Origin of the sequence: Paenibacillus agri (assembly GCF_013359945.1) — a bacterium.
Taxonomy (GTDB): Bacteria; Bacillota; Bacilli; order Paenibacillales; family Paenibacillaceae; genus Paenibacillus_AQ; species Paenibacillus_AQ agri.
Genome location: NZ_JABWCS010000212.1, coordinates 115343 through 173013 on the forward strand (window position 1 = coordinate 115343; position 57671 = coordinate 173013).

Sequence of the window (57671 nt, forward strand, 5' to 3'; positions counted from 1 at the left end):
AGCCGATACAAGTGGAAGACGGTGAGAGCTGGACTGCTGATCATATCGGGATTACAGTGACTAACAAAGATAAGGCGCCTAAGCCGCAGACTTTTGTCCGTAATTATGGTGTCTTCGTTCCTCCGGGTACGACATTTACGAAAATCGGCAGCATGCTGAAAATCAAGCTTGGCGAAGGAGATTATTTGTCTCTCGCTACATTGCCTTCTGCAAGCGACCTGAATTTGTACTATCAGCATGGTTATGCTTTTGTCACCGACACACAGGTAGACTATAACTATGATCAAAATCAAGCGCTTGTGAATACCAGCTTCACTGCGGTGACCGAGTTGAAACGTCCTGGTTTCTCTAACGAAACGCTTGAAGCGCTGCTGCCTCATCAATGGAAAATCACGAACTCGCAGCTTACCGACTTGTCCTATCCTTCCATTCGAGGCGAACTGAAGGTGCATAAGGGCAATGTCTTTACAACGACAGATCGATTTAACGGGATTGTGCCGCAATTTGCGGAGCCAAATAATTCTAATTATTCCCGTTCCGAGCTTATCGCTTATTTGGATATGCTGGATGCAGATATGGCCGGAGGCCTGATGCTGCTCGATCCTTACTGGCAGGGCAAGAAGCTTCACCCGCTGGCAGTCGGAGCGTTGATCAGTGACCAGATTGGCGATACCGAGAGAAGAGATCGTTATTTGGGCTGGATCAAAACGATTCTGACGGATTGGTATACGTACTCCGAGGATGAACCGAAGCATTCCTACTACTTCCACTATTCACCAGAGTGGGGCGCGCTCATGCCTTACCACAGCGGATTCGGAATGAATGTAGGCTTAACGGATCATCACTTTACTTACGGATATTACGTCTTCGCATCTGCTGTCTTGGGACAATTTGATAAGGAATTCGTAAGCGATTATGGTCCGATGGTAGAGACACTGATCCGTGACTACGCGAACCCTTCGCGTACAGACAGTGATTTCCCATGGTTCCGTAACTTTGATCCGTATGAAGGTCACTCCTGGGCAGGCGGCTATGCCGATAACAAGAGTGGTAACAACCTCGAAGCCGGCGGAGAGTCGCTGTTCGGCTGGGTTGGCGAATATATGTGGGGCGAGGTTACCGGCAACGATACTTATCGTAATGCGGGAATTTGGGGCTTTACCACTGAAGAGAAAGCAGTAGAACAGTACTGGTTCAACTATGATAAAGACATTTGGTTGCCGGATTATCCGCATCATATTGTAGGGCAAGTCTATGGCAGCTCCTACTTGTATGGAACCTTCTTCTCTGGAAATCCGCAGCATATTTACGGTATTCACTGGCTGCCGACCGCAGAGTGGATGACTTATTATGGCCGCGAGCCAGAAAAAGCAAAAGCGCTATATGATGGTCTGGTGATTGACAACAACGGACCTGAGGACGTCTGGCAGCATCTCATTTGGCCATTCCAAAGTCTGAGCGAGCCGCAAGCTGTTCTGGCAAAATGGAATCCGAAAGATATGCAGAAGAATGAAGTATTCAATACCTACTGGTTCGTTAATAGCATGGCAACGCTTGGAAATCGTTCCACAGATATCTGGGCTGATGATCCGGCAGCAACCGTATACTACGACGGTACAAAGTATACTGCGCAAGTGTGGAATCCATCTGGAGTGGACAAGACAGTCAACTTCTATAATGCAACTGGCAAAGTGGGCACGGCAACCGTGTATCCTTCTGCCATCGTATCTGTAGACCCAACCAAAGTAACCAAGCTTACTGGTCCTGAAGCCGGTGCTGGTGTTCGTTACCTCGACCGTTCAGCCTGGACAGCTAAGGCATCCAACAGTGCAGGCGGTGAAGGGCCTGAGAATATGCTGGATGGCAAGCTGGATACCCGTTGGTCCAGTGGTACCGCTCAAAGCGACAAGATGTGGATTCAAGTCGATATGGGACAAACGGAACAATTCGATACTCTGTTCGTTAACTCAGGTACTAACTATGGCGATTATGCTAACAGCTATGTAGTTTATGCCTCCGCGGACGGAGAGGATTGGGGCGAGCCAATCGCCAGCGGTGTGGGTACAGCACCAAGTATGGCTTTGTCTTTCCCACTGCAGACTGCAAGATATGTTAAAGTAGCCTTGAATGACTCTTCCAGCAATTGGTGGTCCGTTTCCGAAATTTCGGCTGCTCAACTCAATAAAGGACCGGTAAAATTGCCGCTGTCTAAAGCAAATCCTCTAGAAGATCGTTCACAATGGAAGATTACGGCTTCTTCCAGCAACGGTGCAGATGTGACAGCTAATCTGGTTGACGGTAGCAATGCTACCCGCTGGAGCACCGGAAAAAAGCAGACCAATGGACAGTGGTTGAGCGTTGATCTGGGGCAGACACAGACTTTTAATACGCTCTTGCTGGATTCCGGCAATTCCACCTCAGATTACGCCGAAGGGTATCAAATCTATGTATCGAACGATGGTGTTAATTGGGGCCAGCCTGTAGCTAACAGAAAAGGAACCGAAGCTTATCAACGTATAACACTGCCAGAGCAAAAGGCACGTTACATCAAGATCGTTCAAACTGGACAAGCCAGCAACTGGTGGTCTGTCGCAGAACTTGAAATTCATCATTATGGAATTGACAAGCAACAAGGTCTGCCGCTAGAGGCTCCAGAGAATGACGCGCCTATCGTCCTGGACCGTGCGAACTGGACGGTTACAGGCTCTACTTATGGAGATTCAGACCTGCTGAATATTATTGACGCGGATAAGCATACTAGCTGGACCACTGGTGCTCCGCAAGCAGACGGCCAATGGCTCCAAGTAGATCTGGGCAGCAGCACAAGCTTCAAGCAAATTGAGCTGGACTCTTCTTCCAGACCAGACGATTATGCTGCTGCTTATCGGGTATATGCTTCTCAAGATGCGAAGGAGTGGACAGAAATCACTTCCGGAACAGGCAGCACTGCTGTTCAACGCTTGAGCTTCCCGGAGCAGCAGGCTAGATATTTCAGAATCGAACTCACTGGTCCTTCGAATTACTGGTGGTCGATCTCTGAGCTGAATGTTTATAATTAAGACTGATTAAATCTATTGGCAAGTAAGTATTGAAAGTAAAAAAGAAACCTCTCTTTTGAAATGGTTAGCTCTTGCTTCCAGTTTCTAAAAGAAAGGTTTCTTTTTTTATTATTGAAGAATTTCAACCGCTATAAGCGGTGTAATCGAAGAAATCTGGGGACAACAGCGACCGGAAGTCCAAACATTCCACCGTAGTGACGACCGAGCCTTACGTTCGTATCCTAAGTTTGTCTTACAACCACTCTTGGAACTTGCGGATGTACCATTTCTTAACGAGTTGAGTCACCACGCAGTAAGCCAGCAGAGTAGCAATCAGCCAAGGGAAGTAGGCGAATGGCAGCGGCTGAAGACCGATGCTGGCACCGAATCCGCTGAAGGGCAGATAGATGCCAAGTGCCATAATGACACTGGTCAAGATGATGACAGGCGCACTGGCCCGGCTTTGGATAAACGGTATTTTTTCGGTGCGGATCATGTGTACGATCAGTGTTTGCGAGAGCAGGCCTTCGATAAACCAGCCGGATTGGAACAGGGTCTGATGATCCACGGAATTCGCCGAGAAGACATACCACATTAAAGCATAAGTCGAAATATCGAAAATGGAGCTGATCGGGCCAATAAACACCATGAATCTGCTGACGGATTTAGCATCCCATTTTTGCGGTTTGCGCAGATATTCTTTATCCATCTTGTCCCATGGAATGGAGAGCTGCGAAACATCATAGAACAGATTTTGGATCAGCAGGTGAATGGGCAGCATTGGCAGGAACGGCAGGAAAGCGCTGGCTACCAGTACACTGAACATGTTGCCAAAGTTGGAGCTGGCCGTCATCTTGATATATTTAATCATATTGCCGAAGGTAATCCGGCCTTGAATGACACCTTGCTCCAGTACCATCAGACTCTTTTCAAGCAAAATAATATCTGCGGATTCTTTGGCAATATCGACTGCTGTATCGACAGAAATACCGACATCTGCTTCTTTCAGGGAAATGGCATCGTTGATACCGTCACCCATGAAGCCTACCGTATGACCATTGCTTTTCAGCACACGCACGATGCGTGCTTTTTGCAGAGGGTTCACCTTAGCAAATACATTTGTTTGCTCGGCGATTGCACCTAATTGCTCATCCGTCATGTCATCAATGGAGCTGCCGAGCACGATGTCATTAACTTTGATACCAACATCCTTACAGACTTTCCGGGTTACGGCAGCATTGTCGCCGGTAATTACCTTGACGTCTACGCCGCTTTCCTTTAGCGCACGGATGGCAGTTTTAGCTGTTTCTTTTGGTGGATCAAGGAAAGCCAGATATCCGACGAGCGTAAGCTCCTGCTCATCAGCGATTCCGTAAAGTTCCTCTTTAGCTTCATTTTCCTTAATCGCCACGGCAAGCACTCGTAGGCCATCTTCGTTCATCTGCTGCACTAGTGATTGTACTTCTTCAATAAGCTCTGCTGTGAGAGGAATTTTGCCCTTAGCGCTATCCGAGACATGAGTACAAATGCTGAGCATCTCTTCCATTGCACCCTTGCTGATCAGAAGGTGGTTATTCTTCGTTGTTTCGAGAACTACAGACATACGCCGGCGATTGAAATCGAAGGGGATCTCGTCGACCTTACGATAGTTTTGCTCTGCGCCTAGTGTAGGTGTTAGCTCGGCATGTTCGAGAACGGCAACATCCAGCAGGTTTTTAAGTCCGGTCTGATGATAGCTGTTCAAGTAGGCGTATTCCAGCACCTTGCTGTTTTCTTGACCATGCACATCGAGGTGTTTCTCAAGAATAATCTTGTCCTGAGTTAGCGTTCCCGTCTTGTCGGTACACAGAATATCCATGGCCCCGAAGTTTTGAATCGCATTCAGACGTTTGACCACAACCTTGTTGCGAGCCATAGTTGCAGCACCCTTGGCCAGGTTGCCAGCTACAACGACTGGAAGCATCTCTGGAGTTAGGCCGACGGCAACAGACAGACCGAACAGTAAAGCCTCCCACCAGTCTCCCTTGGTAAAACCATTAACCACAAAGATTATCGGCACCATAATCAGCATGAAGCGGATCAGCACAAAAGTAATACTTTTCACACCTTTATCAAAGCTGGTAAGAGGTGATTTGCCTAGCAGTGTACCAGCCATGGAGCCAAAATAAGTGTCGGAGCCTGTCGCTACAACCACAGCTGAAGCAGTACCACTGATGACATTGGTGCCCATGTAACACATGTTTCTTAGTTCTAACGCATTCAGAGGTTTATTCTGCTTACGTGACTGTGAAATAGATCCACGGGGAAGGATGTCAAGCTTCTCCACTGGCATGGCTTCGCCGGTTAGGGCAGACTCACCCACATGCAGATCTTTTGAAGTAATCAGTCTTACATCTGCCGGAACCATATCACCTGCTGAAAGATGAATAATGTCACCAGGCACTAGCAGCTCCATATTAATATCTTTCTGCTCAGATTTACGGGTTACCGTGGCGGTCGTTTTGACCATCGCTTTGAGTTTCTCGGCGGTTCGTGAGGAGCGGAATTCCTGTGTAAAGGTGATTATTGTACTAACAGTAACCATAGTAACGATGATAATAACGGCTTGAACATCATTGTCGACAAAATAGGAAAAGGCAGCGAGTGAGAGCAAAATCAATATAAACGGATTCTTGAAGCAGGCCAGCAGTTGGATGTACCAGGCAGGTGTTTTGTCATGAGCAATCTGATTTTGCCCGTATTTCTCCAGTCTGCGCTTCGCTTCATCTTCCGTAAGTCCTTGCTGATGAGTGCTGTAATCCTCCATAAGGTCCTCTTGTGAGGAGATGGAAGCTTGAATGAGACGTTCTGCAATGGTTTGATTCATTTGGTCTTTGTTTTTGATGTTTTTGAACATGTGAAATTCCTCCTTGCGCAAACAGTTGCGGCTTGCGTCTTGTAGCGGTATGAAATGCAAAAAAAGCTCTCCCTGATGTCAGAGAGAGCTGTAGATACACCGCTTCTTTTTACACTCACATGTCAAAAACGCACACTTAAACAAACCCGGCGGGGATACTTTTTTCGCAGGGAATGAAGCAGAGTAATGATTGGAGCGTAAAGAGAACGCGGTTCTCTCTCTGTACAAACTTTGAATTTACAACGATTATCCTACAACTCGAACTGCCATCCATGCGGTATCCCCCCTTATTTAGTCAAATAAAAAACCCTCTAGACGAACTAGAGGGTTAAAAAAACGCGCAAAAAAACAGCGTATTCCCCCTAGTCGAGTTTTGGCACTATACAACGTAAAGAGTGATAACACTCTTAGCCACATTATGAAAAGCCTTAATCCGGCAATCCCTGTTCTACCCATGGGCATCTTTCGATATTTCTGGGCAGTGGCCTATGTTCATATAGGAGCCTCACCTAACGAGGACATATTCAATTCCTCTGCAATAGTAAGCCTTATAATGTATTAAAGTCAAGAGGTTTTTTTGAAACATTACGCTATATATGTATCTGTTAGTAGCACCGTGTGTGATTACTATTTTGATAGTGAAATGCCTATTGACAACCTGACCCTGCGAGCGTAGAATCCACCTAGTAATCTAATAGTCCTCGTTAGGCGAGGCTCCTATACAAACACAGGCTGCTGCCCGGGAACATCGAAAGATGCCTACGGGTAGAACAGGGATTGTCGGCATAAGGCTTTCCATAAGGCAGCTAAGAAATGATGATATTTCTTTACGTTGTATAGTGCCAAAACTCAACCAGGGGGAGCCGGAATCTTTTTTGCGTGCTTACGCTTATGCAGCCCTCTAGTTGATCTAGAGGGTTTTTTATTTATGAAAGGGGGGAATATCACATGGACAGTAGCAGGTTTTCAGGAGCAGTTTATATGAATCATTACTTGGTTTTAAGAAGAAAAAAGACTGGCTGTTTACTAGCGCTGTGTCCATGTGCCCCTGGTTGGTTCGAGCTATTCGTTTCATTAAACGAAAGGAAAGTACCGTGCTGACAGGTTTATTTGGTATGCAAATCTAGTGAATATCATATGGCCGCTCGAAGCTCTTCTTAACTGAAGGGCTTTTTTTGTTTTTTTATAAAATACGTACAAGAGGAAGTGAAAATCATGATGATGGAACTGGAAATGATGATGAAGCTTGGCCTGGCGCTGTTATTTGGCATGCTTATTGGTATAGACAGACAGATCAAGCACAAACAACTGGGCTTGCGGCCTAGCATGGTAATCTGTATTGCGAGCTGCCTAATCACCATTGTATCTAATCAGGCATTTAGCAAATTTGGCGGCCCGAACCATCCCAATATGGACCCGATGAGACTGGCGGCGCAGGTGGTAAGCGGTGTTGGTTTTATCGGAGCCGGCGTTATTCTTCGCAGAAGCAATGAGGTCATTTCCGGTCTGACTTCGGCAGCGTTGATCTGGTCGGCCTCAGGCTTGGGGATTGCTATCGGGGCGGGATTTTATGCAGAAGCTTTTGCCGGCGTAATGTTGCTGATTCTTGCGGTCAATGTCATCCCCATGCTGATCAAATCCGTCGGTCCGGAAGCGCTGAGCCGGCATGATGTGGGGGTCAAAATTGTAGTCGAGCCCAACTACCGGATGACCGAATTGATCCAGATGATCGAGGGTAAGGACCAAGAATCATTGTCCGCCAAGCGTGAATTCAAAATCCGTTATATGAAGCTGAAGGATCTCGATAATCAATGCCAACTGATTGATCTGACGCTGTCTGTGCCCGATAAGCAATATACCACCGAAATCTATTACTTCATTAAGAAGATCGATCATGTACAAAGCGTAGAAGTAGAACAACTGTAAGTGAACAGGGGGAATGAACATGCTCAAGCTGCATCAATACAAATTCCGTGAGGAATACACTTATTACATGCTCCAAGCGTTGAAAGAGGGCGAACGGGAAGGATTTCGCAAGGACTTTTTGAATTTGCATCCCTCGGATCAGACTGATTTCTTCCTCACTTTGGATCATCAGAGACGTCAGCGGATCTATACGTTATTATCGCCTGCTGAGTTTGGGGAAATCTTCAGTGAACTAGTGCCATCGCGGCAAACGAACATCATTCAGGAGCTGGATCAAACGTACGCTGTCGAGATGCTGAACGATTTGCCTTCGGATGACGCTACCGATTTCTTCGGTCTGCTGTCGCATAAACAGGCGGACTTTTTCCTTGAGCGCATGGAGAAAGAAGAAGCAGAGGACATTAAGCACCTGCTTGCCTATCCGAAAGGTTCTGCGGGTTCCTTGATGACAACCGATATCTATACCATTGACGGCGCGGATACAGTAACGAAGGTGTTGAATGATTTGCGACTAATGACAAGTGATGCAGAGACGATTTATTACCTGTATGTCACGGATCATAACAAGCGATTGCTGGGTGTGGTCTCCTTGCGGCAACTAATCGTTGCTTCTGCGGAGCAGTTGATTCTGCATCTTATGAGCTCCAAGCTGATCGCAGCATCCCCGGATACACCTCGCGCAGAGATAGTGGGGACTATTAAAAGATACGGCCTGCTTGCCGTTCCTGTGGTAACGCCTGACAACGTGCTTATGGGCATTGTCACATTTGACGATGTGGTATAATTTTCATATTAAACCATACCTAAAAACAACCGACCCTCATGCAGGCCTTTGTAATCACAAGGGTCTGCATGAGGGTCGAAGTTGTAGTTGGATAGGTACTCACATGAAAATAAGGAGTAATATGCCGGCTACGAAGCAGTAATATGAGAAGTATTTCAAATTCCCTTTGGCCATAATTCCCATAAACCAACGCATGGAGAAATAAGTCACAATTAGCGTAGTAATAAACGCGATTATGTAGGGAATAGCCAACGCTGAGCGGTTCGGATCATGGGCAATATCGGATACACCCAGCACCAGTCCGCCTAAACTAACAGGAATATAGAGCATGAACGAAAATCTTAATGCGGTTTCCTGCTTCATCCCTACAGCGATGGAGGAGATGACGGTTGCCCCAGAGCGGCTAATGCCCGGAATAAGAGCGACTGCTTGAGCAAGACCAACCAGAACCGCATCCCGTGCTTTTAAATCACCATCTTGTTTGCGGCCACGAAGATTACGAATTAGCCACAGTGCTACACCCGTAACGAGCAATGCGATGGAAACCGTGTGCACGGAGGAGAATATTTCCTCAATTTGATCTTTGAACAATGCGGCCACGATTACCGCTGGCAGGGTACCGATAACGACATACAAAGAAAAGAGGAAATCCGACTTGTATTCTGGTTTACGGGTGCGAATGAATCCAAAGAATCCACCGATGAGTCTTGCAATATCTTTTCGGAAAATAAAGCAAATCGCGATCAGTGAAGCAGTGTTCGTCAAGATTTCAAATGACAATCCGTTCTGTTTTAATCCTAGTAGTTTTTGTGCGATAATCAGATGTCCACTTGAAGAAACGGGGATGGGCTCTGTTGCCCCTTGAACAATTCCTAGAAACAAGTATTTTAGCCACAGTATAATATCTTCCATTTTACCTCCCAATATATTTGTAATCTTTGTCATCATATCGTACTTGTTGGGGGGATGACAATAGAACCTTAGTGCCACATGACAGTCCATCAGCGTCAATGGAGGGAATTATGAAGATCAATAATCTCTTTTTTCACATTCATTATTGCAATTCCAGGAAAGGAAATGAACCCAATAGAACGTTTCACAAAAAAACGAGAACCCTTAACCATCATGAGCTAATTCTAGTGACTGGAGGGAATGGGCAGATTAAAATTGGCAAAAAAGAGTTTCAGATCAAAGAAGGCATGCTCTTCTATATTGGTTCTGGAGTCTTGCAAACTATAGTGTCAGATGCTGATGATCCCTTCTGTTTTATGTCTGTACATTTCAGCTATGCTCACGTGGGCTTTGATGAAGATATCTGGACGATTGGTGATACGAAGAGCATGCTCCCCCTTCATGAAGGACAACATTTACAGGATTATTATCAAATTGAAGATGCTTTTAAAAAATTGGTGGAAAGCTGGAATGCGAAACTGCCGCGATATGAGTTTATGACCAAGACGATTTTCCAGCAATTGTTAATTAATATTTATCAGAGCACCGGTAAGCATCATCAGAATTATGCGACTTCCTTGAAAGTAGAAAAAATCATTACCTTTATGCATCAAAATATAAATTCCAGGGTAACATTGGGTCAACTGTCAGAATTGGTCCAGCTATCCCCAACCTATTTATCCAGAACGTTCAAGGAAATTACCGGATATTCCATTATAGAGTTCTTTAATAAGCTGAAAATCGACAAGGCTAAAGAAATGATTCTAGAAGGTGACAGAAAGATCAGAGAGGTTGCACAGTGTCTTGGGTTCACGGATGAATTCTATTTCAGCAGAATATTCAAAAAACTCGAAGGGATCAGTCCCTCAGAATATTACAGCAAAAATGTCCATGTGATCTAAAATAATGCATGGTGGAAAGCCAATCCGACTGTTAATATGAGGTCATTATTGTAAAGCGGACTTTCACAATAGTTGCAGTTCAGACAGAAGGAAGGCCTATCATCATGCCAATTTGGAAAAGAAATCTGTGGGTATGCTGGTTCGGAATGTTCGTCACCGGTGTGGGGATGAGTCAGATTGCCCCGGTATTGCCGCTCTACATCAAGCATCTTGGGGTTCACAATCCCGATGCCATTGCACAATATTCCGGGCTTGCGTTCGGGATCACTTTCATTGTTTCCGCCATTTTCTCCCCGATCTGGGGGAAGGCCGCCGACAAGTTCGGGCGCAAACCGATGCTTCTGCGGGCGAGTCTCGGAATGGCGATTGTTGTGGGCTGCATGGGTTTTGCTCACCATGTCTATGTATTGATTGGACTGCGCTTATTGCAGGGAACAATAACTGGCTACAGCACCGCTTGTACGACATTAATTGCTACCCAAACGGACAAGGAGCATGCAGGCTGGGCGCTGGGTACACTTTCAACAGCCAGTATTGCAGGCTCATTGATTGGGCCGACGATCGGCGGTTTTATCGCGGAGAATTTTGGGCTGCAGGACTCTTTTTTCATAACTGGTGCGCTCATGCTAGTAGCCTTTATAACGACGGCTTTATTCGTGAAAGAATCCTTCCAGCGCGAGGACAAAGCAACGCTTGGGATGAAGGAAGTCTGGCGCGCGGTGCCTGAGAAGAGTCTAACCCTTACGTTGTTCGTGACGTTCTTTGTGTTGACGGTGGCCCTGTATTCTGTCGAGCCGATCATAACCGTGTACATCACGCATCTTTCCGGTAATGGTGCACATATCGCACTCCTGGCTGGGCTGACGTTCTCAGCCTCGGGATTGGCGAACATCGTTGCCGCCCCAAGACTTGGGAAGCTGTCGGATAAGATCGGCGCTCATAAGGTGATATTGGTAGCCTTAGTTGCGGCAGGCCTGATTTTTATCCCACAGGCGTTTGTCACGACCCCCTGGCAGTTGATGGTGCTTCGTTTCTTATTGGGATTAGCCGCTGGGGGACTGGTTCCCTCCGTCAATATCCTGGTTAAGAAGATCACACCGTCTGCACTGACAGGCAGAGTGTTCGGTTTTAACATGTCGGCAGGGTATTTGGGAACGTTCGGTGGTGCTGTTCTGGGGGGTCAGGTGGCAGCTTGGTTTGGTATTCATTATGTCTTTTTCGTGACCAGTTCCTTGCTCTTGATCAATGCCGTATGGGTGTATTTCAAGCTGTATCGTGTGTTAAACAAGCGAGGGAACAGAGCACAGACGGTGTAGCTATGACAGGATCGTTGTCCAATTGAAGAAACGGTCCAGTAAAATGGATGAGGCTCCTGCCATGTGCAGGAGTTTTTTTATTAAAGGCTTTATTGAACCAGTTGGCAGGGGATTGTAATATTCATCCAGAATTAGTGAGGTGGGGTGAATATAACAATGAAAGATCAACAAATTGAGACGTTATGTAGTAGTTTACAGCTTGGGGAGATCGTGAATGGCCCTGTGGCGTTGTCAGGCGGGTTGATGCACCGTATGTTTGAGATTGTAACGACAACCGGGAAATATGTTATTAAAGCTTTGAACCCGGAAATCATGCGCAGACCAACGGCTATGCAGAATTATGTGAGATCAGAACACATTGCTAACGCTGCCGCCGCAGCTCAAATCCCGGGACTTCCAGCTAAACAATACCATGGAACTTCTATTCAGCAAGTGGATCAACAGTTCTACCTTGTATTTGATTGGATACCGGGCAGGAGCCTGAGGCCTGATGAAATACAAATAGGCCATTGTGAGAAAATAGGTTCCATACTGGCAGATATACATAGAACTGATTTTTCAGCGCTGAATCTCGGGGACAACAACTCAGAGGTACGGCAGTTAGTAGATTGGAAATTCTACTTGGATAAAGGACAGGAGAGTCATTCAGAATGGGTTGGCCTCCTGCTGGAAACCCTCGATAAGCTTAAAGCTTGGGATAATTTAGCCATCGAATCTGCCAAACTTCTTACGCAAAGTATGGTTGTTAGTCATGGGGATTTAGACTCCAAAAACGTGTTGTGGAACCAAGATCAACCCGTCCTGATTGATTGGGAATCAGCAGGCTATAGAAACCCTATGCAAGATTTAATTGAAACGGCTTTGTATTGGTCTGAAGATGAGCATGGGGAGGTCGATAAGCAAAGATTCTTTGCTTTTTTAAGCGGCTATAGAAGGAAGGGCGGAACACTGCAAGCCAATTGGAGCACGGTTTTAGCGAACGGTTTCTTAGGAAAATTAAACTGGCTGGAATATAGCTTGAAGCGGTCGTTATGGATAGAATGTACGGATGAAAGAGAACAGCAGTTAGGAACTGAACAGGTCTCGGGAACGATCAACGCGATTAAACGATACTCGGAAAAGATAGATGAAATTGAGCAATGGCTACAGCATCCTTAATTAGGCTTGGTCTAAGAAGAAAAAAGACACTCCTGCAAGAAGCGTCTTTTTAGTGGATCACAATTAGCTATGGGGAACAGTTTTCACCGTTAAAGTAACGTTGCCAGAACCTCCCTGTCCAGTAGCTTTTACGTTAAATGTATCACCCGATCTTGAAGAATTATAAGCTCCTGAATATGTTCTGGATTTACCAGCCTGAACATTTGAGAACCATGTAATCACTTGTCCGGTTGTAATATTGTTTAAGCTGAAGTTAACACGATTCACTGTGCCTGATGAATATTCTATGTACAAATCAGGTTCACTACTTGTGAATGAAAAATCCGCACCAAGTTGAGCACCCTGAGTACCATTAGTGATCTTAGGTACGCCTTTAGTACCGTTAAAAATATCAGTGCCAGTGGATGATACTAATGAAGAAGCTGTTTCTTCATTAGTATTATCACCATAAACTACACTGAAATTCGGTGATAAGGTGTAGCCATCTGGCGTAAATCCATTTTTCATAGCTATCAACAGATTTCCATATTTGTCATAAACATTTCCATTCACTAACTTATATCCTTTGTCTAAAGTGTTAACTTGTTTTGGTTTTGCGGAATTTTTATGGATAATACCATTAGCAGAGGTGACAGCACTAATTCCTAGGGTTAATATACCAGCAAGTAAAATGACACTGATTTTTTTTAGTTTCATAAGAGTAACCTCCTAATTAAGAATTAACTTTATCAACCATTAATCTCCTCATACCGGATATCGATCCGTTCCCCGTTTGTCTTGACCAGATTAATGCTCATTGGAGCAAGATCTGTGCTTCCACCGCTAAGCAATAAGTGACTTCCGCCTTCCACTTCATATTTACGGATGTATAACCCGGAACCGATATCTTCAAAAGGGTAACCCTCGAAATCCGACCACATTAAATGCTCTCCTTTTTGGGCCAACGTATGCAGCTTATGCAGGGAGATTACATTATCGTTGCTTGGTTCACGTTTGTGGCTATAGGTCGAAAAGATAACCATAACAGCCAAAAGTGCCGCAATCCCCAAGAGATATTTCTTGTTCATGTGAAAGAACCCCCTTCTTTGGCAAGAGCTATTTCCATTATTTTACCATACTCCTTCTCACGGGTGTTGTTTCGGTTGTTCTCTACCTTTTTTCCGAGTGATTACTTCAAAGAAGCGAAGAAGAAATATGAAGCTAAGCACCCCAACATTACGATTGCGCTGAAAGCGGTTGAGACGGATGATGCGCATTTGGAAGAGAACCTGGAGAAATTTGTGAAGACAACAGGGACTGCGATGCTCTCGGGACAAGGCCCAGACTTGATCGAGATGGATCAGCTGCCATCAGGGGATTATGTGAAGCGAAAGATGTTGGCCAATCTGGGCGACATCATGGACCACGATCCTGATTTTAAAAAAGACAGTATTTCACCAATATCCTGGACGGGATGAAGTTTAAGGGTGGGATGTATGGCTTGCCGATCGGGTTCTTTATCTATGGCCTGGTGGGCAATGAAGATGGCATTAAGAAGAGTGGCGTAACTTTTGATGACAGCAAATGGAACTGGGAGCAATTTATCACGACAGCTAAGCTATTCTTGAGGCTTCTTGAATATTAGTGCCCTTAATTTTTGTATATTCCAAAGTAGTTCCTCCTTCGACGTGAGTTTTCATTCGTATCTGCTATTTTATGAAAAGGAATTTAGAAAGTAAAGGCGTGAAAAAAACGTGAATACCAGATGAGGGGAATAAGTCGTAATGAGGGGAAAAATATAGAAGAAAGTTGAAAACATATGCTAAGATAGAGCTATCATTCCAAATGAGGTGAAAAATATGTTACATCAGTTTAGCGGGGGTACATCATCAATTGAACTATTTGAGGATTACCTCGTAATAAAGCCAAGTAATGTACAGAAATTGGGTGGACAGACTAAGACCATTCCTCTGGATTCCGTAGTAACAATCAGTATTGTTAAGCCATTTTTAAAGGTGCCTTATCTGCAAGTCATTACTCCTAACCTGCAAACCTCTAAAAAGGATAACCTGAAGGGGGCAGACGCTAACGTTATACTCATTCAGCCGGGAAGAATGAAAACGGCAGAGAAGATTCGTGATTACATCGCAAGTTATAAATCAGGTCAAATCAAGCGTTCAGCCCCTCCGGCTTCTGGCGGATCTATAGATGATCTACGGCAGCTCGCTGAGCTTAGGGATTCGGGTATTATTACCCCAGAAGAATTCGAGGCAAAAAAGAAGCAAATTCTTGGTTTATAGAAATCTTTTAGCGAGAAGGTATCTTTGTAGATCACAAAGATGCCTTTTTTTGATTTAAGTGGAAAGACCTCTAAAGAGTATTTGTGTATTTCTTCATATTATAGTAACGTTACCTGGCATTAAAATGGAAATGAATTGAATAAAGGGAGGGAGAGCTGTGTTTCATCCATGGAGTCTTGTGATACCGCTGCTGATATTATTGCCCAATCTTCTGTTCTTTAAATTTGAGCCACGAAACATGCCCAGTGAAAAGAATTCAAACCTGTTTTTTACGATAGCAGAAGGGATTGGTAGGTTTGGGGTGATCTTAGTCCCTCTATTCTTCACAATACATCTTCAAGAAACTTATGAAATCATTGCATTGATCGGGATGATAATGTCCCTTTTACTGTACTATTTTGGGTGGGGGAGGTACTTTAGGAATGACAGAGAGTATAAGCTGCTCTATTCGCCAATACTGGGTATTCCTGTACCGTTAGCGATTAGTCCAATCGTTTATTTTCTATGCGCTTCCGTGGCTCTGCACTCTGTGTATATGCTGATCTTCAGTGTTATTATGGCGGTAGGGCATATTCCGAGTAGTATTAGGGAGTGGGAGCGGAGTAAAGTTATATAAATTATGAAAGCGAGTGAGTTATGGATTTTAAGAACAAACAATATCATAGCCTTCTTGATAAAGGGGTGGCTATTGCGGAAGGTGGCAACCCGGAAGGGGCTATCGAGTTTTTTCAGCAGGCTGGGGGACTATTTCCAGAACGTTCAACCCCATATTCCTTTATCGCCAATGCATTGGCGGATTTGGAGAGGCATAGTGAGGCCATCGACTTCTACGATAAAGCTATTGAGATTTTAGCAAAACCATACTATTTGTACAATAAAGCTAATTCACTGGTAAGCTTGGGCAGGTTAGATGACGCTATAGAATACTATGGAAAAGCAACCAACCTAAACCCTGCATTTGGTTCAGCTCATTTCAATAAAGCTAACGTATTAAAAGAGCAAGGGAGAGCTGACGAAGCCCTAGCAGCCTACAATCAAGCTATAGATGCCAGTCCTGATCATTCCGGGGCGCATTATAACAAAGCAAAGCTTTTACATAACCTTGAATTCAATAATGAAGCTATTGCATCTTTTGAAAAGGCCATAGTTCTTGACCCGGCTAATGGGGATATTTATTATGATCTGGGAATTGTCTTTTATGTTCAAAGACAGCTGGAGCAGGCAGTACATTATTTTGGGAAAAGTATCGAGCTTAATCCAACGGACCTTGATGCCCACTATAACTATGGAATGGTTCTTACTAAATTAGGAAGAATGAATGAAGCCCAATTGAGCTTTAATAAGTATAGAACAGTTCAGTCCGAAAAAATGGGAGATTGACACCTGAATTTATGGGGAAATCCCAAGCAAAATGTACCCTTAGAATGACTATTAGGGCTCAAGGAATAGTCAAGCTTCAATCCGGTGTTCTCTACGACGCATCACTTTACCGGCTGCGCTGTTTTCACCTCAGTAACCGGGCAGAAACCCGGGTTGGTCAAACATAACTCTTCAGCGAACTGGGGTTGGAGCTTGGAGAGTTCTGCAAAATAGCTACTGATAATGTGATTTTCCCCTACAGAACCTTTCTGGAAAGACAGCGAATATAGGGTCTGAACATGCTGGTAGTAATACTTTATGTCCTGCTTGGGCAGCTTTAAGACGGGGGGCGGGACATAGGTTACGAGATCGAAGATATTGGCTATACGAGAGCTTTTTCGCACATATTTTGTAAAAGCCTTCACGAACTCAGGATCACCTACGCGGGGAGAGCCATATGTAAACAGGTTGGGGCTGGTGTGATTCGTGTTAGCTGCAACATCTATAGCACACAACGTCGCTAGTGCTCCACCGAGGCTGTGGCCGGTAATGTATAATATCTTTTCTGGTGACAGCCTACCCAGGGTAGAGAGAATCCCCTCGCGGGCCGAAGAATAGATGTTAGTGAAGCCGCGATGTGTCAGACAGTCTTCCTTAATGAAATCGGGCTTTATTTGCATGGCCATGGCATTTGAAATCCAATTGGTCGTCGAAATGGTGCCACGAAAGGCAACAATAATCTCCTGCGCCGACTCCAGAATAAACCCGAAACGTTCCCAGGCATTGCTGATAGACTTCGCCTGAATCGTATCCACGACCGTGTAATTCAATGGAACGACGAAGGAACCGTCCGGATTAGTGTACTGGGCATAGGCCTGTTCGCAGATTGTAGCCAGAAAGATCGCCCATTGCTCCTGAATATTTATGTAACCCATCAGCCCCCCACCTTTCTCTCCTACACTATATTAAGGTAATGAAGGAGAGGTGCCTATGCAGTTCCATTATATATTTTTACCACCACAGGGCAGCCTCAAGGCTGTCTTTTTTAGTATGGATAAATTGGGAAGCAGGCGGATGTAATGCTCTCATTGAGGCGGTCTGATCCTTCCTTGGTCCATCTCCGGGTGGAATAGGGAAGTCAATCTGTGGATGGACTTTAAGCTAGTAGCATTCCGTTACAATCAGTGCATAGCTTAAGATTGTTGATTTTGCAGGCAATGCCAAGCAGGTGAGGGACCAGTCGTCTACGCAGATTGTGCCGGGCGAAAAACATTTGACCATCCTGAATGATACGGCAGATCTGATTGGACCTTGGGTGCTTAAAGAACACTAAACGATTATGGAAAAGCGAACCGTAAGCGTTTTGTCCGGATTTTGGAGTTCCCACATAAATAGACAAGTAGCCGTTATAGCGGCTGCTTGTTCCCTCTTTTCAAATGAAATCGAATGAACGTGCCCCCCAGAATCAGGAGAAACGGCAGAGCATAAGCCAGGTTGTTGAGTAGTGGCCACGTGAGGTTAACGAGTTCCTCAAGCTCGGCCTCCTTGGTGTAAGTCGTTACAGACAGCAGCAGGCAAATGAAAGCAACAGGGAGGGCGATAAGGCGTTCATTTTTCAATCCAAGAAGGTCTTTAAGGGTTTTTATTAGGATCAGCATGAGAATCGAGGCTTTGAAATAAAAACCGATGATTAGCGCAAAGCCAATAACAGACTCAATCCGTTCAATAATCTCCTGAAAATAAATCAGTCTGGCTAGTTGATATAACGAATATTTCAAATCCCCGGAAAGAGGGCCTAGCACCATAATGCTGCTAAGGACTGACACAATCAATGTTATGGCATTGACAATGAGCGCAAGGTACATATGCTTGCTCAGCTTGGGTTTGTCTTCACTTTTCACAAACGGCAAGATGATGGAGAAGACAACAAGCTCGGAATAGGGAAATCCATAGACGACATAGGCAGCGTTGAGGATCGGTCTGATTCCATCGGGCATCACAGGGAGCAGGTATTCCGGATGATACAAGCCAGCAACCAGAACCCAGACCAGGACGATGCAGCCAAACATCAGTGTGAAGAAAAGGGTAGCCATGCGTGCGATCACTTCGATTCCGGCCAAAGCCGTTAAAGCAATCGTCACAAAGAACATCGAATTGACGGCATAAGTAGGGGTTTCCTTCAGCATCGTACTCTTGAAGAAGGTTCCGATCTCCAGCACAATTCCCGCTATATTCCAGAATAATACACACGTGAACGGAATCAATAACAGGAGGGTCGGAATGTTCCCGAGTACGGAACGGCTTTGTTCCACAAGTGACAGATCTGGCGCCCGTCGATTTAAGTAAAGAATACCGGAGAGCAGAATCATCCCCATAGTGGAAGCAATCAGAAGAGAGATCCATGCTCCATTGCCGGCAATGTTAGTGAGTGGTGCAGGGACGATGACGATGGAAGAGCCTGTCATGAAGAAGAGGAACAGCATGGACATTTGCAAAGAGCTGACACGTTCTTGTTTTCTCATACGTTCCTCCTGATCCTGTAAGCTCATGAATTAACAGGGTTTAGCCAGTGTATGAACTGCTGGGCCGGTCCCCTAAGTACATTGAAGATCGAGTCCAAATTGGGCCATGACCTCGCCGTTACAAATATAAATGCCAGATACAGCAAAGGCACGAGAAAGGCTCCATACACAAGCCGATCGCGAGCGCGGGCTTTTTTGAATTTTGGGAGGTCATGCGCAAGCATAGCGGAAGCTAATAACAAGACAGTGATGAATTTCCCTGGCACCTCTATTTCTCCTTTGTCCCGAAGATGGTACCTGTATTCATACCGGTACTTACTACTTTGACATTGACTTTGGTCTTAAATTGCATTTGAGCGAGCTTTTGGTCCCAGGTTGGTTCCAGCCGGTTCCAGAGCTTAGGATTCCTTCTGTAAATCTGATTGCCAATTCCGAGTGCATCTACTTTGTTCGTCTTGAAGGTTGTGAGGGTATGTTCCAGTTGCTTCTCAACCTGCTCTTTAATGGTCTGCTCGAAAAGGCTTATATCTTTAATCGTCTTCAAGTGTGAGCAGCGCAGCTCCCCAATCGTCCCTTCGAATGCAACATCTACGTCGACAAAGACGTGATCGTCCTTCACTGTTGGGGTAAGCTTGCTGCTGAAAGTAAGAACTTCAAGCGTTTCTTTTTTGCTTAATTGTTTGCCCGCATGATTCATACAAGGGAATTCCAATACCCCATCCCTGTATTTTCCTGTCAGCATCATGAACGTTTCTGTTTCCTGTTCTCTCAGAAGGCCCACCATTTTACCGTCCTGAATTAAAGCGACCCCGGAGATTTTGGCTTCATCGTCTAAACTGCTCTTATGCAGGTAAGGAATGGCCGAGGTTTTGGAGGGGCTGCTCAATTGCATAGCCAGATCATACAGTGGGATATCGGAGGTTTTGGCGGAATAATGGGCGCTGGTCGTCTCCATCTTTTTATACTGTTGACCAATGGTGTTTTCAATAAACGGCTTAATGTTTAAAAATGGGGCGGCTGACTGCTCGGCAATAAGGGGAAGGATCGTACCACGCGGTTCATGGTCTCTGGAGAAAAAATCAAGGACTTCCCTGATACTTAAGCTTCTGGCCAATTGCTCTCCGATAAGAATCACGCGCATATGATCCCATTTGGCCTTTCTCCCGAACTTCGCAGGAATCTCCCGTATGGCCTCAAAAAAAGTCTCTCCGCTGGTACGAATATTGGTTCCCTTTGATGCAGCACTCGCCGTATCGCCAGCTGCCATTTTGCTGGAAGGATTATAGAAATGGGTCGTTATCTCAATCTGATTGTCTTCGCTCTGGTCTATAGCTATCGCTTGGACGTATCCGTACTCATCCAACTCGTTATTATCCCAGCATCCGCTAGTCAGGCTGAGTACAATAAGGGACAGCAGGATGGAAGAGAGCCGTCTCACGTGATCTTGTTCTTTCCCGAAGTCTTTTTATAGAAGTGCCGGCTACGTGGCGAATGCACTAATAGGCGTCTAGGCACCACGAAAATTGCATCGCGCAGTCTCTTGAGGTCTAGCGGAGCCACTGAGTCCAGGTACGGCTCTCCCAAAGAGCGTAGTGTCGTCAGGTGAAGATAGATCAGGATAAATCCGACCATGATACCAAGTCCACCGAACGTTGCGGCGAGAAACATTAACGGAAAGCGCAGGATCCGCAGGGCGATCGCCATGTTGTATTGAGGAAGGGCAAAAGAGGCAATGCCTGTCAGGGCAACCACAATGACCATAACCGGTGAAGCGATCTGCGATTGTATGGCTGCTTGTCCGATAACCAGTGCACCGACGATGCTGACGGCCGAGCCGATCGGTCTTGGCAAGCGAATCCCCGCCTCCCTCAGAAGCTCGAAGAAGAACTCCATAATGAGCGCTTCAACTAGCGCAGGAAAAGGAATACCTTCACGTGTGTTAAGAATGGCCAGCAGAAGAACAGTAGGGATAAGTTCGGAGTGGAAGGTTGATAGTGCAATATAGGTGCTGGGCAACATGAGCGCTATGATGAAGGCAGCAACCCTGATCAACCGGATTAACGACGAAAAAATCGTTCGATAATAGTAATCCTCGCTGACGGTGAAGAATTCAATGAAACTTCCCGGGCAGATCAGAATAGAGGGGCTCCCGTTCACCATTGCGATGATCTTACCATCAAGCAGCGCGTTAACAGCAGTATCTGGACGTTCCGTATATCGAACCTGCGGAAAAGGGGAGTAGAGGGAATCGTTGATCCACTCCTCAAGATAAGAGACCTCGATAATTTCTTCCTTGACGATGCCGTCAATGCGTTGTTTGAATTCACTTAATGTCTCAGGTTTAACCACGCCCTCCAGATAGCCGTAGGACACCGTTCTTTGAACCTGCTCGCCGGAGGTGAACATTTCGAATTTGAGATGTGGAGATTTAATCAGACTTCGAATGACACCGATATTGCGTTCCAGACTTTCTATAAAGCTCACATGAGGGCCTTGTACAGTTGATTCTGTGATGGGCTCAGAGGCCTGACGCTGTTCTACATCAAGAGCATAGTATGCAATTGCTCTGGACCAGCCGTTGAAAAAAATGACGACCTTTCCATCCAGTATGCCGCTAACGACTTGCTGAAAATCATCCATAAGTTCAACGTATGGCGAAGCCACGCCCTTGTTCTCGAAAAAATCGATGACATCGTCAATGGTCACCGTCCTGGCAGGCCCGAGCTCGTGAGGAACGAGATTTTGCAGCGTGTCCTTCACAAAATGCTTCAGGGTAGATTTGGTTAACGTATCGAAATATACGGAGAAGGCCGCTTGCTCCAGCCCCGGTCCATAGTTCCAAGTAAGGATTTTTAAATCGGTGCAGTTTGCAAAAGAGTCTTCTATCGTCTTCAAATTTTCTTCCAACAATGATGAAATGGCAGGAGACGATGAATCACTGGATGAATGCATACCTTCGGCAGAATGTGGTGATGAATGGTTGGTTGAAGGGATTGTCTGAGGGGTCCGTTTCCGCATGCTGTTCTCCTATCAGAAATAAGATGTTGAAGCATTTACATCTTTTCCCTAAGGGGAGAAAACTATGCGGAAAGGCTCTGACAGGAGACGGCTTATACAGGAAAAACTTCATTTTTCTCATACAGTTTGCGGACTTGCTCAGCCATATACTGTGGGGAATGAGGCATGTCGTTGGTAATCCACCATTCCAGAATGCCAATGAACGCAGAGGCCATAAATTCGGCATTCAGCTCCGTGTCGATCCCCGATTGCAGGTTCTGCTTGGCGAGCTTCTCCTTAAGGTTGGCAGACATAAAGTGTTGCAGGCGTCCCCGAAATACGGAAGTTCGATGATTGGTAAGCATAGCAGAGAAGAACAGATAGTTTTCTGCAAAATAATGAAATACAGGTGTCAGGTCGGTCACCAGGAATGTTATGCCTTGACCCGATTCATTCGTACTGCAAAAGTTGATCAGTCGGAGCAAATGCTCCTCAATGCATTTATCCAGCAGATCATATTTGTCACTATAGTGCAGATAGATCGTTCCACGGTTGACGTTGGCTCGCTCTGCGATATCGTTTATGGTGATTTGCTCCAGCTCTTTCTCGGAAAAAAGCTCCAGAAATGCCTTGTTAATGGCTTCTTTTGTCCTAACAATCCGGCGGTCTGTTTTGGTTGTTGTCTCCATTCTTCTTGTATCTCCTCCAGTTAATCAACAATTTCAAGGTACCTGTTGTATATCGTACAAAAACGCATGTATTAGCGATTGAATGAATGATTCTTCTCTATATAATATTATTCAACGGCCGTTAATTAATCAACAAGTATTCAATAAAATACATTCGTTCAATATGAGGAGAGATCACCAATGGAAAATACAAAAGGCAAAGTAGTTATCATCACAGGAGCTTCTAGCGGTATCGGAGAAGCCACTGCCCGGTTGTTGGCTGAAAAAGGAGCAAAGGTGGTTCTGGCTGCCAGAAGAGAAGAGCGTCTGCAGGACATTGTGCAAGAAATTAAAGGTGCAGGTGGGGAAGCTGTTTATCTCAAAGCAGATGTTGTCTCCACCGAGGATATGCAGAAGCTGGCACAGTTCGCCTTGGAACAATATGGCCGGATTGATGTATTGGTGAATAATGCCGGGGTGATGCCGGTTTCCCGGCTTAATGAACTGAGAACCTCTGAATGGGATCAGATGATCGATGTGAATATTAAAGGTGTGCTGTACGGCATCGCAGCAGTCCTCCCGGTCATGAGAGAGCAGCAAGCCGGGCATATTATCAACATTTCATCCGTTGCGGGCTATGAGATCAGTCCCACTTCATCAGTTTATAGTGCCACCAAGTTTGCGGTCCGAGCCATTACAGAGGGATTGCGTCAAGAGGAATCTCCATCTTCCCATATCCGTACCACAATCATTGCTCCGGGAATGACGGAAACGGAACTGCTCCATACAGTGAATAGTCCAGAGGTTCAAGCCATGGCATCGCATATTTCGAATTTGGCTATTTCGCCCTACAGTATCGCCAGAGCGATTGCTTATGCCATCGATGAACCCGAGGATACTGGAGTCAATGAGATCGTAATCAGACCCACTGCACAGCCATAATTTATTTGTATCTGTGCATACAAAACGATCACCCTCTTCATGTTCGGCATGAGAGGGTGATCGTTTTTTTGTTCTTTTAAAACTATTTGCCTTAATTACTCTTTCCAATACTTCTTCTTGTCTTCTTCAGTGATGGACCGGATGACCCGACAAGGATTTCCTGCAGCAATCACCCCTGATGGGATATCCCGGTTGACTACACTGCCCGCTCCAATGACAGTGTTATCACCGATGGTTACACCCGGCAAGACCACGACATTGCCGCCAAACCACACGTTGTTACCCACGGTAATCGGGTAGGCATACTCTAATCCTTGGTTACGCTGCTCAACATCCAGTGGATGCCCGGCGGTATAGAAGCCGCAGTTCGGAGCAATAAACACGTTATCTCCAAACGTTACTTTGGCTGCATCCAAAATAACGCAGTTATGGTTAACATAGAAATTCTCACCAATCTCAATGTTGTACCCGTAATCACACACGAATGGCTGTTCAATATGAAAGCTCTTGCTGGTTTTACCCATCAACTTCTCAATGAGCGCTTTACGTTCAGTCATGTTCGAAGGACGTAAATGATTGTAATCATGACAGAGATCCTTAGCCCATGTGCGTTCCTCCATCAATGCAGCATCATAGTTCGCGTCGTACAATAACCCGTTTTTTGCTTTTTCCTTTTCGTTCATAAGATCCTCCTGATCCAAAGAATGCTCTGATTTTTAGATAATGCCCTAATTTAATCTTGACTTTAAAGGGCACTCTTATTATATTTCTATTATTATAATACTTATTAAAAATAGTTTAAAAAGGTTCGTTACTATGATAACTGCATTTGATAATACTCGCAAGTAAAATAATAAGAGACAAGGAGATCTCAATGATGACAACGAAAAGAATGGATTGGGATGCAGGGACGTGGCTCAATGCACCACAGTCTGCCCGGAGAGAAGGGGAATTCCTGAAGGTTGTACCTGAGAAGGGAAAGGACTTCTGGAAAAAGACTTTATATGGCTTTGAATTTGAAGATGGGGCGGCTTTGCTGGAGGAGTGGGATAACAATACCGCGGTAGAGGTGTCGTTTCAACTCGGCTCCTTTACGGAGCTATATGATCAGGCAGGCATACTGTTGTACCATGGCCCGGAGCACTGGATAAAAGCGGGAATCGAATTCAATGATGGCGTTCCCCAGCTATCCGCAGTGGTAACCGATGGCTATTCCGACTGGTCGCTCGCTGCTGTACCAGAGTGGGCTGGGGAAGAGGTCACATTGCGCGCTTCGATTATGAAGGATGCTGTAATTATTCGGGCACGGACGGAGAACCACGGATGGCGTACGATTCGTGTAGCCCGTTTTCCATACGAATCCGGGAATCAGGCCGGTCCTTACACCTGTTCGCCAACCCGTGCGGGCTTTGAGGTCACGTTCACTCGTTGGGACTTCACAACACCGGATCAAGACCTTCATGTCGATCCTCCCCTGGAGAGTGGACACTAAATGAGATTACCGATAAGTGAAGCACGTTGGTATTCTTATCCTGGCATGGTGGCGATCGTCACCTCACGTTACAACGGGCAGCAGAACATTATGGCCTCCGGGTGGCATACGTACATAGGATCATCGCCAGGAATCTATGGAATCTCCATTCGCAAGGAGACCTATACGTATCAGCTGATCGAACAGAGTGGCGTCTTTGGTGTACATTTTATGCCGGCGAGATGCTCAGAGATGATCCAGGCTGTTGCCACATTCAGTGGACGGGATATGGACAAGTTCGATAAGTTCAATATCGCTTATGAGGAAGGTCTCAAAGCAGATATTCCAGTGCTGACTGAGGCATACTTTGCCTATGAATGCAAAACTATGAATATTACAACCTACGGAGACCATGAATGGATCGCAGGGGAAATCGTGCAGACCTATCAGGACCAGGATTGTTTCTTGGAAAATGGGCTGCCTGACCTTACGAAGCTGGAAATCCCACTTTATATGGGACGCTCTAGCTATCGAACATTAAACCAAACAGCGGATGAGAAAAACCATCCGTTCTATTTACAAAACTAAACGAAAGAATGGACCGGAAGTTATCCCGCTCCATTCTTTTTTAACATTCTGAGGATAAACTCGCTCTATAATGAGCATGACTCAGTTGATCCAGCAAGAGGTTCAGGATTCCGCGTGCCAGCAATATCCCCGCCATAAAATATCAGCTGACAAAATGGCCGTTATTTTGGAGTTTCTTTACAAGCTACGAGCTTGTCGATTGGCCGCCATCCACATGCAGCACCTGTCCGGTTACGAACCGGGAGTCATCCGAAGCCAGATAGACAAAAGTTGGAGCGACCTCGAACGGCTGCGCAGGACGCTGCATGGGATTGGACGCGGCGAATGAGGCCACTCTGTCTGCGGTAAAGCTCGCCGCGATAAGTGGCGTCCACACTGGCCCAGGGGCAATAGCGTTTACGCGAATGCCCTGCTTTGCGACATTGTGTGCAAGGGCGCGTGTGAATCCGACATTTGCCCCTTTGGTTGCTGAATAATCAATCATTAGCGTTTCCCCGTTGTAAGCGACGACAGAAGAGGTATTAATGATTGAACTGCCAGGTTTCAAGTGTGGCAGCGCAGCTCGTGTAGTATAGAAATGCGAATAAATATTGACTTTAAAGGTGTCATCGAACTGTTCATCGGTAATGTCGAGCAGGCTGTTCTGTTGAAACTGAATGCCGACATGATTGCACAGAATATCCAGCTTGCCAAAAAAATTCACCGTCTGCTCGACAATTGCCGCGCAATGCCGCTTATCTCTTAAATCCCCCGGTAACACCAAGCAGCGTCGACCGAGCTCTTCAACCCTTGTCTGTGTTCGCTTCGCATCCTCATGTTCGTCCAAGTAGGAAATCGCGACATCAGCACCTTCTTTGGCAAAAGCAATGGCCGCTGCTGCCCCCATACCACTATCTCCCCCAGTGATGAGGGCAACCTTATCTAACAGCTTGTCGCTACCTTTATAATTAGGGTTCTCCACCAGCGGCATGGGCACCATCAGTCGCTCCACACCTGGCTGACGAAACTGTCGCTGCTCCGGCATATTGAGCGGAACCTCTTCATATTTCGTGATCCTCCCGTAATTGGGGAACAGAGGGTAGGGCTCTGTTTTTAAGTGATCCACAAAATACTGCTGAGACTGCTCTAATTGCTCCATCTTCTGTTTATTGTCCATCGTTGCCTCCCGAATGAATTCATACGTTATCTTATGTGCAATAGGCATTTGTGGTGATTTCATCCCATTATTTAAATTCTTCACAGTACTGGCTCAGATTGGGCAGCGCCTACGTACACTGGTAACAAAAAAGCATACCAGGAGGCCCTATGATCCCTTATTATTTTAGCCCGCAGGTGTATTATTTGCTTATACCGCATGACAATGGATACGTGGATATGCACTATGCTTCGAACCATTCATGGCGAGCACCAGTCATTGAGCTTAGACCGCCGTATTACACTAATCCGCAAATCGTAATTAATTACCCGTTGATCTGAGCGCCTGGCGCAGTAATTCAAGCAAAAGGAGTTCTCTGCATCGCACAAAAAATAGCCTGATTCAGCTACGATACTTCTCGTGCCGAATCAGGTTATTTTTTTGGTGATTTTAAAGCACGCTATTGAAATCTAAATATAAAAATCTTTACAAGAAGTAAGGTTAACCGATCTATTGGACTAAGATAGCGGTGACCTTCTCTTTTTTTGAAATAACTAGATATAATTTATATCTAATATATTTTGTTTAACGTATTATTTTCGTAAATGAGAGTCACCCGACAGGTTACATTATTAACCCTCTCTATAATAGATTGATGAAGATTTTTGTGAAATAAATGTTGGCACATGCAAATTGCGACACTAAACATTGTGAGCTAAAATGTGGTTAGCTAGAATAAGGGCGGTGGAATGGCTTGGTTGATGTAGATAACAACTTTAGACAGAAGGAATATGCATCACTGGAAGGGCTGTGCTTCAAGCTTCGGGAGATGGAGCATATTAAGCATCAAGCGAACCCTTGGGAGCTCCGGCTACAATTTATTGAATCCCATATGATTCTTGTGGCGGCATCTGGTCAAGGCTGGCTAACGATTGATGGAAAGTTCACCGAGCTTCGAGAAGGCAGGGTGTATATATGTACGCCAGGTCAACTGGTAGAAGCGGAAGTGAACACTCTTGATGAGCGGGGATTCTATCATATCCGATTTGATGTTATGGAAGACGATAGACCTTCAGGCCACTCGTTGCAGATTATTACGAGAAATAGCCCGTTTCCGGCGAAAGGAGAAGTTATCGTTACGTCACCGGTTTCTATCCATGCGTTGTGCGATAAGATTTGCCAAAATATACAGGCTGAAGATCACCTGAGACGGTTTCGCGGTCAAATTCTTTTTCAAGAACTGCTTTATACTATCCTGCAGGATGCACAATTGATAGAGGGAAACGATTCAGAGAGGGAGCTGTCATTCGTTAAAGATTATATTGAACAGCATTATCAGCAGGAACTCACAATCGATCATTTGGCTAAAGTGGCGGGAATAAGTACCCGTCATTTTATGCGTTTATTCAAAAAAAGGTATGGCTACAGCGCAATCGACTACTTGGCAGTATATCGAATAGAACAGGCGCAGCAGCTGATGAGATCAGGTGGGCACCATCGCCTGCGGGATATTGCACGGCATGTAGGCTACCATGATGATATTTATTTCCGGCGAAAATTCAAACAGATCTCAGGTGTGCCACCAGCCACATTTATGAAGAACAGCAGGGAAAAAGTAGTGGCCTACGATTTTCCGAACATTGGGCAGTTGATTGCGTTGCAAATGAATCCTTATGCCGCACCAGCCGATCACCCATGGACGGATTATTACAGACGAAAGTACCAGATGGATACCTTACTACCCTTAAGCTCAAATCAGTCGATCAAGCGGGAGGAAATCCGTCAGGCTAAACCTGATTTCATTATTGGTGTCGACATTCTGGTCCCTCCGAAGGAACAGGACTTGTTGAGAGAAATCGCACCAGCCTATTTCCTACCGTGGGTGGACAATGATTGGCGCACGCACTTGCGCTTGATTGGGGAATTTCTGGACAAGACCGTGGTAGCGGAGATGTGGCTGGAGAAATATGACCGGAGAGCTCTTTTTGTAAGGGAGCAAGTGAAGAACGTATTTAAGGAGGATCGTCTCCTCATTCTGAATATTACCGGTGATCGCTACAATGTTTTGGGCAAAAGAAGCCTAGGTACGGTATTCTATGATGATTTGCAGGTTGTGCCTGTGCAGAGAGTCGATTTGTTGAGGACGGGCCAACATATAACACCGAATGAGCTGGCAGATATAGATCCAGACCGTTTATTGCTGATCGTAGATGAGGACACTCAATCGCAATTAAGCTGGCGGACACTCATGAACACTACGCTCTGGAATGATCTCAAGGCCGTGAGAGGCAACAAGGTAGACTTCCTGCCATCCTATCCTTGGGTTGAGTATACGGCATTCACCCATGAGCTATTGCTGGATGAAGTATTAAAGATTTGGCGGGATCGTGCATAAAATAAAGTCGCTATCGTCAATATTCTGACAATAAATATTCCTCTATACTCCTTATATATGATAATGATAATCAATTTTAATTAGAGATTGTCGTCCAACCATCAAAATATCAGGAGGGTCATCAAAGAATGAAGCAGCAACGTAGTTTGATTACAGGATTAATCTTCGTTTTGCTAGTCATGTTAATTACGGCTTGCGGAACGAGTAAAGCAGATAATGCCGGAAACGCTGGAAATACAGCACAGAACACAGGCGGGAATACAACAGGAAATACTGAAAAAAAGAGCGAAGCAACTACCGATGAACAGCGTGTAATTTCAACTTTAAAGGGAGACCTGAGCATTCCAACCGATCCGAAAAGGGTCATTGGACTTTCGGTTGTCTACCCGGAGTTTTTATATGCTCTTGGCGTTACACCGATTGCAGTTCAGAATTATCATCCGGAGTTCCCTTCTTATTTAAAAAAACCGTTCAAAGATACGCTGAAGATGGGCATTGGCCAAGCACCTAACTTTGAAGCCATTCTGGCTTCTGCACCGGATTTGATTATTGCCCCTACATGGTGGTCCGATAAAGATTATGATCAGCTCTCCAAGATCGCACCAACGGTGCTGTTGCCGCAGCGCGATGATTGGCGTGATGAGTTACGGGATATTGGCGGGGTGCTCGGCAAAACCGACGTAGCGAACAAGGTTATTCAAGATTTGCAGATGAAAGAAGCTCAGGCCAAAGAGAAACTCCAGACGCTAGCTGGAGACGAGACGGTGCTATACATGATGATTATGGCGAAGGAAATCGTTATTTATGGCGAAAAAAGTGACCGGGGCAGCTTCATCCATAAGACACTAGGTCTAAAACCGATTAAAGAATATCCTCAGGACGAGATCAGCCTATCCATTTCATTGGAAAAAATACCGCAATATAATCCTGACCATCTCATTTTACAGTTAGATGATGACTCTAGTGAAGAAGTACGCAATAGATATAATGACATGCTCAGCAGCTCTTTGTGGAAGAACATGACTGCTGTGAAGAAGAATCAGGTGCACATGATGGGAGGCAAGGAGTGGTTCAGTCTGGGCATGTCTCCACTGGCGGACGATCATGCGATTGACGATGTCATTCATGCTTTTGAACAATAGACATTCATCATGGGAGGGTATGCAATGGGCACGGTTGATTTTCAACAGTTAGAAGAGAAGTTCGCCCTGACTCTGCATGAGCTTGAGAATACCGTGCTTACTATCCCTGCGAGCGATTTATTAATAGCCGAACCTATGCAACACCTAATCGACACTTACGGCTCGCTTATCAAAGCTAGAGAACCAGCTGCTACGGCAGCTTTTTTTGTTAGCTGGTTCGCAGGAGTATGCGGGGCAATGCAGCACATGCTATATGTAGGAAATGAGGTCATTCTGGATTTGTCATTGTCCAATTTGACGGTGCAATTATACATAGATGGACAGTATCCTCTTTTTGGCTTTAAAATCAATGAGACACGGTTTAGTGACGTTTCAGCAGTGGACCTTGAAGAAGAGTACAAGAGAACGCTACATGTTTTTTACAAGGAACAGGTAACACCTGTGATTCAGCTACTGACCGAGCGGGTTCCGATCCATGCTGCTGCATTATGGGGACAAATCGGTAATGCGTTATATGCTCAATTGGAAGAAGAGTTGGCTGCAGCTTCTGATGAAGATAGAAGAAATCGAATAGTTTATTTTTATGAATGGCTAACACAAGATATCGATCCTAGCGCGTTCGGACTAAGTAGCAATCCGTTTAACAGGAAACCGAGATTTATTGAGCACCCTAGTATTGCTGATCGCAAAATAAGGATGAAAACCGCCTGTTGTCTGGCTTATTGCTTGGATGGCGACTTTGGCTACTGTTACGAATGTCCGCGGTTAAAGGAAAAGGATCGGACAATCATGAGAGCGAATAAGTAATAACGACACGATTGAATGCAATTAAACAGATGAAGAGGAGTCTTAGAACGTGACACAGAATAATCAACTGACCATAACTCGGCTTACGCAAGCTGATTTACAATCTGCATTTGAACTTTTTACATCCTCAATTACAAACACCTTTGAAAAAGAAGGAATACTGCATTTGCAGGATAATCTGCACAGTGAGATTGAAATGAAACAACAGAAGGCTCTGGCATCGCTTGCGGAGCATTCAGATATCTACTTTCTTGCTGCTAAAATCAATGAAACGGTCGTCGGCACGATTTCCTTTGCCCCCTGTGGGGAGGTTATTCGCGCATTATCTGATAATCAGCTAGATGACGTGGGCGAACTGGGTAGTCTATATGTATTGCCAAGCTATCAAGACCAAGGTGTGGGTTCGGCGTTAATTAAGGAATTAATAACTTATCTGGCGTCACAAGGGATGGAGCAATTTTGTCTGGATAGTGGCTACCGAAGCGCGCAGTCGAGATGGAAACGGAAATTTGGAGAGCCCTACAAGGTAGCGATCGACTACTGGGGACCTGGTTCTGCGCACATGGTGTGGTTGTGTCAGGTTAGTGATTTTGTAAAATGAGTTAGCGGGCTAAAACGTACATACAGCTATACATATGAAAAAGGTGGTTCCAATCCGGTATCACCTTTTCGCATTTCATTAGGAGGGGAGCCACGTTCCCATTGTTCGCGCTCCCGCTTGTAGCATTCAAACCATACCCAAAAAGTAGCCACCAGTTGCCCCGCAAACGACAACAATCCACGGTGGCAATTTCCAGAAAACGAGCAAGATAAACAGGATTGATGCTAATACAAAATCAGTGGGTTCCATAATCGCTGTTGTCCACAACGGATCGTACAGGGCGGCTAACAAGATTCCGACCACCGCTGAGTTAATACCTATCGGTGCCCCCTGGACATGAGCGCTTTTACGAAAGGAATTCCAGAATGGCAGGGCCCCGACAATCAGTAAAAATGCCGGTAAAAAGATAGCCAGTGTGGCGATTATGGCTCCAGGGATGCCTTTTGCCTACTTCGATCCAATAAACGGATATCTGGCTGCTCCTTGCTCCTGCGGCCGAGTGCTGGTAGTGTTTTTTTTATAAGAGTTTTGCCCTCGTCATGCTATTCCAGTTAATGGTATGATTAAGTTGAAAATGTTTTTTCTACGCTTACATACTTAAGGTAAGAATAAGGAGATGAGAGCATGACAATCAATACTGCCGCGAAGCAAATCCAAATTATCGAATATGATCCTTCTTACGCAGGGGCGCTTGCTGAGATGTGGAATCTCAGTAACGAAAGCTGGGGAGGCGGTACTAACCAACGAACGGAGGACACGGTGCGCCGGGAGATGGAGACTTCGTCCAATCTTCATGCATTTCTTGCTGTTGACGGCAAGGAGGTTGTCGGCTTCTGCAGCTTTGCCCACTACCGCCACGACGAAGGGGCGCTGTATGTACCACTGCTCAATGTACGGCCCGATTACCACGGTTATAAAGTCGGCCGCAATCTGATTTTGAATGCGGTTCGCAAGACGGTGGAAGCGGGTTGGCCGCGGCTGGATCTTTTCACTTGGGCTGGCAACACAAAGGCAGTGCCGATGTACAAGAAATGCGGTTTCTTTTGGGAAAAAAATGATGATTACGTTCATTTGATGAACTTTATCCCGACCATTTTGCAGACGGAAGCGCTTGCTCCTTATTTTGAAGAGCTGGACTGGTATGGGGACAGTACCCGCGAGCTTGTCGTTGAGCCGGATGGCCGCCGGGAACGAGGCTTCGATTTTATGGAGTACACTTGGGGTAAGGGAGAACTCACTCTACGAGCTGAATTTGAAAAGACCGGTCGAGGCTTAACCGCTCTCGATACACCGGATTATACAATCTCCACCGAAATCGACGATCATGATCTTGTATTCGGTTCCACCTACAACGTTCGCTATCGTATCAAGAACTGTTCGGCTTCTGAGCTGAACATTGAGATCAAGGGCCAGGATGATAAGAATATCCGATTTGCGCTGGATGTTGCACATACCATTGCTCCTGGAGAATCGGTCATCGTAGACGGAGAATTCGGACTTGATCCGGTTCGGGAGGAACAGAATGACAAGAAAACCCATCCGGTCGTCAGAAGCGAGTGGTTAATTGGGGGCAAGCGGGCCGAATTCCGTATCGGTATTGCTCCGAAATTTCCGCTCAAGATGAAGATTGCGCTGCCAGCTAAGGCTTTGTTCCCGGGTATTCCGAGTGAGCTGTATCTGAATGTAGAGAACAATTTTGCCTCAGAAGCGGAGTTTGCTTTGGAGTTGCCGGAAGCTGAGTGCATCGAATGGGCCGAGCGTAACGTGCGCTTCTCGGTTCCAGCTAAGGGTAAAGCAGCAATTCCGGTAGCCTTCACCTTACGGTCATACGGACTGTACTCACAAGAGGTTGAAGTGACGGCTAGTCCGGTGGGTAGTCAGTCGGTAACCTTCACAAGCAAGCTGTCCCTCTTGATAAAGGGCACACACGGTCGTTTCGGTGGAGAGAATGGGGATCAGTGGGTCGCCGTTAATGGTGCATTCTCCCTGCATCAGAGCAAAACCGATAATAACATTTGGATCGAATATCCGGGCTCTCATCATAGCTTTTGGTGGCCCTATCCGAAGCTGGGTAAGCCGTTTGCCGACGAATTCTCCAAGAAGCAGGCCAAAGAAGTGAAGATCTACCCCGAAGGTGAGGGTCAAATTCTTGAAACGCTATACGAATCGGAAGCTTTCCCTGGCCTTGAAATAAAGTCGGTAGCCAAGCTGTTTGCCAGCGGTATCGCTGAATTTCATCACGAGATCTGCAACACCACCAGTCAAGAGCTGGAAGAGAACCTATATCTGCAGACCAACTTCGGTTTCTTCGGCAAAAGACTCATCCTGCCTTACCAGGGGCAGTATGTAGATATGGGCGATGCTTACTCCAGTGATCCAAGTCATTGGGACAGTGCGCAGATTACGGAGAACTGGCTGTTCAGCGAGGAAGAGAACGGAGCTAGCGGAATCTACTGGGACCCTTCCTTGAAGCTGCTGCGCCCGGAATACCCGCTTGGGCTGGAACATGATCTGGGCCGAATTCCTGCAGGTGATGCCGTTCGGACAAAGACAACTGTGTTTGCTCTGAACACCTTCAAGAAGTGGTCCGATTTCCGTTCTTTTGCCCGGAAGCAGTATGAGCCAGTTGTACCCGTTTTGGCTGATCATCTCGAACTCGCGCTGGGAGGCGGGAATCTGTTCGCGCCCGGGGAGCTTCATGCAGAACTAATCGAAAGAAAGATGATTCCGCTTGCTGGGAATCTTGAACTGTATGCGCAAAACGATGGCGAAGCAGAGTCGAAAGTCGCTGATATTGAGTTGAACAGAGAACATGATTTGCGCTCTGCTGGCTTTGAATTCTCTCCTGAGGAAGCGGAAGGGACAGAAAGCAGTGATCGTGAATCTCTTTGGAAAATCCGTGCCGTTTATCGTGGAGAGGACCGGGTTCAGACGCGCTCAGCTCTCTGGTTCCCTCGGAAGGAAACAGCTGTCGTTTGCGAAGTGGAAGAAGGACCAGCGGGTCCTATCTATTCGGTGAGCAATGGAATTCTCTCCATAGCGGCTGCCCCTGGCTTTGGGAGTGTCGTGCATTCCTTGAAGTACCAGAGCGCAGAGTGGCTTGACAGTTCTTATCCGGAAGCGGCCCCACGTTCCTGGTGGAATCCCTGGTACGGCGGACTTGGTGTAGATATCCCCGGCATGGGTGGATTCAGCCTACAGCAGGAGCCTAGAAGTGCGGCATGGGTGGAGAGAACAGACAGTCATGGGAACCTCTGGAAGGGCCTCCAATTAACAACTGTGATTGAGAAACAGGAGGTGAATCGGGGGATTACGATCCACCAGCATTACTTAATGCTGCCTGGTGTCCCTGTTCTCTGTGTACTACATTCGGTGACCAATGAAAGTGGCATGGTTCTGCCGAATTATTCACTCTCGGACGCTAATTACCTCCAGCCTTCGCCAGTCTTCTCTGAAGGGTGGCTGGAACTTCCCGGGGAAGGGAAGTTCCTTGTTGGAAAGCTGGGCGCAGGTCTTGATTCCAAGGGGCTCTTGCGCGTGGGTGCGATTTCTCGTAAGGACTTACTGCATATAGTCAATAATTCTGACAATCAGGGCGCTTTTGTATATGTGAACAATAAAGTGTTCAGTCAAGGCGTGAATCACCAACTTTCCCTGCGAAATGGAGAAACCGCCTGGACACAGCCGACCTTCCTGGTCTTGGGGGGAATGGATCTAAAACCGGAGGATGTTCGCGATCTTCAGAAGATTACCTTTACTAGCCCTACTGACACAAAGGAGAACTAACATGCCGATTATTGACATTCATATTCACCTGTCGGATATCGACAGCTTTCATCAAACCGCTAAAGATCTGTCCAAAGTCGATTACAGCGCTGCTGGCCTTAAGGCTGAGTTTGACAAGAACGATGTCATTCTGGGCATCGGAATGGGCGTAACAGAGCAGAGTAAGGGTGCTTTTCCAGATTCCAGTTCCCCCAATCCGATGCCCCTCGATTTGGAGGAGACCGTACCCCCATTCCTAATGGAATGCGTGGGTATTAATCCGAACATGCTTGGCGGTAAGCAGGCTTCAGAGGAACTGGATCGGATCGAGGCCCGGCTGCAAGCTCCCGAGGTAGCAGGTATCAAGTTGTATGCCGGATACTATCACCATTACGTGTATGACAAAATCTACACCCCAATCTATGAACTGGCTGCAAAATACGATGTGCCTGTAGTGATTCATACTGGCGATACCTATTCGATGAACGGCTTGCTCAAGTATTCACATCCACTCACCGTAGATGAATTGGCTCTCCAGCAGCGTGGCGTGAACTTCATGATCTGCCATCTGGGCGATCCGTGGGTGATGGACGCTGCCGAGGTAGTGGCTAAGAACCCTAACGTCTACGCTGATCTATCCGGCTTAGTCGTTGGTGACCGTCCTCATTTTGAACGGTTCATGAATGAACCGCTGTTTATGGACCATTTCCGCCGGGCGCTGGTGTATTCCGATCATTACGAGAAAATGTTGTTCGGAACTGACTGGCCACTCGCGCCAATTGATCTGTACGCGGAATTCGTGCGCCGGCTTGTGCCGGAGCAGCATCATGAGAAGGTGTTCTACGAGAACGCTTTTGGATTGTTCCCGCGTATTAAGGATCGGATCGCGGCGCTGTGAGAGCGGCGGAGGTATAGTTAGAATGTGGTGAAGAGAACGAAAAACTAACGCAAGCGATTGAGGTATAAAGCAAGACAAGCCATCCCCGTATTTTGAAGGGGATGGCTTGTTTTTTGATCCAAGTAGAAGTACGCATTACCCACAAGGAAACTTTGAGCGATGCTTCTGCATCTCATAGTTTTTTAGCCTAATAATCTTGAGAGTAGAATAATCTCTGCCAATCGTATAATGCGTCTTCTTCTACGTCTTCTAATAATGGAACTTAGAATAAGAAAATCTGTGCCAACCGATGAGAGGGTCCCAGTATAAGTGCCCCCGGTAGTTGTTACCTGCACGGTTTTCCCTTGTAATATTTTAGCTTGTTTGCGAAAGTTCATGGTTTTATCCCCCTTTCCTTCACTGATAAGGAACGCCTTATAAGATATTCCTGATAAGTAAAGTGTGAAAGGTATAAATGTGGATAAAAGGCAAGCCTATAGGCGATTATCCGATTGATTGATGCACACAGGGTAGCATTATCAGTGAGAGAGATCATCCATGAGGTTGGGAGCGGCGGAACGACACGAAGTAGTGTTCTTATTTTGGGGGCGATCACATGAAAAAAAGCATCGGGCAAACTATCGAAATTATATACCTGGACAAAGCTACGCACGATCATTCAACGAACTACAGCTCCATCTGAAAGCAAGGTTATGTTATTGATGTCGATAAAATCTATAGCGGATGAAAGATGAACAGTTAACTGTTTAGAATGAAAAAAATGATGCTCTTCTTTTGGTACTAAATTCACTGAAGAAGAAGAGACCCGCATGAGCAATACTTAACCGTTGACTTTACCCTTAGGGCAAGGTGCATAGTGGATGTAGAACAAGGCTTAGATGAATAGCATTTCGTACATATTTTAAACAGAAACAATGGAGGTGAATTTGATGCTCTCGATAGGAGAATTCTCGAAGATTTGCGAAGTCTCTACAAAAACGCTTCGATATTATGCCGAGATTGGCTTAATAGTCCCGGATGAAATTAATCCAGAGAACGGGTATCGGTATTATTCGATACAGCAGCTAAAAAAGATGCTTTTGATCAACCGCTTGAAATCGTATCATTTCTCTCTGGAAGAAATTAAAGGCCTTCTGGAAGTGGAAGTAGATCAATACAAAGAGAAGCTTTATGCTGCCCTTCATCACAAGCGAAGAGAGATCGAGAACAAGATACAGGCTTTTGAGTATACGCTGCAGCAAATGAGTAATGACATTTTAAATGTCGAGCATGGAATACCGATGATGGCCTATCTTGACCGAATTGAAGTGCAGCTTGTTGAAGCCCAGCCGATGAATATTCTCTATACGCGTCAAATGATGAGTAAGGAGGAGTATGCCTTAGGATATGGATCGTATTTTAGCAGTCTCTATGAAAAGATAGCTATCGACCAACTCACCTTATTGGGTACCCCCATGACAATTTATCATAGCCAGGAATACAATCCTACCGGCAATGATACAGAGTTCGCCATCCCGGTAAAGGAGGCTGTAAAAGGAACGAGAGATTTTTCGGGAGGCCTGTGTGCGAAGGCTATGGTTAAGGGTGCCTACTCAGAATTAACTTCGGTCTATGCGAAGCTTCGGGAATGGGTGGACACGGAAGGATATGAGCTCGTGAAATCACCCTATGAGATATATGTAACCGATCCCAAACAAGCGGCCACGCTTGAGGATACCGTTACCGAGGTGTATTTTCCAGTACAGAAAAAATAGCCGTAAGTCCTAACCTGCACTTTGACGCTCGTTAAAGAAATTCAAATCATCCAATGGAGAGAGGTATATATTATGCAAAAAAACTTCTGGCCATCTACAGAATGGCAAGCTGCAGATCCGGCAACTTTGGGTATGAACGCTGAACGACTTGTGGCGCTTGAACCTGCTATTATATCGGAGTACAGCAATATTAACGGTATCGTTGTTGTGAGACATGGACAGATCGGCTATGAAAAATATTTTAATGGCTACGGCCATGAACATAAGCATCATGTGGCCTCTGTAACGAAAAGCATTCTATCTGCCCTTGTTGGCATTGCTATAGATGCAGGTTATATTAACAATGTAGATCAGAAAGTGCTGGATTTTTTCCCGGAATATGTTCCTCCGGCTGAGGATACACAGAAAAGCGAGATCACCATCCGCCATTTGCTCACGATGACAGCGCCATATCCCTTTCAGGATTGGCATGAACCGCTAGACAAGATGTGTATGGCACCTGACTGGGTAAAATATACGCTGGATATGCTGGGGCAGCAGGGGCGGATTGGTGATTTTAAATATTCTACCGCAGGGGGTCATCTGCTCTCCGCCATCCTCACACGCAGCACCGGACAAAGTGCCCGTGAGTTTGCTAACGAGCGTGTATTCAAACCTATCGGTATGCAAGAAATTCCGGATCATAAGATGACATCATTTAGCTTCGACGCTTTATTCGGGAAAGATGTGAAAGGGTGGGTCCATGATCCAAGCGGGAACTCCACAGGAGGGTGGGGCCTAACGTTAACCCCCCGAGATATGGTGCGTTTTGGATATCTATATCTGAAACGTGGCCTTTGGGAGGATGCTCAGATTATTCCGGGGACATGGATTGACGATTCAACAGCGCCGAACGCTCATAATTATGGTTATATGTGGTGGTTACGTAAAGAGGATGAAGTGTCGGCCTACTCCGCACTGGGTGATGGCGGCAATATCATTTGCTGTATTCCAGATAAAGACCTGGTCGTAGCCATTGCGTCAGAATTTATGATGAACCCTCGTGATCGTTGGACACTGATTAAGGAATACATCCTCCCGGCGGTAACGGACTAATCCTGCGATGAACGAATGATTCGTCGTACGCTGAACCTCAAGAACGGTAATCGTTCCCTTATTAAAATTGTCGTTTTATCAAAAAATGGAATAAAAAAGCAACCTTCCGGAGTAGTTTGCGTCTATAGATTATGTAGAGGTTAACGTTATTTAACACGGGAGGTCCATCAATTCATGGATAAAAAATGGTTATTAGTGCCAATACTTGTCGCGTCATTACTTGTGGCTCCGGTAACTAATGCGGCTACGCCGGCGTACTTCGTCTACATTACAGATGAGGGCGGCAAGGCTACCGGCTCAGCGTTGATTAAGGAGGGTATTGCTTATGTTTCAACCAGCTACTGGGAAGCAGCAGGACTTCGGGTCGTGTGGGATCAGGGTCATAAGAGAGCGGAGTATACAGGATGGGAGAAAAAGATAGCTGTTCGCATAGGAAGTAAAACGGGAATCCTGGATGGAAAATTGGTCAGTTTAGGAGGAGCCCCTTTTGAAACCAATGGACAATTATATGTACCCGCTGATTTCCTTGTAAAGTCGTTAGGAGGCGAAACCGTCAGCTGGGATGCAGCCAAGAAAATCTATACGGCTAAAGAATTAAAGAGCTTTTCCAGTACTAGCGCAAAATTCGGCGGAAATACGTACACGGTGGATAAAAAGGCTGGGCGCTTATATGTCACAGATTCCTCTGGTCGTACCCGTCTGTTGGCGAACCTTGGATCAGAACTGTACGATATGGTGGCATTTGATTTTCAGAAGACACCGAAGGGCCTGATTTATCTGACCTTGACCGATGTGTATGGGGAACCTCATATTCATAATAAATGGTATACGTTGATTATCAAGGACGGAGGGGTCATTCGCCAGGCAAGTGTAGGATACTATATGCGTTACGGTAATAATGTCAAAATTGCGGGGAATCAGCTCTTGCTAACCGATGGGAAAACATTACGTCTGATCGAAGATGGAACGGGCAATGTAACCCAGACCCTAGACCTGACCAAGCTCGGTGGTGTATCTGATACCTATTTGGTGGAAGGAATGGATGATGATTTTCTACTGATCCGTCCCAATCAACAAGGTTTCCTCATGCTGATCGACCGTAAAACAGGGTCTGAAACATTGCTTTACAAAGAACTGCTGGATCCCGAACAGCAAAACTTCGCGGAAACCAATGATCTTCCGTTCTTTGGGGACAATCTAAAGTTTGTGAAGCGAGAAGGCAATGCGCTGTTATTTACGAACGAATATGTACGAGATGGTAAGGTGTACAAATTTAATTTGAGTGGGAATAATAAATAATAAAACTACAGCTATATAAGCCGAACAAAAGAAAGTAAAAAAAGCGAGGAGGAACAAAGGGGGAAGTTTGGAACTGTAGGAGCGAAAGCGATAGTTGTGCAGGAACAAGGAAAGGAATGAATAAAAGAATGTTTGTTTTAAGATTTACCCAAACTTTATTGAAAGATATGAAAATTACACCTGTAGAGTACGAAAATATTTCACCACTCTTGAGTTGGCATGCCAATATTATTCGATTGAATAAACGAAAACATATTTTATTTGTCAATGATCTTAGTCGACTAAGTATCATAATTGATGGCGTTAGAACTTTGCAGTTAAATATTTTATTAGATAAATTCCATTCAAGACTGTTTGAATACTTAGTAAGCGAAGGAATAGAGCAGAAAGTAATAGAGTCTTATTTGAAAGAGGGACTCGAAACGAACATCTCCAAAACTAACAGTAGAAGTGTCTTAGGGACAATGAAAGAAATAACAATGTATTGTGACGTAACGCAATTGAAATTTGCAGATCAAGAAGAAAGGGACAAATGGCTGAATAGAACAATACATAAACCCATTGACTATAAAAAACCTATTGATGTATTTAAAGAAGAGATTCGGAAATACTCTTTATAAAAGTTTTACGAACAAGTCGGAACATGGTGGGTCATGTGCTCTGGCTTGTTTTTTGTTATTAAATATGATAATTTTAAATCAAGTTTTATCTAATGATATATAGTTTCATCTAATGAAACAAACAGAGAGGAGCTAATGTATGTCTGAGGAAATGAAGACACGAGTACAACAGCAATTTGGTAAGAATGCTGAGAAGTATGTAACAAGTGTTCGTCATGCCAAAGGGGAGGATCTGACACTGCTGGTATCTGCCGCGCAGGCCACTAAGGAGATGACTGTACTTGATATTGCGACAGGAGGAGGCCATGTAGCGAATGCGCTTGCTCCTCTTGTCAAGCAGGTTACTGCTTTGGATTTAACGCAAGAGATGCTGAATTCAGCTAAAGTGTTTATTGAAGGGAACGGTCACGGAAATGTGGAATTTGTGAAGGGGGATGCAGAGCAGTTACCCTTTGAGGATGCTTCGTTTGATATTGTGACTTGTCGAATTGCCGCCCATCATTTCCCTAATGTACCTGCTTTTTTGCGAGAAGCTTACAGGGTTTTGAAGCCAGGAGGCAAACTGCAGCTAATTGATAATGTATCTCCGGAAGATGGTCGTTTGGGGGAGTTTTATAATGAGGTTGAGCGATTGCGTGATCGGAGTCATGTTCGAGCCCTCTCCAAATCAGAATGGATTGGACAATTAGAACAAACCCATTTCCAACTGGACGCTTTAATTTGCTTTCAGAAGCCTTTTGAGTTCCAGAGCTGGTGCCAGCGGATGGGGCTTACGCCAGAAGAGCAGGATGAAGTCAAAGCTGAATTTATTAAGGCAGAACCGGCCACATGGGAGTTTTTCCGCATTACCGCAGATGCAGGGGAGATCGTCAGCTTTGTTGGGCAATCTGCGTATTTTCAGGCTTCGAAATCATTATAAGTAATAGTAAAGCTAAATATCTCTTGAATCCATTTAAAACGGCCCATTCCTTTACAAGGGAATGGGCCGCTATTTTTACTTTGATAATTCTACAAAACCTTCTCCAAACACATCTCTTACATCATGAATGGTCAGGAAGGCGTCCTTATCGGCATTTTCAACGATTTTCTTGAGTGTAGACACTTCCTGTTTGCTAATGACGATATAGAGCACTTCTTTAGGCTCCTGGCTATAGTAGCCCTTTCCTTGCAGAACGGTCACGCCTCTGTCCATGACCATGTTGACCTGTTCAGCGATTCTATCCTGCTGTTTGGAGATAATCGTGACTGCTTTTTTAGGGTTCAGTCCTTCAATAATAAAGTCCATTACCTTCGTACCGACATAAAGCATAATAATGGTTACCATAAGCTTCTCTGTCCCGATAATGAAGTAAGAGGCAAATACAACGATCAAATCAAAGAATAGCAGGGCGTAACTAATATTCCAATGGAGATATTTATTAGCGATCTTTGCGAGAATAGTGGTACCTGCGGTACTGCCGCCAACCTTAATGATCAGCCCAATGCCTGATCCGACAAGTATGCCCCCAAATATCGCATTCACTATTAATTCATTAGATTGAATTCTCCAATCGTGGGTCAGATGGAGGAACATGGAATGAAGCAACACGGCGATAATTGTATAAATAATCATCTTCTTATCCAGGAATCGGTATCCGAAAATCAGCAATAAAGCATTGATTACTAAGTTGACTATACTGGGTGACCATTGAAATAGGTAATACAAGATGATAGAAGTTCCGGTAACTCCACCCTCGCCTAGTTCATTGGGAATGACAAATACATTGACTGCTAAGGCAAACAGAAATGCTCCAAGTATTAAGTAAAAAAGATCGTGCGTTATTTTCTTCAACATTGTTACCATCCTTACGTTTCGCAATAATCACAATACTATATATCATCTCGGTGAGCTTAGGCAATCCTTTTTTTTCAAAGACTAAGGCCTCATAAAAGTGCAAAGATTGCTGTACTGCTGCGATTATGCACTCTTCTGTATAAGGATAAATTGTCAGCTGTTCGATCCAGCTTTAACATTTCTTTAAATTCGTCTTGTATAATGGACTACTATATAAGACGAATAAAAGAAAGTAACAAAAGCGAGAAGGAACGAAGGGGGAAGTTTGGAACTGTAGGAGCGACAGCGCCCGCCTTTGTCTCCGGATTTCAACCGCAAACAGCGGTACCATAGAAAGAAATCTGGAGACAACAGCGGCCGGAAGTCCAAACATTCCACCGTAGTGACGACTGAGCCTTATGTTCGGATCTTAAGTTTGTCTTATATAGTTAAGGAAGGAGCAAACTAATTGCAGAAAGATATATTGATCGTCGAAGACGATATGAAAATAAGAAAGCTTTTAAGATTGTATTTGGAAAAAGAAGGATATAGCGTAATGGAGGCTCAGAACGGGGAAGAAGCCAGAGAGATGTTCCAGCAGGATGAGCCCTGTTTCGTAATTACTGACCTCATGATGCCCAAATTTAGCGGTGAACAATTATGCAGGTGGATTCGAAATGAACAGAAAAGCGACATTCCTATTATGATGCTCACAGCTAAAATCACGGAATCCGAACGGATCGCAGGTCTGCAAATGGGTGCGGATGATTACATCATCAAGCCATTCAGTCCACAAGAAGTTGTTGTGCGGGTCAATACGATACTCAAACGGATGGCCAACCGCTGCAGCAAGATTAGTTACCGGGGACTGATGATCAAGACGCAATCATGTGAGGTTAAGTATAACGGGGTCGATATTGCCTTAACACAGCATGAATTTAAGTTGTTGCACTTCCTTATGAAGCATCCCAATCAAATCTTGTCCCGTGAGCAAATTTTGAATGAGCTTTATCCGAATGATGAGCGGTCTGTGATCGATCGTACGGTTGATGTTCACGTTGGTAAGCTAAGAGAGAAGATTGAGGTGTCCTGCCAGACGCCGTCCTTCTTTCAAACGGTACGTGGAATGGGGTATCGCTTTGTTGCCTATTAAGAAACTGAATATATGGAAGCAGTATATCGCTTGGAAATTGATTTGGGTAAATGTGCTGGTGATGCTCGTTGTGATCTGGTTAGTAGGCGTATCTGTCAAAGACTTCGCGTGTGTGCTGGTGGCCAAGTATCAGCTTGTGGGCGATGTCAAAAATGATTTTTTTGGGCGGACCATGCAGTTCTATCTTATTAGGGCAAGTGTGCTTGCCATTGTTGTCGCTGCCATCATTCATTTTATTTTTATTAAGAAGATTCTGTCTCCTTTGAAAAGATTAACAGAGTCGACTCGTCAATTAATGGAAGGATCATATCCTGAACCCATCCAAGTAACCGCTGAGGATGAGATTGGAGAATTGACGAAGCGCTTTAATGCTATGACCCTAACCCTGCAGCGGACGGAACAGAATCGTAAAGTAATGCTCAGCAATGTGTCACATGATTTAAGAACGCCACTTAGCAATTTGAATGGTTATTTAGAGGCGTTAAGCAGTGGTGTAATTGAGGGAGACCGGGAATTGTATTTATCTCTGTTGGAAGAGTCGCAGCATATTACACGGCTTGTGGAACAGCTCCACCAACTATCCCTTTGGGAGGACAGGGGGGCTGACAGTATGGTTTTTAGCCGGATACCCATCGACGAGTTCATTACACGAAGCTTGCAATCTTTTCAACTAGAACTAGAGCGCAAAGGGATCACCTTGGAGGTTTCTCTTGAACCACATGTCATTGTTAGTAATGAGGATGGCTTACGACAGGTACTAACCAATCTGATACAGAACGCAATTACTTATAATTCTGGACATATAGTTTGGATATCAGGGGTAGTTGCAGGCGAGGACTACCGAATTACAGTATGTAATTTGGGAGAAGCGTTGTCAGAGGAGCTGCAGGAGTTGGTTTTTGAACGTTTTTTCCAAGCCGATGGTTCCAGACAGCGTAGAGAAGGGATGAAGGGGAGTGGACTTGGCCTAGCCATCGTGAAGGAGATTGTGGGGAAACTTGGAGGTCAGGTAGAGCTGACTTCAGACAAGGATAAGCATTCTTTTTCAATCACGGTACCGCTCAAACTTGGCAAGAACTGAAATATCATTTCACTGAATAGGTGAGAAAGGAGGGCAGAGGTATGGATAATATCCAGCTCGGATCATTATTAATAAACGGACGACTTGTGATGTACATGACTTTTGGTGTAATCGGGTGGCTCGTGCTGCATTACCGGTTACGGAATATTCCAGAACAAGAACTGTTCACCTCCTATGCAAGCAATGCATTCTGGATATGGCTGCTTGTATGGAAAGGGAGCTTTATGTTTCTATATCCCATTGAATTTATAGAGACGCCTATAAGCTTGCTGTATTTTGACGGCGGCAAACGTGGGATGTGGCTGGCGAGCCTGCTTGCAATACTTTACCTGTGGGTACGATCGAGAAAACAGAATTTGCCAATAAAAATATGGATGGATATCGGACTATGGTTCATCTCTGGCTGCTGGCTAATCTATCCCATCCTGCAGGTTATAGCCGGGCATCAGCCTGTTTTATATGATAAGTTAAGCGCTTTATGGTCAGGGGGATTCATGTTGATCCTGTTCCTGACACGAAGAACCTCCCGCTTTGGTGACCGGAGTGGGTATGCCATTTGGTTTCTAATTGGACATGTAGTTCTTCAGTTTCTGTTGCCTGACCGTACATTATGGCTGCTGTCATTTAGCCGGCTGCAAATCATATGTATTGCAATAGCCGCAGCCCTAACCGTATGGTCATACTTCCAGGAGAAGAACGAGAAAGGATGATGATATGAATCACATTACCATTGTAGTAGCTTTTGCCGCAGGAATGTTGTCTTTTCTATCTCCCTGTATCTTTCCATTGATTCCTGCTTATCTATCCCATTTGACAGGCTCCTCGCTGCAAGACGGCAAGCTTGTAGTACATAGAGGGAGATTGTTCTCCCAATCACTCTTTTTTATTCTGGGATTTAGTCTGATTTTTATCGCCATGGGCGCTTCGGCCAGCTTTATCGGCCAATTTTTTGCTCAGCAACGAGATTTGGTTCAGAAAATAAGCGGCTTATTCATTATTATCTTTGGTCTGCAAATGATCGGATTGCTCAATCTGTCCTTTCTAATGTCGGGCAAAACCTGGGAGACTAAAGGCGGACATAACCGTGGAGCTATTCGTTCTTTACTTACTGGATTTGCATTCGGAGCAGGTTGGAGCCCATGCGTTGGGTTGGCATTATCTTCGATTCTACTTATGGCCGGCTCAGCTGATACATTATGGAGCGGTATAGGCATGTTGGCCGTGTACTCACTTGGTCTCGGTATTCCGTTTCTGCTGATCTCCTGGCTGCTAACATACTCTATGAACGTGCTGAAAAAAATGAACAAATGGATGCCCCTGTTATCTAAGGTGAATGGGGTACTGCTCCTAGGAATGGGACTGCTCCTGTTCACAGGGCAGCTGCAACAGCTGAGTGCTTGGCTCGCTAAATATACGTTATGGGATATTACTTTTTGATAGACTGGAGGTAGTTAAAATGAAGAAAAACGTCATTGCCATCATCTTTATCATTGGATTAGTACTATATGGGGGATATGAATACTTCAACAAGTCTGAGCAACAACCCCTGCAAAGCGCAAGCTCAGAAGCGGAAAGTCGTGATGTTGGTATTGAGAAAGGGCAAGTAGCTCCAGATTTCACATTACAAGATCTGAGTGGAAATCCAGTGCGGTTGTCCGATTTTCGAGGGAAAAGAGTAATGCTCAACTTCTGGGCTACATGGTGCCCTCCGTGCCGGGTAGAGATGCCGCATATGCAGAGCATTTATGAGAATTATGAATCGGAAGATGTAGTGATCCTCGGGGTGAATATGACCTTAACGGAAAAGGCGCTTGGAGATGTCCAGCCATTTGTTCAAGAGCAGAAGCTTACTTTTCCAATTGTATTAGATGAGGACGGGGAGCTTATGCAAACGTATCAGATCGTCGCCTACCCAACGACTTATGTATTGGATGCTGATGGGGTCGTGCGGGAGAAGGTGCGGGGAGCTATGAATTATGAGATGATGTCTGAACTGCTTGCAGAAGTGAAATAGATGTTAGAATAAGAATTGAACAGAAAAAAGTGGCAGTTAGGACTTTATTATCTTGTCCAAGACTGCCACTTTTTTTTATAATCGGGGTCAGTCTATATACGACGAATATAAGAAATTACAAAGGGCGAGAAGGAACGAAGGGGAAGGTTTGGAACTGCAGGAGCGTTAGCGCTCGCCTGAAAGCTTTCCGCAGGAAAGCTCGCATCGGAAGCATGGGCTGCACCGGATTTCAACCGCGACCGGATGTCCAAACTTTCACCGTAGTAACGACCAAGCTTTGAGTGAGAATCTTAAGTTCGTCTTATATATAGTACTGTAAACCAACAAGATATAATAAGGAGCAAAATTATGAATTGTCCTCATTGTGACAACGAATTAAGTGAACTTCCATTATGTTATGGAGCTGAAGCACCACACTACTTTAATTTGGTACCAGAAGAGCAAAGAACAGAATTAACTGGCGATTTTTGTGTAATTGATGAACAGCACTTCTTTATTAGAGGGCATATTGAAATACCAATAGTGGATAGTAATGAGAAGTTTATTTGGAGTGTGTGGGTGTCTCTTAGTGAAGAGAATTTTTTTAGAGCGAACGAATTATTGTTAGTAGAAGGCAGAGAAGAGGAAGAACCTTATTTCGGCTGGTTATCGACTGAACTTTCAATGTATCCAATATCGACGTTGTCATTGAAGACAATGGTACATACACAAGAAGTGGGTGTCGTTCCGCTAATCGAATTAGAACAAACAGACCATCCCCTTGCAGTTGAACAAAGGGACGGAATTACGATGGAAAGAGTTAAGGAGCTTGCTCATTTGGTGTACCACGTGTAGTTGTAAGGAGATGGAAGGCAAGTTGATGAATTATAAGTAGAACATAGGAGGGGGGCAGCAATTTTGATGAAACATAAACTGGACACATGGAAGCGGCAGTGGCAGTGGCTTGTTCAGGCCCTGGAGCAAAAGGGGGCAAGCACCTTTATTACCATTGATCCCCCTGCACCAGAGCGGGAAATTGCTGAAGCTGAATCCCGGCTCAGAATCCAGTTGCCTGAGGAGTTCCGTTCACTGCTAAAGGATGGCTCGGGCAAAGTATTAGTATACTGGAGCTTGCCATGTGAAACGATTAAACCTTTTGATGTGAGTGGAGAAATAGGCTGGGGTACAGATCAGCTTTGTTTCTCCGATTTTGCTGATGAGGAAATGGAGGGGCAACGGCGGTATCTTACCTTTCATGTCGCCGGTAACGGGGATGAATTACTGCTGGACTTGGGCAGTCCTTCCGGAACTTCCGTTGTGCATTGGGCACATGAGACGGCAGAATTCCGGCTCCTTGCGCCATCCATAACGGCTTTTGTAGACCGGGTAACAGAACTGGGTTGTGTCGGAGCCGAGGAATGGCAGTATCCGTATTTTTGCGGGGAGTTCGGCTTGGATTTGGAGAGCGGAAATAGCAAACGCTGGAAGGCATGGCTGAATCAATACCTAACGCTTTCATTGGAACAGGCTCAGGAGGAGCTTCCGCTGCTCATCACCTATACAGAGATGAACGGGGTGGACAAGGAGGTGGCAGCAGCCTTTGCCCGCTATGATGGAGAGGCAGTGCTGCAAGCCTGGTTGAAGCGAGCCAGTGCAGAGCAAGATCCCAATCAAATCGAGTCTTTAATGTGCTTTGCAGGTGATGTTCTGAAGGAGAAAGCAGCTGATGTGGTGCGATCACTGTGGTCGGAAGCTCCAGCGGTTAAAGTGAGTCCCTCTACTCGTGCTTATCTTTCTGCACGCTGTCTGCCGGAAGGTGAGGGACTTAATCAGGTCTTGGAAATGCTGGACGTCTCTGCGAAACAGAATAAGCTGAGTGGTTATGAAGCGAATTCGCTGCTTCAGCATTTTGGAAGCCGCAGAGTGCTGGAGTGGATGGAGGAGAAGGTGTCTTTTCCTTATAACGGTTGGGATACGTTGTATGTCCATTCACAGCCTTCAGTATCCGACATCTTACACTGGCTCAGCGGGAAGGATGTACAGCGTCAGATTGTCATTTCGGCCTTATCCAGTCTGCCGGAGGATTACGTGCTGTTCCATAGTGATGTGGACGCACAGCAGGTCCGCAGCTTGCTCGAACAGGCGTTGGACACAGCTGTGCTTAAAAAAGAAAAGCAAGTCATCCGTAAGGCGCTAGAACGGCTTGCTTAAAGCAACACCTGTTAATGTGAGCTGATAAGGGTAAATCATGAATAAATCAATGGAACTAAACAAAAACTTTACTGAATAACGTCACTACTTTGACAGTTCAGGAGGGATTGTTATAAAACCGTTGATTGTAATTGCAGCACTAGTACTCGTTACGGCTTGTTCGAGTAATCATTCGGCTGACAAGCAAATGACAACTAAACAAACGAAAGTTGAGACTCGTGCTCGTCATGGTGCTTCAGCGTCAACCTTAACTCAAGCTTCTTCCATATCCACAGATGCTCCAAAGGATTCAATACTTAGAGCTAAACAAGCACAAGTACCTGGTGATGTTTCGGATTTGCTGGGTGGACTTTTAGGCAACAATACGCCGACAGAGAGAACACCTACGCAGACTGCGTATCCGCAATCAGCTACTACTAACCCGGAACCGTCAGCAAATCCACAGCATTCTGCTTATCCAGGGCGGTCAACTAACCCCCAGAAGTCTGCCAATCCAGAAGCATCCGGCGATTCATCCCAATATGTGCAGCAAGTGTTAGATCTGGTGAACCAGGAACGAGCGAAAGCAGGCTTGAAATCCCTTAGCTTAAATAGTGCGCTTTCGAAAATGGCTCTGGCCAAGGCGCAGGATATGTACGACAACAATTATTTTGACCATCAGTCTCCGACGTATGGCTCCCCATTTGATATGATGAAGGCATTTGGGATCACCTATAATTCAGCAGGTGAGAACATCGCCAACGGCCAGACAAGCGCGGAGGAAGTGATGAACCAATGGATGAACAGTCCTGGTCATCGTGCGAACATCTTGAATAGCAGCTTTACCGAAATTGGAATTGGCTACTACAACAAAGAGTGGGTTCAAGAATTTACAGGCTAGTGGGAACCTTCTGAGTCTTTAGATGCGAATGAAGATTACATGAAATAAAACAAGTCGGAGCGAATCCATTCGCTTCGGCTTGTTTTTTATTTAGTCGATACGGACTTGAACCATTCGTTCACTTCTTTGGTGATCTGGTCACCGCCGTTAGCTTTCCAATTGGTAACAAATTGGTCGAAGGCATCTACTGGCAGCTTACCGTAAATGATTTTGTTGAAGGTTTCCATTTCGGACTGACGAAGCAGGTTCCATTTGGAGACCATCGTTGGCGTCGCAGCACCTGTGAAGTAGTTTTGCTTACGAATGTCTAATTACGACATAACCACTTTAGCAGCTGCCCAGTTTTCCGGTTTACGGAACTCGGCCATCTGTTTTTCATAAGGAGTTTCTGGTGTCTTACCATCTGCTAGTTTAACAAGTGTCTTCATGTACAGATCAGCAGGTACATTTTTCAACAGATCGGGAGCAGGCCAGTCCGGCACCCAGTTCGCGCCTGGCAGGATTCCTGCTGCGCCTTTTGTCCAGCTCTCAGCAGATTTACCTTCATCCCACAGCGCGGAGTCTGTATGAATATAGCCTTTATCCATCCACTCACTAAGCTTTGCTAGTGCCTGCTTGGCACCAGGATTAATGGAGCCGTAGGTGCTAAGCCATCCGGATTCTCGTTCTTGAATTTGTCCATGATATTCTCAAGATCAGAGATGGTTTTCGGTGCTTCAAGATGCAGCTTTTCCATCCAATCTTCGCGCAACCATAGCAGCGTGTCGTCATTATCCGTATACTCAAGGATCGGCATATTGTATTTCTTACCGTTCTTGGTGAACGGGTACCACAGCTCCGGATGGGCTGCTGCATGGTCTTTCAGAATTTTATTGGCGTACTTGTCAAACAGCTCATCAATAGCAATGAACTGACCGGAATCAATCAGCTGATTGGTCAATACCGCGTTGCAAACGATCATCGTTCAGGCAGATATGTCAAAGCTCGATCCGTCAGCCGTTGCCAATCTGTAACAAATTACCATTCGGGCTTCGCAGATCTTTATCAGTGCACTGCCGATACTGCTGGTGTATCCGTTCCTGCAACGTTATTTTGTGACGGGTATCGTGGTTGGAGCTGTGAAGGAGCAGTCGCTGGAGAGAACCAACCTTCCGAATGGCCTCGAAGTGTAAATAACGGCATTATTGTACCCTAAAAGTGATAACGTGAAGGAATTAACCAAAATATGTCGAATACGATGGATTAAGATAATGAAAGGGGGATTTGCTATGTGGTTTTACAGTTACAGAAAACCAATAAGAATCCGTCACCTCCCTCAATATTAAAAAAATTGAGGAGGATTACAATGAAAATAAATGATAATTATTTGAAGGAACAATTAAAGCATGTATATTGGTTAAATGGTGGTTGTTGTGCAGGGAAGTCCACAATGACAAAGAAATTTGTTAAAGAGTTAGGATTTCAAACACTGGAAGATAACGTGATGAAGTACAGACCATTCACAAATCCAGTTGAATACCCTGCCTTACAGTATCCTCATTCGGGTTTAGATTGGGATAAATGGTTCAATAAACCTAATGATGAACATGTTCATTGGCTTTTTCAAATTGTCGAAGAGATGATGGAGTTTTTCGTTACGGATTTGTTAAAAATGCCTACTGATAAACCAATCATTATAGACTTAGGAATTATGCCCGAGCGTATATTACCCTTTATTCCAAAAGAAAGAATGATTTGCCTCTATACTTCTGACGAAGAAATAGAAAGGCTATATTTCTTTAGAGAAGACCATAAGATGATTTTGGATGTTATTAATCTTACATCAAACCCTGCGGCAACAATCGCAAATGGCAATAAAAACATGGTGAGATTTTCTCATGAGGTAAGAAGCGCTTGCATTCGAAATGGCATCAAAACACTGGAAAGAACACCCGAAATGAGTGTTGAAGAACAGTTTAAATTAGTTCGTGAGCATTTTGGAGTATGAGATGAAAACAAACAATTGTTGATTTCATTGATAGGTAACACAATTGATAGCCTGTTGAACTAACGATGAATGATAGTGTAGTAAAAAGGAAAGTCCCTTCAAAAACCCACTTCCGTTAAAAAAGGAGTGGGTTTTTGTTTAAATTGTTATACAACATATGGATTTGGTTTGAATGACAGACTCACTCTTTAAAATAGGGTGTAATCCCTTTTGAATATAGGTTCTCCACTAACTTGAAAAATTCTTCTGACGATAAATCCTGTTGACGCTGGAGCCAAAGACGAAATAAAGAAAGGGATGTTGTCAGGTAAAACTCAACGAAGTACGGCGTTAAGGAATGGTTTTGCGGAACGTTTAATTCTAATTGATCCAACGTGATTTCTTTTTTTAAGCGTTTTAAAAAATGGGCACTTCCATAATCACCTAAAAGGGCATTAAGAACCAGGAGATGTTCTCTTTTATCCAGACAAAAGAGCGTATCTTGAACCGTATGCATCGATAGCTCTTTATTCGCCAATTCTTTTTTCATCTCATTCAATAAGTCATTTTCAACAGCGTCTAACAATTCGTACATGTCAGTAAAGTATTGATAAAAGGTGCTGCGGTTATATCCTGACTTATTCGCAATTTCCTGAACCGAAATCTTCTCAATCGGCTTTTGGCTATATAACTCACAAAAAACATCTACAAACTTTTGTCTTGTTTTCTCTGTTATTTGGGGTTGCTTTTTCATATTTCCCTCCTACTAGCGAATAAGAATATCATCCGACAAATCATAAAAAACTGATGGTTGATCAAGGAATAATGAAGATTTATAATCACATCATACAACATGTTGTCGGATAATCAAAAGGAAATGTTAATAAGTAGGGGTGGTTTTAATGACAGCAAAACAAGATAGAATTTTAATTTTTGGTGCAGGTGTCATCGGGAGCATGTACGCAATAAAGCTTATTGAAGCAGGGTTTGACGTTAGCCTGTTTGCACATTCTAATAGATATAAATCATTAAAAGAAAATGGCCTGCAATATATAGAAAAAGGTACAGTTAGATCGATACAAGTGAATGTCATTGATACGCTCGAAAATGACGATGTATATGATTTTATTTTCGTTACCGTTCGTTATGACCGGTCCGAATCAGCGTTGTTAGCGCTAAAAGATAATCAAAGCAAAAATATAGTTACGATGACTAATAATTCAATTGGATTTTCTTCATGGCTGGATATCGTAGGGGATAGACTTTTACCAGCTTTTCCCGGCTTCGGCGGACAGATTAAAGATGGAGTGTTGCATGCTCGATTTCTGCCAAAGATTATAGCGGCAACTGCATTTGGAGAAATTAATGGTGTAGTGACAGAACGCATAGAAAAACTCGCAAACGTATTTAAAACAGCAAAGCTTCCCTACGTTATAAAAAAGGATATGCAAGCGTATCTAATCACACATTCCGTATCAGACATTGCCATGTTGAGCTTTTTGCATTCAGAGAATAAGATAAATGACAAAAAAACAGCCAGTACCAGAAAGACGGCACGCAAAATAACAGTCACTTTAAAAGCGTATCTAAGGGCAATACAAAAAGCCGGCGTTTCAATTGACCCACCTATGCTTAAAATGGTGCTTAAATTTCCAAACTTATTGTTGGATCTTTTCTTTATGACATGGCTACGAACTAAAATGGTTAGGGATATGATGTTGCCGGATTATGCGAATAATGCTAACAATGAGATTGTGCAGCTGAGTAATGATTTAATAAAATTTTTAAGTCAAAATGATATCAAATCGGAAATACATGTTCAGTAATTTATTTACGGGAAAAGATAATGGAACAACAACAGCGGCAGTCTAAGACTTTATTTATCAAGTCTTGTTCTGTCGCTGCTTTATTTATTAATTTTTATACTTTGTAATATAGTCGATATATTCTACCGCACTGTGATTGATCTCCTCATCGCTAGCTTGAAATGAAGCCCCGAAGACAGCAAAGTAGGGGAGTGCTACTGCGCCCACATGTTTTGTACTGGCTTTGAAAGGCGAAGTCACTTCATCCACGGTAAAAGAAACAGAGCCTTCCGGCACATAATTTTCTTTTTTATCGCCTATGGACATGGCAAGCCCCATCTTCTTCCCTTTAAGCTTGTCACCGTTTGATCCATAAGCCCATCCATATGCAAACACATCATCAAACCACTTTTTTAATAACGGCGGATAACTGTACCAATACAAAGGGAATTGCAAGATGACATGGTTATGTGCTTCTAATAGCTTTTGTTCTCTAGGAACATCAATGTTCCAGTCAGGATACTCTTTGTAAATCTCATGAATGGTAATATCGTTTGGATATTGTAGCAGTTCTTCTTTCCATCGCTGGTTTACCCTTGAATCCTCAAGGTTCGGGTGCGCTATAATCACTAGTGTTTTCATTATGAAAATTCCTTTCTCAGGCCCATATCAAAGAGTGTAGCCTCTGGTGCCTTGCCTCATTTTTCGAATATGATCATTATGTTGCAGGCTTTAAGAAAAGAAAATACACACAATGAGGTAAGATGGTTACTTCAAAGTAAGTACTGGACTCGCAAAAAAATGTATGCAACAATGAAATTTTAGACGACTGTAGCAGTCAGCATGAGTGAGGGGTTACTTTTATGAAACAATACAATCTGGGCATAGAGGCAACACTTGAAATCATCGGCGGTAAGTGGAAAGCTCTGATTATTTGCCTGTTAATGTCTGGTGTGAAGAGAACAAGCGAATTACAGCGTAATATTCACGGCATTTCACAAAAGGTTCTGATCCAGCAGCTTCGTGAGCTTGAAAAGGATGGACTTGTAAGCCGACACGTATATCAGCAGATGCCGCCAAAAGTTGAGTATAGCCTCACCGAATATGGTGTCACTGCCAATAAAATCGTTGATGTCATGTGTTCTTGGGGCAAAGAAAATATTCAAATGAGGCAACAGCGAGGAGAAGATATTGTGTTACTGGAAGAGATGTTACCGGATCACTAGTTCATCCTGATGGATTTATTTACCTGCTTTGTCCTGTATTTATTATTAAATAGTTGACAGCGGGTAAAGGTCGATCTAGAATAAAACAAACGTTTAATTTAAACAATCATTTAATTTGGCGTATTACAAAAAAAGGAGAGATACCTATGCTTTATGCTTTAAAAGCTTATCTGAAGAAACCCGCGACCATCGTCGGAGTTGTGATGCTACTGATGTTTCAAGTTATTTTTAGCATCATCTGGATGACGGGTTACAAGGGAATTAATGAGAATACGACTAAGCTATCGATTGCAATAGTCAATGAAGACCAAGGCGCTGGTGCCAAGATCAGCGAGCAACTGGCATCATCACTTCCGTTTCATATGGTAACAGGAATGAATTTGGAAGAGGCGAAAGGAAGTCTGGAGCGGCGCGAGGTGCAGATGGTACTGCAGGTGCCTGCAGATTTCTCTCAACAACTCCAAAGCCAGGGGCAACAAGCAGAGCTTCGTTACACGATCAATGAATCCAATCCAATGATGATTAAGAGTGTGATGCAGAGCGTCGCAGCTCAAATTACAGCAACCGTGGGTAAGCAAGTTACGATTCAAGGAACGGAAGCTGTACTGAAGCAGGCAAATGTGCCGGCAGCTCAAGCGCAGGGTATCGCACAAGGCGTTGTAGATAAAGTCAATGCAAATATGACATTTACCAACCCTGTTCAGGGTATGAATAATCAGATGGTACCGATGATGATGGTGCTCGCCTCGTTCGTTGGCGCCATGATCATGGGGATGAATTTTCAGCAGGCGACGGATATGATAGGTCCTGGCATCTCAAAATGGAGCAAGTTTGGTGCCAGGGTGGTCATTAACGTTAGTTCCGCAATCGTTGTCTCTTTAATCGGATCATCACTGATCGCCGGGCTGGGGGGCCAGCATGCAGGGGGCTTTATCTCTGTCTGGTTGTTCCAAGCATTATTCCTTCTGACCTTTATGTTCTTCGCTCAGATGTTCTTGATCGTTTTCGGTATGGCTGGAATGCTGTTCAATATGACGCTATTGTCGTTGCAGCTGGTTTCCTCGGGGGCGATGGTTCCACGGGAATTACTTAGTGGATTTTACCAAGGGTTAGGTCATTACCTGCCAGCGACCTATGCCGTGGACGGCTTGATGAATCTATTGTTCGGAGGTCCAAGCGTTGTCTCTGACGTTCTCTTACTGGTGGCGATCCTCGCAGCTTCGCTTTTCGTGAGCCTGGCTGCGACAGGACTTCGCAAACAAACCCAGCGCGCGGTAGCACCTATAGCGGTTCCTGTTAAATAGAAGGTCGCTGCGACAGACTTGCCTATCCGTGATAGAGCATCCATAATAGGTTCTATATGATCACGCGAGGAGATTGATTGAATCATGACTACAGCTGATCCCGACATGAAGCTGCGCATCCTGCTAGCGGCCAAAAAATTGTTTGCGCGACAAGGCTATGACGGTACCAGTGTCAGACAAATTTGTGAGGAAGCAGGAGCGAATGTGGCGCTCGTCTCTTATTATTTTGGCGGCAAAGAGAATTTGATGCGCGCTATATTTGAACAGTTTTTTTCAGGGAATCGGATAAAGGATAGTGGGGACCACTTGAGTCATCCTGTAGAGGGGCTGGCTTTGCTGATCCGGGAGATTATTTTCTTTGGGTTAGAGGACTCAGAACTGAGCAACATCATCAAGCAGGAGATTGATCTCGACTCTCCGCGTTCTGATATCGTGCGTATTTATGTCCACCCCGTATGGGAGAAGGTACGCGAACTGCTGGAGCGGGGCCGTGAGGAGGGCTTCTTCCACTTTGATTCATTGGATCACACACTGATGTTTGTCATTGGAGCCGCCACTCTTTCATTCAAGATTCATACCGCGCATAGCAGCTTGCTAGAGAACATAAACTATGACTCTGCAGTGACCGCAGACCATATTGTTAAGCTCGTAATGACTTCCTTACGTACAACTGACATAAGCTCCTAAGCCTTGATGAGCTGGATAATGTTTATTTTAAGCTTGACCGATGAAGACGTTAACGGATGTAATCTATCTGGTTAGCGTCTTTTTCATTTCCAGCAACAATTCAAGGGAAAAGCATCAGCAACGAAAAATATTACAGCCGACAGCCTCGAGCAGGTCTTAAGAGTGATTAAAGGATACATCTCCAGTCCGTTCCACTAGGGTCGGATTTTTGTTTTAATAAATCATGAGAAAACGCTACAGACGC

At 44.8% G+C, this 57671-nt stretch carries 55 protein-coding genes, 2 pseudogenes and 2 riboswitches (1 of these 59 cut by a window edge); of the genes and pseudogenes, 39 read left to right on the forward strand and 18 right to left on the reverse strand.

Annotation, left to right across the window (positions count from 1 at the left end):
• A protein-coding gene (locus HPT30_RS16900) for a discoidin domain-containing protein (protein ID WP_246317201.1) crosses the window boundary here: on the forward strand, window positions 1–3059 show its 3' portion. Its footprint begins 1492 nt before the window's first position; only the last 3059 of its 4551 coding nucleotides appear in the window; its start codon lies beyond the left edge, outside the window; it ends in the stop codon at window positions 3057–3059.
• 232 nt (window positions 3060–3291) lie between these two features.
• Here the strand turns inward: HPT30_RS16900 and mgtA are convergent, their stop codons facing one another.
• The gene (gene mgtA / locus HPT30_RS16905) at window positions 3292–5934 is read right to left on the reverse strand and encodes a magnesium-translocating P-type ATPase (protein WP_175372526.1); all 2643 of its coding nucleotides are present in this window, start codon (window positions 5932–5934) and stop codon (window positions 3292–3294) included.
• Between the two features lie 351 nt (window positions 5935–6285).
• Window positions 6286–6458: riboswitch (M-box (ykoK) riboswitch) on the reverse strand.
• A 169-nt stretch (window positions 6459–6627) separates the two neighbouring features.
• A riboswitch (M-box (ykoK) riboswitch) is annotated at window positions 6628–6802 on the forward strand.
• 347 nt (window positions 6803–7149) lie between these two features.
• On the opposite strand from mgtA, the gene HPT30_RS16910 reads away from it, so the two are divergent.
• Complete coding sequence (locus tag HPT30_RS16910) at window positions 7150–7860, forward strand: MgtC/SapB family protein (RefSeq protein WP_175372527.1); 711 nt, start codon at window positions 7150–7152, stop codon at window positions 7858–7860.
• A gap of 19 nt (window positions 7861–7879) precedes the next feature.
• Window positions 7880–8644, forward strand: coding sequence for a magnesium transporter (locus HPT30_RS16915; protein ID WP_175372528.1), 765 nt, complete (start codon window positions 7880–7882; stop codon window positions 8642–8644).
• A gap of 99 nt (window positions 8645–8743) precedes the next feature.
• Here the strand turns inward: HPT30_RS16915 and HPT30_RS16920 are convergent, their stop codons facing one another.
• The gene (locus HPT30_RS16920; RefSeq protein ID WP_066362560.1) at window positions 8744–9556 is read right to left on the reverse strand and encodes an undecaprenyl-diphosphate phosphatase; all 813 of its coding nucleotides are present in this window, start codon (window positions 9554–9556) and stop codon (window positions 8744–8746) included.
• Between the two features lie 110 nt (window positions 9557–9666).
• On the opposite strand from HPT30_RS16920, the gene HPT30_RS16925 reads away from it, so the two are divergent.
• The 3 genes from HPT30_RS16925 to HPT30_RS16935 all read left to right on the forward strand — a co-directional run bounded on the left by HPT30_RS16925 (window position 9667) and on the right by HPT30_RS16935 (window position 12971).
• Window positions 9667–10497 (forward strand): AraC family transcriptional regulator, encoded by an 831-nt coding sequence (locus HPT30_RS16925; protein WP_175372529.1) that lies wholly within the window; start codon window positions 9667–9669, stop codon window positions 10495–10497.
• Window positions 10498–10601: 104 nt separating this feature from the next.
• The gene (locus HPT30_RS16930) at window positions 10602–11813 is read left to right on the forward strand and encodes a multidrug efflux MFS transporter (protein WP_175372530.1); all 1212 of its coding nucleotides are present in this window, start codon (window positions 10602–10604) and stop codon (window positions 11811–11813) included.
• Between the two features lie 156 nt (window positions 11814–11969).
• Entirely contained in the window at window positions 11970–12971 is a 1002-nt protein-coding gene (locus tag HPT30_RS16935) for a phosphotransferase (RefSeq protein WP_175372531.1), read from the forward strand.
• 63 nt (window positions 12972–13034) lie between these two features.
• Here HPT30_RS16935 and HPT30_RS16940 read toward each other — a convergent pair whose 3' ends face one another.
• Window positions 13035–13667, reverse strand: coding sequence for a hypothetical protein (locus tag HPT30_RS16940; protein WP_175372532.1), 633 nt, complete (start codon window positions 13665–13667; stop codon window positions 13035–13037).
• A gap of 32 nt (window positions 13668–13699) precedes the next feature.
• Window positions 13700–14038, reverse strand: a complete 339-nt coding sequence (locus tag HPT30_RS16945) for a hypothetical protein (RefSeq protein WP_175372533.1) — start codon at window positions 14036–14038, stop codon at window positions 13700–13702.
• An 18-nt stretch (window positions 14039–14056) separates the two neighbouring features.
• Here HPT30_RS16945 and HPT30_RS16950 point away from each other — a divergent pair, with 18 nt between their 5' ends.
• The 4 genes from HPT30_RS16950 (at window position 14057) to HPT30_RS16965 (ending at window position 16630) form a co-directional block, all read left to right on the forward strand.
• On the forward strand, window positions 14057–14428 hold the full coding sequence (locus HPT30_RS16950; RefSeq protein ID WP_175372534.1) for a hypothetical protein: 372 nt from the start codon (window positions 14057–14059) through the stop codon (window positions 14426–14428).
• Window positions 14425–14595 carry a hypothetical protein gene (locus HPT30_RS16955; RefSeq protein ID WP_175372535.1) on the forward strand — a complete coding sequence of 57 codons (171 nt, stop codon included), beginning with the start codon at window positions 14425–14427 and terminating at the stop codon, window positions 14593–14595. Before HPT30_RS16950 ends, HPT30_RS16955 begins: the two co-directional genes overlap by 4 nt.
• Window positions 14596–14809: 214 nt before the next feature.
• Window positions 14810–15250 carry an SHOCT domain-containing protein gene (locus HPT30_RS16960; protein WP_175372536.1) on the forward strand — a complete coding sequence of 147 codons (441 nt, stop codon included), beginning with the start codon at window positions 14810–14812 and terminating at the stop codon, window positions 15248–15250.
• A 636-nt stretch (window positions 15251–15886) separates the two neighbouring features.
• Window positions 15887–16630: a tetratricopeptide repeat protein gene (locus HPT30_RS16965; protein WP_175372537.1), complete on the forward strand. Its 744-nt coding sequence runs from the start codon at window positions 15887–15889 to the stop codon at window positions 16628–16630.
• Between the two features lie 101 nt (window positions 16631–16731).
• On the opposite strand, the gene HPT30_RS16970 is transcribed toward HPT30_RS16965, so the two are convergent.
• The 5 genes from HPT30_RS16970 to HPT30_RS16990 all read right to left on the reverse strand — a co-directional run bounded on the left by HPT30_RS16970 (window position 16732) and on the right by HPT30_RS16990 (window position 22817).
• Window positions 16732–17544 (reverse strand): lipase family protein, encoded by an 813-nt coding sequence (locus HPT30_RS16970; protein ID WP_175372538.1) that lies wholly within the window; start codon window positions 17542–17544, stop codon window positions 16732–16734.
• A gap of 471 nt (window positions 17545–18015) precedes the next feature.
• Complete coding sequence (locus HPT30_RS16975; RefSeq protein WP_175372539.1) at window positions 18016–19131, reverse strand: GerAB/ArcD/ProY family transporter; 1116 nt, start codon at window positions 19129–19131, stop codon at window positions 18016–18018.
• A 268-nt stretch (window positions 19132–19399) separates the two neighbouring features.
• Window positions 19400–20569 (reverse strand): Ger(x)C family spore germination protein, encoded by a 1170-nt coding sequence (locus HPT30_RS16980; protein WP_175372540.1) that lies wholly within the window; start codon window positions 20567–20569, stop codon window positions 19400–19402.
• Window positions 20566–22149, reverse strand: coding sequence for a spore germination protein (locus HPT30_RS16985; RefSeq protein ID WP_246317203.1), 1584 nt, complete (start codon window positions 22147–22149; stop codon window positions 20566–20568). The genes HPT30_RS16980 and HPT30_RS16985 overlap by 4 nt, the downstream gene beginning before the upstream one ends.
• A 92-nt stretch (window positions 22150–22241) precedes the next feature.
• Complete coding sequence (locus tag HPT30_RS16990) at window positions 22242–22817, reverse strand: TetR/AcrR family transcriptional regulator (RefSeq protein ID WP_175372541.1); 576 nt, start codon at window positions 22815–22817, stop codon at window positions 22242–22244.
• A 180-nt stretch (window positions 22818–22997) separates the two neighbouring features.
• Here HPT30_RS16990 and HPT30_RS16995 point away from each other — a divergent pair, with 180 nt between their 5' ends.
• On the forward strand, window positions 22998–23738 hold the full coding sequence (locus HPT30_RS16995; protein ID WP_175372542.1) for an SDR family oxidoreductase: 741 nt from the start codon (window positions 22998–23000) through the stop codon (window positions 23736–23738).
• Between the two features lie 95 nt (window positions 23739–23833).
• Here the strand turns inward: HPT30_RS16995 and HPT30_RS17000 are convergent, their stop codons facing one another.
• Complete coding sequence (locus tag HPT30_RS17000; RefSeq protein WP_175372543.1) at window positions 23834–24421, reverse strand: sugar O-acetyltransferase; 588 nt, start codon at window positions 24419–24421, stop codon at window positions 23834–23836.
• Between the two features lie 194 nt (window positions 24422–24615).
• On the opposite strand from HPT30_RS17000, the gene HPT30_RS17005 reads away from it, so the two are divergent.
• Both HPT30_RS17005 and HPT30_RS17010 read left to right on the forward strand, forming a co-directional pair.
• A complete protein-coding gene (locus tag HPT30_RS17005; protein WP_175372597.1) occupies window positions 24616–25230 on the forward strand; it encodes a DUF1349 domain-containing protein in 615 nt (204 codons plus the stop codon).
• Window positions 25231–25797 carry a flavin reductase family protein gene (locus HPT30_RS17010; RefSeq protein WP_175372544.1) on the forward strand — a complete coding sequence of 189 codons (567 nt, stop codon included), beginning with the start codon at window positions 25231–25233 and terminating at the stop codon, window positions 25795–25797.
• A gap of 184 nt (window positions 25798–25981) precedes the next feature.
• Here the strand turns inward: HPT30_RS17010 and HPT30_RS17015 are convergent, their stop codons facing one another.
• Window positions 25982–26935 carry an SDR family oxidoreductase gene (locus HPT30_RS17015; RefSeq protein WP_376767045.1) on the reverse strand — a complete coding sequence of 318 codons (954 nt, stop codon included), beginning with the start codon at window positions 26933–26935 and terminating at the stop codon, window positions 25982–25984.
• A 167-nt stretch (window positions 26936–27102) separates the two neighbouring features.
• On the opposite strand from HPT30_RS17015, the gene HPT30_RS17020 reads away from it, so the two are divergent.
• From HPT30_RS17020 to HPT30_RS17040, 5 genes are all read left to right on the forward strand, one after another.
• Window positions 27103–27273 carry a hypothetical protein gene (locus HPT30_RS17020; RefSeq protein WP_175372546.1) on the forward strand — a complete coding sequence of 57 codons (171 nt, stop codon included), beginning with the start codon at window positions 27103–27105 and terminating at the stop codon, window positions 27271–27273.
• Between the two features lie 413 nt (window positions 27274–27686).
• Window positions 27687–29327: a helix-turn-helix domain-containing protein gene (locus tag HPT30_RS17025; protein ID WP_175372547.1), complete on the forward strand. Its 1641-nt coding sequence runs from the start codon at window positions 27687–27689 to the stop codon at window positions 29325–29327.
• Window positions 29328–29455: 128 nt separating this feature from the next.
• Window positions 29456–30469 carry an ABC transporter substrate-binding protein gene (locus tag HPT30_RS17030; protein ID WP_175372548.1) on the forward strand — a complete coding sequence of 338 codons (1014 nt, stop codon included), beginning with the start codon at window positions 29456–29458 and terminating at the stop codon, window positions 30467–30469.
• 24 nt (window positions 30470–30493) lie between these two features.
• On the forward strand, window positions 30494–31276 hold the full coding sequence (locus HPT30_RS17035) for a hypothetical protein (protein ID WP_175372549.1): 783 nt from the start codon (window positions 30494–30496) through the stop codon (window positions 31274–31276).
• Window positions 31277–31325: 49 nt separating this feature from the next.
• Window positions 31326–31877, forward strand: coding sequence for a GNAT family N-acetyltransferase (locus tag HPT30_RS17040; RefSeq protein WP_175372550.1), 552 nt, complete (start codon window positions 31326–31328; stop codon window positions 31875–31877).
• A 126-nt stretch (window positions 31878–32003) separates the two neighbouring features.
• Here HPT30_RS17040 and HPT30_RS17045 read toward each other — a convergent pair.
• Window positions 32004–32318: pseudogene (locus tag HPT30_RS17045) on the reverse strand (chromate transporter); the annotation flags it as partial.
• A gap of 183 nt (window positions 32319–32501) precedes the next feature.
• On the opposite strand from HPT30_RS17045, the gene HPT30_RS17050 reads away from it, so the two are divergent.
• The 7 genes from HPT30_RS17050 (at window position 32502) to HPT30_RS17080 (ending at window position 42227) form a co-directional block, all read left to right on the forward strand.
• A complete protein-coding gene (locus tag HPT30_RS17050; RefSeq protein ID WP_175372551.1) occupies window positions 32502–35663 on the forward strand; it encodes a GNAT family N-acetyltransferase in 3162 nt (1053 codons plus the stop codon).
• 1 nt (window position 35664) lies between these two features.
• Window positions 35665–36540, forward strand: coding sequence for an amidohydrolase family protein (locus tag HPT30_RS17055; RefSeq protein ID WP_175372552.1), 876 nt, complete (start codon window positions 35665–35667; stop codon window positions 36538–36540).
• A gap of 929 nt (window positions 36541–37469) precedes the next feature.
• On the forward strand, window positions 37470–38294 hold the full coding sequence (locus tag HPT30_RS17060) for a MerR family transcriptional regulator (RefSeq protein ID WP_175372553.1): 825 nt from the start codon (window positions 37470–37472) through the stop codon (window positions 38292–38294).
• Between the two features lie 72 nt (window positions 38295–38366).
• On the forward strand, window positions 38367–39389 hold the full coding sequence (locus HPT30_RS17065; RefSeq protein ID WP_175372554.1) for a serine hydrolase domain-containing protein: 1023 nt from the start codon (window positions 38367–38369) through the stop codon (window positions 39387–39389).
• 174 nt (window positions 39390–39563) lie between these two features.
• Window positions 39564–40688 (forward strand): stalk domain-containing protein, encoded by a 1125-nt coding sequence (locus tag HPT30_RS17070; RefSeq protein WP_175372555.1) that lies wholly within the window; start codon window positions 39564–39566, stop codon window positions 40686–40688.
• A gap of 116 nt (window positions 40689–40804) precedes the next feature.
• Window positions 40805–41308 (forward strand): DUF6933 domain-containing protein, encoded by a 504-nt coding sequence (locus HPT30_RS17075; RefSeq protein ID WP_246317205.1) that lies wholly within the window; start codon window positions 40805–40807, stop codon window positions 41306–41308.
• Window positions 41309–41447: 139 nt separating this feature from the next.
• Window positions 41448–42227, forward strand: a complete 780-nt coding sequence (locus HPT30_RS17080) for a methyltransferase domain-containing protein (protein WP_175372556.1) — start codon at window positions 41448–41450, stop codon at window positions 42225–42227.
• A gap of 75 nt (window positions 42228–42302) precedes the next feature.
• Here HPT30_RS17080 and HPT30_RS17085 read toward each other — a convergent pair whose 3' ends face one another.
• Window positions 42303–43142 carry a YitT family protein gene (locus HPT30_RS17085; protein WP_376767044.1) on the reverse strand — a complete coding sequence of 280 codons (840 nt, stop codon included), beginning with the start codon at window positions 43140–43142 and terminating at the stop codon, window positions 42303–42305.
• Between the two features lie 448 nt (window positions 43143–43590).
• Here HPT30_RS17085 and HPT30_RS17090 point away from each other — a divergent pair, with 448 nt between their 5' ends.
• The 8 genes from HPT30_RS17090 to HPT30_RS17125 all read left to right on the forward strand — a co-directional run bounded on the left by HPT30_RS17090 (window position 43591) and on the right by HPT30_RS17125 (window position 50439).
• Window positions 43591–44274, forward strand: a complete 684-nt coding sequence (locus tag HPT30_RS17090) for a response regulator transcription factor (protein ID WP_246317207.1) — start codon at window positions 43591–43593, stop codon at window positions 44272–44274.
• Window positions 44264–45355 (forward strand): sensor histidine kinase, encoded by a 1092-nt coding sequence (locus HPT30_RS17095; protein ID WP_175372557.1) that lies wholly within the window; start codon window positions 44264–44266, stop codon window positions 45353–45355. Before HPT30_RS17090 ends, HPT30_RS17095 begins: the two co-directional genes overlap by 11 nt.
• 41 nt (window positions 45356–45396) lie before the next feature.
• Window positions 45397–46065, forward strand: a complete 669-nt coding sequence (locus HPT30_RS17100; RefSeq protein WP_175372558.1) for a hypothetical protein — start codon at window positions 45397–45399, stop codon at window positions 46063–46065.
• Window positions 46066–46069: 4 nt separating this feature from the next.
• Complete coding sequence (locus HPT30_RS17105; protein WP_175372559.1) at window positions 46070–46792, forward strand: cytochrome c biogenesis CcdA family protein; 723 nt, start codon at window positions 46070–46072, stop codon at window positions 46790–46792.
• Window positions 46793–46811: 19 nt separating this feature from the next.
• On the forward strand, window positions 46812–47369 hold the full coding sequence (locus HPT30_RS17110) for a peroxiredoxin family protein (protein ID WP_175372560.1): 558 nt from the start codon (window positions 46812–46814) through the stop codon (window positions 47367–47369).
• A gap of 348 nt (window positions 47370–47717) precedes the next feature.
• A complete protein-coding gene (locus tag HPT30_RS17115) occupies window positions 47718–48203 on the forward strand; it encodes a DUF2199 domain-containing protein (protein ID WP_175372561.1) in 486 nt (161 codons plus the stop codon).
• Window positions 48204–48269: 66 nt separating this feature from the next.
• Window positions 48270–49559 carry an SMI1/KNR4 family protein gene (locus HPT30_RS17120; RefSeq protein ID WP_246317228.1) on the forward strand — a complete coding sequence of 430 codons (1290 nt, stop codon included), beginning with the start codon at window positions 48270–48272 and terminating at the stop codon, window positions 49557–49559.
• Window positions 49560–49680: 121 nt separating this feature from the next.
• Complete coding sequence (locus HPT30_RS17125; RefSeq protein ID WP_246317216.1) at window positions 49681–50439, forward strand: CAP domain-containing protein; 759 nt, start codon at window positions 49681–49683, stop codon at window positions 50437–50439.
• Between the two features lie 86 nt (window positions 50440–50525).
• Here the strand turns inward: HPT30_RS17125 and HPT30_RS30035 are convergent, their stop codons facing one another.
• The 3 genes from HPT30_RS30035 to HPT30_RS30045 are packed head-to-tail and all read right to left on the reverse strand — an operon-like array spanning window position 50526 to window position 51400.
• Window positions 50526–50702 (reverse strand): hypothetical protein, encoded by a 177-nt coding sequence (locus HPT30_RS30035; RefSeq protein WP_246317217.1) that lies wholly within the window; start codon window positions 50700–50702, stop codon window positions 50526–50528.
• Between the two features lie 48 nt (window positions 50703–50750).
• Window positions 50751–51026, reverse strand: coding sequence for a hypothetical protein (locus HPT30_RS30040; RefSeq protein ID WP_246317218.1), 276 nt, complete (start codon window positions 51024–51026; stop codon window positions 50751–50753).
• Window positions 51027–51043: 17 nt separating this feature from the next.
• A complete protein-coding gene (locus HPT30_RS30045; RefSeq protein WP_246317219.1) occupies window positions 51044–51400 on the reverse strand; it encodes a type 2 periplasmic-binding domain-containing protein in 357 nt (118 codons plus the stop codon).
• Here HPT30_RS30045 and HPT30_RS30050 point away from each other — a divergent pair.
• Window positions 51381–51611: pseudogene (locus tag HPT30_RS30050) on the forward strand (hypothetical protein); the annotation flags it as partial. The gene HPT30_RS30045 and the pseudogene HPT30_RS30050 overlap by 20 nt on opposite strands.
• A gap of 173 nt (window positions 51612–51784) precedes the next feature.
• Window positions 51785–52426: a hypothetical protein gene (locus tag HPT30_RS17135; protein WP_175372564.1), complete on the forward strand. Its 642-nt coding sequence runs from the start codon at window positions 51785–51787 to the stop codon at window positions 52424–52426.
• A 181-nt stretch (window positions 52427–52607) separates the two neighbouring features.
• On the opposite strand, the gene HPT30_RS17140 is transcribed toward HPT30_RS17135, so the two are convergent.
• Complete coding sequence (locus tag HPT30_RS17140) at window positions 52608–53159, reverse strand: TetR/AcrR family transcriptional regulator (protein WP_175372565.1); 552 nt, start codon at window positions 53157–53159, stop codon at window positions 52608–52610.
• A gap of 148 nt (window positions 53160–53307) precedes the next feature.
• Here HPT30_RS17140 and HPT30_RS17145 point away from each other — a divergent pair, with 148 nt between their 5' ends.
• Window positions 53308–54231, forward strand: a complete 924-nt coding sequence (locus HPT30_RS17145) for a ketopantoate reductase family protein (RefSeq protein ID WP_175372566.1) — start codon at window positions 53308–53310, stop codon at window positions 54229–54231.
• An 87-nt stretch (window positions 54232–54318) separates the two neighbouring features.
• On the opposite strand, the gene HPT30_RS17150 is transcribed toward HPT30_RS17145, so the two are convergent.
• The gene (locus tag HPT30_RS17150; protein WP_175372567.1) at window positions 54319–54852 is read right to left on the reverse strand and encodes an NAD(P)H-dependent oxidoreductase; all 534 of its coding nucleotides are present in this window, start codon (window positions 54850–54852) and stop codon (window positions 54319–54321) included.
• A gap of 221 nt (window positions 54853–55073) precedes the next feature.
• Between HPT30_RS17150 and HPT30_RS17155 the strand changes: the two genes are divergently transcribed.
• The 3 genes from HPT30_RS17155 (at window position 55074) to HPT30_RS17165 (ending at window position 57427) form a co-directional block, all read left to right on the forward strand.
• A complete protein-coding gene (locus HPT30_RS17155; RefSeq protein WP_175372568.1) occupies window positions 55074–55436 on the forward strand; it encodes a winged helix-turn-helix transcriptional regulator in 363 nt (120 codons plus the stop codon).
• Between the two features lie 146 nt (window positions 55437–55582).
• Window positions 55583–56740, forward strand: a complete 1158-nt coding sequence (locus HPT30_RS17160; protein WP_175372569.1) for a YhgE/Pip domain-containing protein — start codon at window positions 55583–55585, stop codon at window positions 56738–56740.
• A gap of 84 nt (window positions 56741–56824) precedes the next feature.
• Window positions 56825–57427 (forward strand): TetR family transcriptional regulator, encoded by a 603-nt coding sequence (locus HPT30_RS17165; protein WP_175372570.1) that lies wholly within the window; start codon window positions 56825–56827, stop codon window positions 57425–57427.
• Window positions 57428–57671 lie beyond the last annotated feature (244 nt).

Coding starts and splice junctions, on each gene's coding strand:
- HPT30_RS17150 (WP_175372567.1), bottom strand. CDS start 54,852: ATGAAAACACTAGTGATTATAGCGCACCCGAACCTTGAGGATTCAAGG.
- HPT30_RS17075 (WP_246317205.1), top strand. CDS start 40,805: ATGAATAAAAGAATGTTTGTTTTAAGATTTACCCAAACTTTATTGAAA.
- HPT30_RS17165 (WP_175372570.1), top strand. CDS start 56,825: ATGACTACAGCTGATCCCGACATGAAGCTGCGCATCCTGCTAGCGGCC.
- HPT30_RS16910 (WP_175372527.1), top strand. CDS start 7,150: ATGATGATGGAACTGGAAATGATGATGAAGCTTGGCCTGGCGCTGTTA.
- HPT30_RS17115 (WP_175372561.1), top strand. CDS start 47,718: ATGAATTGTCCTCATTGTGACAACGAATTAAGTGAACTTCCATTATGT.
- HPT30_RS16955 (WP_175372535.1), top strand. CDS start 14,425: ATGAAGTTTAAGGGTGGGATGTATGGCTTGCCGATCGGGTTCTTTATC.
- HPT30_RS17145 (WP_175372566.1), top strand. CDS start 53,308: ATGACAGCAAAACAAGATAGAATTTTAATTTTTGGTGCAGGTGTCATC.
- HPT30_RS17010 (WP_175372544.1), top strand. CDS start 25,231: ATGAGATTACCGATAAGTGAAGCACGTTGGTATTCTTATCCTGGCATG.
- HPT30_RS16935 (WP_175372531.1), top strand. CDS start 11,970: ATGAAAGATCAACAAATTGAGACGTTATGTAGTAGTTTACAGCTTGGG.
- HPT30_RS17110 (WP_175372560.1), top strand. CDS start 46,812: ATGAAGAAAAACGTCATTGCCATCATCTTTATCATTGGATTAGTACTA.
- HPT30_RS17015 (WP_376767045.1), bottom strand. CDS start 26,935: ATGGAGCAATTAGAGCAGTCTCAGCAGTATTTTGTGGATCACTTAAAA.
- HPT30_RS30045 (WP_246317219.1), bottom strand. CDS start 51,400: ATGATCGTTTGCAACGCGGTATTGACCAATCAGCTGATTGATTCCGGT.
- HPT30_RS16995 (WP_175372542.1), top strand. CDS start 22,998: ATGGAAAATACAAAAGGCAAAGTAGTTATCATCACAGGAGCTTCTAGC.
- HPT30_RS17140 (WP_175372565.1), bottom strand. CDS start 53,159: ATGAAAAAGCAACCCCAAATAACAGAGAAAACAAGACAAAAGTTTGTA.
- HPT30_RS17055 (WP_175372552.1), top strand. CDS start 35,665: ATGCCGATTATTGACATTCATATTCACCTGTCGGATATCGACAGCTTT.
- HPT30_RS17000 (WP_175372543.1), bottom strand. CDS start 24,421: ATGAACGAAAAGGAAAAAGCAAAAAACGGGTTATTGTACGACGCGAAC.
- HPT30_RS16945 (WP_175372533.1), bottom strand. CDS start 14,038: ATGAACAAGAAATATCTCTTGGGGATTGCGGCACTTTTGGCTGTTATG.
- HPT30_RS30035 (WP_246317217.1), bottom strand. CDS start 50,702: ATGGTCTCCAAATGGAACCTGCTTCGTCAGTCCGAAATGGAAACCTTC.
- HPT30_RS16990 (WP_175372541.1), bottom strand. CDS start 22,817: ATGGAGACAACAACCAAAACAGACCGCCGGATTGTTAGGACAAAAGAA.
- HPT30_RS17070 (WP_175372555.1), top strand. CDS start 39,564: ATGGATAAAAAATGGTTATTAGTGCCAATACTTGTCGCGTCATTACTT.
- HPT30_RS16940 (WP_175372532.1), bottom strand. CDS start 13,667: ATGAAACTAAAAAAAATCAGTGTCATTTTACTTGCTGGTATATTAACC.
- HPT30_RS30040 (WP_246317218.1), bottom strand. CDS start 51,026: ATGGATAAAGGCTATATTCATACAGACTCCGCGCTGTGGGATGAAGGT.
- HPT30_RS17060 (WP_175372553.1), top strand. CDS start 37,470: ATGCTCTCGATAGGAGAATTCTCGAAGATTTGCGAAGTCTCTACAAAA.
- HPT30_RS16965 (WP_175372537.1), top strand. CDS start 15,887: ATGGATTTTAAGAACAAACAATATCATAGCCTTCTTGATAAAGGGGTG.
- HPT30_RS17080 (WP_175372556.1), top strand. CDS start 41,448: ATGTCTGAGGAAATGAAGACACGAGTACAACAGCAATTTGGTAAGAAT.
- HPT30_RS17005 (WP_175372597.1), top strand. CDS start 24,616: ATGACAACGAAAAGAATGGATTGGGATGCAGGGACGTGGCTCAATGCA.
- HPT30_RS16975 (WP_175372539.1), bottom strand. CDS start 19,131: ATGAGAAAACAAGAACGTGTCAGCTCTTTGCAAATGTCCATGCTGTTC.
- HPT30_RS17105 (WP_175372559.1), top strand. CDS start 46,070: ATGAATCACATTACCATTGTAGTAGCTTTTGCCGCAGGAATGTTGTCT.
- HPT30_RS16930 (WP_175372530.1), top strand. CDS start 10,602: ATGCCAATTTGGAAAAGAAATCTGTGGGTATGCTGGTTCGGAATGTTC.
- HPT30_RS17085 (WP_376767044.1), bottom strand. CDS start 43,142: ATGTTGAAGAAAATAACGCACGATCTTTTTTACTTAATACTTGGAGCA.
- HPT30_RS17030 (WP_175372548.1), top strand. CDS start 29,456: ATGAAGCAGCAACGTAGTTTGATTACAGGATTAATCTTCGTTTTGCTA.
- HPT30_RS16920 (WP_066362560.1), bottom strand. CDS start 9,556: ATGGAAGATATTATACTGTGGCTAAAATACTTGTTTCTAGGAATTGTT.
- HPT30_RS16960 (WP_175372536.1), top strand. CDS start 14,810: ATGTTACATCAGTTTAGCGGGGGTACATCATCAATTGAACTATTTGAG.
- HPT30_RS17100 (WP_175372558.1), top strand. CDS start 45,397: ATGGATAATATCCAGCTCGGATCATTATTAATAAACGGACGACTTGTG.
- HPT30_RS17020 (WP_175372546.1), top strand. CDS start 27,103: ATGATCCCTTATTATTTTAGCCCGCAGGTGTATTATTTGCTTATACCG.
- HPT30_RS17120 (WP_246317228.1), top strand. CDS start 48,270: ATGAAACATAAACTGGACACATGGAAGCGGCAGTGGCAGTGGCTTGTT.
- HPT30_RS16925 (WP_175372529.1), top strand. CDS start 9,667: ATGAAGATCAATAATCTCTTTTTTCACATTCATTATTGCAATTCCAGG.
- HPT30_RS17160 (WP_175372569.1), top strand. CDS start 55,583: ATGCTTTATGCTTTAAAAGCTTATCTGAAGAAACCCGCGACCATCGTC.
- HPT30_RS17050 (WP_175372551.1), top strand. CDS start 32,502: ATGACAATCAATACTGCCGCGAAGCAAATCCAAATTATCGAATATGAT.
- HPT30_RS17065 (WP_175372554.1), top strand. CDS start 38,367: ATGCAAAAAAACTTCTGGCCATCTACAGAATGGCAAGCTGCAGATCCG.
- HPT30_RS17035 (WP_175372549.1), top strand. CDS start 30,494: ATGGGCACGGTTGATTTTCAACAGTTAGAAGAGAAGTTCGCCCTGACT.
- HPT30_RS17135 (WP_175372564.1), top strand. CDS start 51,785: ATGAAAATAAATGATAATTATTTGAAGGAACAATTAAAGCATGTATAT.
- HPT30_RS17155 (WP_175372568.1), top strand. CDS start 55,074: ATGAAACAATACAATCTGGGCATAGAGGCAACACTTGAAATCATCGGC.
- HPT30_RS16970 (WP_175372538.1), bottom strand. CDS start 17,544: ATGGGTTACATAAATATTCAGGAGCAATGGGCGATCTTTCTGGCTACA.
- HPT30_RS16985 (WP_246317203.1), bottom strand. CDS start 22,149: ATGCGGAAACGGACCCCTCAGACAATCCCTTCAACCAACCATTCATCA.
- HPT30_RS16915 (WP_175372528.1), top strand. CDS start 7,880: ATGCTCAAGCTGCATCAATACAAATTCCGTGAGGAATACACTTATTAC.
- mgtA (WP_175372526.1), bottom strand. CDS start 5,934: ATGTTCAAAAACATCAAAAACAAAGACCAAATGAATCAAACCATTGCA.